This is a genomic window from Rhodopseudomonas pseudopalustris, assembly GCF_900110435.1.
Classification (GTDB): Bacteria; Pseudomonadota; Alphaproteobacteria; order Rhizobiales; family Xanthobacteraceae; genus Rhodopseudomonas; species Rhodopseudomonas pseudopalustris.
The window spans coordinates 1-57,034 of sequence record NZ_FODT01000004.1 but is presented as its reverse complement, the minus strand read 5'-3'; the positions used below and the strand labels follow the sequence as shown (position 1 = coordinate 57,034).

The 57,034-nt window shown below is 64.8% G+C and carries 52 protein-coding genes and 1 riboswitch (1 of these 53 cut by a window edge); of the genes, 27 read left to right on the top strand and 25 right to left on the bottom strand.

The annotated features are described in order from the left end of the window. The 4 genes from livM to BMY71_RS09140 form a co-directional block, all read left to right on the top strand. A protein-coding gene (livM, locus tag BMY71_RS09155; protein ID WP_092683684.1) for a high-affinity branched-chain amino acid ABC transporter permease LivM crosses the window boundary here: on the top strand, window positions 1–259 show its 3' portion. Its footprint begins 1,067 nt before the window's first position; only the last 259 of its 1,326 coding nucleotides appear in the window; its start codon lies off the left edge, out of view; its stop codon occupies window positions 257–259. After that, window positions 256–1,095, top strand: coding sequence for an ABC transporter ATP-binding protein (locus BMY71_RS09150; protein WP_092683253.1), 840 nt, complete (start codon window positions 256–258; stop codon window positions 1,093–1,095). Before livM ends, BMY71_RS09150 begins: the two co-directional genes overlap by 4 nt. Then, window positions 1,092–1,826: an ABC transporter ATP-binding protein gene (locus BMY71_RS09145; RefSeq protein ID WP_092683251.1), complete on the top strand. Its 735-nt coding sequence runs from the start codon at window positions 1,092–1,094 to the stop codon at window positions 1,824–1,826. The genes BMY71_RS09150 and BMY71_RS09145 overlap by 4 nt, the downstream gene beginning before the upstream one ends. Before the next feature lie 163 nt (window positions 1,827–1,989). Beyond that, the gene (locus BMY71_RS09140) at window positions 1,990–3,102 is read left to right on the top strand and encodes a branched-chain amino acid ABC transporter substrate-binding protein (RefSeq protein WP_092683249.1); all 1,113 of its coding nucleotides are present in this window, start codon (window positions 1,990–1,992) and stop codon (window positions 3,100–3,102) included. A 223-nt stretch (window positions 3,103–3,325) separates the two neighbouring features. On the opposite strand, the gene BMY71_RS09135 is transcribed toward BMY71_RS09140, so the two are convergent. Beyond that, on the bottom strand, window positions 3,326–4,060 hold the full coding sequence (locus BMY71_RS09135; RefSeq protein WP_011502194.1) for a cytochrome c biogenesis CcdA family protein: 735 nt from the start codon (window positions 4,058–4,060) through the stop codon (window positions 3,326–3,328). Window positions 4,061–4,234: 174 nt separating this feature from the next. Between BMY71_RS09135 and BMY71_RS09130 the strand changes: the two genes are divergently transcribed. Further along, window positions 4,235–5,230: a P1 family peptidase gene (locus BMY71_RS09130; RefSeq protein WP_092683247.1), complete on the top strand. Its 996-nt coding sequence runs from the start codon at window positions 4,235–4,237 to the stop codon at window positions 5,228–5,230. Window positions 5,231–5,288: 58 nt separating this feature from the next. Here the strand turns inward: BMY71_RS09130 and BMY71_RS09125 are convergent, their stop codons facing one another. Next, the gene (locus BMY71_RS09125) at window positions 5,289–6,053 is read right to left on the bottom strand and encodes an EF-hand domain-containing protein (protein ID WP_092683245.1); all 765 of its coding nucleotides are present in this window, start codon (window positions 6,051–6,053) and stop codon (window positions 5,289–5,291) included. A 270-nt stretch (window positions 6,054–6,323) separates the two neighbouring features. On the opposite strand from BMY71_RS09125, the gene rpe reads away from it, so the two are divergent. The 5 genes from rpe to BMY71_RS09100 all read left to right on the top strand — a co-directional run bounded on the left by rpe (window position 6,324) and on the right by BMY71_RS09100 (window position 11,447). Beyond that, a complete protein-coding gene (rpe, locus tag BMY71_RS09120) occupies window positions 6,324–7,022 on the top strand; it encodes a ribulose-phosphate 3-epimerase (protein WP_092683243.1) in 699 nt (232 codons plus the stop codon). Window positions 7,023–7,840: 818 nt separating this feature from the next. Continuing rightward, a complete protein-coding gene (gene purB, locus BMY71_RS09115) occupies window positions 7,841–9,148 on the top strand; it encodes an adenylosuccinate lyase (RefSeq protein WP_092683241.1) in 1,308 nt (435 codons plus the stop codon). Window positions 9,149–9,419: 271 nt separating this feature from the next. After that, window positions 9,420–10,220: a glutamate racemase gene (gene murI, locus BMY71_RS09110; RefSeq protein WP_092683239.1), complete on the top strand. Its 801-nt coding sequence runs from the start codon at window positions 9,420–9,422 to the stop codon at window positions 10,218–10,220. A gap of 54 nt (window positions 10,221–10,274) precedes the next feature. Beyond that, entirely contained in the window at window positions 10,275–10,658 is a 384-nt protein-coding gene (locus BMY71_RS09105; RefSeq protein WP_092683237.1) for a cupin domain-containing protein, read from the top strand. Window positions 10,659–10,664: 6 nt separating this feature from the next. Further along, window positions 10,665–11,447, top strand: a complete 783-nt coding sequence (locus BMY71_RS09100; protein ID WP_092683235.1) for an acyltransferase — start codon at window positions 10,665–10,667, stop codon at window positions 11,445–11,447. A 626-nt stretch (window positions 11,448–12,073) separates the two neighbouring features. Here the strand turns inward: BMY71_RS09100 and BMY71_RS09090 are convergent. Together BMY71_RS09090 and BMY71_RS09085 are read right to left on the bottom strand one after the other, a co-directional pair. Beyond that, window positions 12,074–12,691: an acyl-homoserine-lactone synthase gene (locus tag BMY71_RS09090; protein ID WP_092683231.1), complete on the bottom strand. Its 618-nt coding sequence runs from the start codon at window positions 12,689–12,691 to the stop codon at window positions 12,074–12,076. A gap of 77 nt (window positions 12,692–12,768) precedes the next feature. Further along, window positions 12,769–13,458 carry a helix-turn-helix transcriptional regulator gene (locus BMY71_RS09085; protein WP_244526026.1) on the bottom strand — a complete coding sequence of 230 codons (690 nt, stop codon included), beginning with the start codon at window positions 13,456–13,458 and terminating at the stop codon, window positions 12,769–12,771. Window positions 13,459–13,584: 126 nt separating this feature from the next. On the opposite strand from BMY71_RS09085, the gene BMY71_RS09080 reads away from it, so the two are divergent. From BMY71_RS09080 to BMY71_RS09070, 3 genes are all read left to right on the top strand, one after another. Then, entirely contained in the window at window positions 13,585–13,944 is a 360-nt protein-coding gene (locus BMY71_RS09080; protein WP_347336025.1) for a helix-turn-helix domain-containing protein, read from the top strand. Between the two features lie 580 nt (window positions 13,945–14,524). Then, window positions 14,525–15,142 carry a 30S ribosomal protein S4 gene (gene rpsD, locus BMY71_RS09075; RefSeq protein WP_011502185.1) on the top strand — a complete coding sequence of 206 codons (618 nt, stop codon included), beginning with the start codon at window positions 14,525–14,527 and terminating at the stop codon, window positions 15,140–15,142. Between the two features lie 259 nt (window positions 15,143–15,401). Beyond that, the gene (locus BMY71_RS09070) at window positions 15,402–16,469 is read left to right on the top strand and encodes a threonine aldolase family protein (RefSeq protein WP_092683227.1); all 1,068 of its coding nucleotides are present in this window, start codon (window positions 15,402–15,404) and stop codon (window positions 16,467–16,469) included. A gap of 90 nt (window positions 16,470–16,559) precedes the next feature. On the opposite strand, the gene BMY71_RS09065 is transcribed toward BMY71_RS09070, so the two are convergent. The 4 genes from BMY71_RS09065 to grxD form a co-directional block, all read right to left on the bottom strand. Next, window positions 16,560–16,871 (bottom strand): hypothetical protein, encoded by a 312-nt coding sequence (locus BMY71_RS09065; protein WP_092683225.1) that lies wholly within the window; start codon window positions 16,869–16,871, stop codon window positions 16,560–16,562. A 275-nt stretch (window positions 16,872–17,146) separates the two neighbouring features. After that, window positions 17,147–18,439: a serine hydrolase domain-containing protein gene (locus BMY71_RS09060; RefSeq protein ID WP_092683682.1), complete on the bottom strand. Its 1,293-nt coding sequence runs from the start codon at window positions 18,437–18,439 to the stop codon at window positions 17,147–17,149. Window positions 18,440–18,496: 57 nt separating this feature from the next. After that, window positions 18,497–19,036, bottom strand: a complete 540-nt coding sequence (locus BMY71_RS09055) for an O-acetyl-ADP-ribose deacetylase (RefSeq protein WP_092683680.1) — start codon at window positions 19,034–19,036, stop codon at window positions 18,497–18,499. Beyond that, on the bottom strand, window positions 19,033–19,359 hold the full coding sequence (gene grxD / locus BMY71_RS09050) for a Grx4 family monothiol glutaredoxin (RefSeq protein WP_041805225.1): 327 nt from the start codon (window positions 19,357–19,359) through the stop codon (window positions 19,033–19,035). The genes BMY71_RS09055 and grxD overlap by 4 nt, the downstream gene beginning before the upstream one ends. Before the next feature lie 289 nt (window positions 19,360–19,648). Here grxD and egtB point away from each other — a divergent pair, with 289 nt between their 5' ends. Together egtB and egtD are read left to right on the top strand one after the other, a co-directional pair. Further along, window positions 19,649–20,896 (top strand): ergothioneine biosynthesis protein EgtB, encoded by a 1,248-nt coding sequence (gene egtB, locus BMY71_RS09045; RefSeq protein WP_092683223.1) that lies wholly within the window; start codon window positions 19,649–19,651, stop codon window positions 20,894–20,896. Between the two features lie 45 nt (window positions 20,897–20,941). Further along, window positions 20,942–21,913 carry an L-histidine N(alpha)-methyltransferase gene (gene egtD, locus BMY71_RS09040; protein ID WP_092683221.1) on the top strand — a complete coding sequence of 324 codons (972 nt, stop codon included), beginning with the start codon at window positions 20,942–20,944 and terminating at the stop codon, window positions 21,911–21,913. Between the two features lie 38 nt (window positions 21,914–21,951). On the opposite strand, the gene BMY71_RS09035 is transcribed toward egtD, so the two are convergent. From BMY71_RS09035 to BMY71_RS09025, 3 genes are all read right to left on the bottom strand, one after another. After that, entirely contained in the window at window positions 21,952–22,677 is a 726-nt protein-coding gene (locus tag BMY71_RS09035) for a hypothetical protein (RefSeq protein WP_092683678.1), read from the bottom strand. Between the two features lie 69 nt (window positions 22,678–22,746). Then, complete coding sequence (locus BMY71_RS09030; protein WP_092683219.1) at window positions 22,747–23,937, bottom strand: low temperature requirement protein A; 1,191 nt, start codon at window positions 23,935–23,937, stop codon at window positions 22,747–22,749. A 20-nt stretch (window positions 23,938–23,957) separates the two neighbouring features. After that, window positions 23,958–24,194, bottom strand: coding sequence for a BolA family protein (locus BMY71_RS09025; protein WP_011502175.1), 237 nt, complete (start codon window positions 24,192–24,194; stop codon window positions 23,958–23,960). A 191-nt stretch (window positions 24,195–24,385) separates the two neighbouring features. On the opposite strand from BMY71_RS09025, the gene BMY71_RS09020 reads away from it, so the two are divergent. Both BMY71_RS09020 and BMY71_RS09015 read left to right on the top strand, forming a co-directional pair. Continuing rightward, entirely contained in the window at window positions 24,386–24,748 is a 363-nt protein-coding gene (locus BMY71_RS09020) for a DUF427 domain-containing protein (RefSeq protein ID WP_011502174.1), read from the top strand. An 88-nt stretch (window positions 24,749–24,836) separates the two neighbouring features. Then, a complete protein-coding gene (locus BMY71_RS09015; RefSeq protein ID WP_092683217.1) occupies window positions 24,837–26,021 on the top strand; it encodes an acyltransferase family protein in 1,185 nt (394 codons plus the stop codon). A 279-nt stretch (window positions 26,022–26,300) separates the two neighbouring features. Here the strand turns inward: BMY71_RS09015 and purL are convergent, their stop codons facing one another. Both purL and BMY71_RS09005 read right to left on the bottom strand, forming a co-directional pair. Then, the gene (gene purL / locus BMY71_RS09010; RefSeq protein ID WP_092683215.1) at window positions 26,301–28,511 is read right to left on the bottom strand and encodes a phosphoribosylformylglycinamidine synthase subunit PurL; all 2,211 of its coding nucleotides are present in this window, start codon (window positions 28,509–28,511) and stop codon (window positions 26,301–26,303) included. 237 nt (window positions 28,512–28,748) lie between these two features. Next, on the bottom strand, window positions 28,749–30,113 hold the full coding sequence (locus BMY71_RS09005; protein WP_011502171.1) for a TrpB-like pyridoxal phosphate-dependent enzyme: 1,365 nt from the start codon (window positions 30,111–30,113) through the stop codon (window positions 28,749–28,751). Between the two features lie 161 nt (window positions 30,114–30,274). On the opposite strand from BMY71_RS09005, the gene BMY71_RS09000 reads away from it, so the two are divergent. After that, window positions 30,275–30,772 (top strand): PaaI family thioesterase, encoded by a 498-nt coding sequence (locus BMY71_RS09000; RefSeq protein ID WP_041805224.1) that lies wholly within the window; start codon window positions 30,275–30,277, stop codon window positions 30,770–30,772. 115 nt (window positions 30,773–30,887) lie between these two features. Here the strand turns inward: BMY71_RS09000 and purQ are convergent, their stop codons facing one another. From purQ to purC, 3 genes are all read right to left on the bottom strand, one after another. Then, window positions 30,888–31,589 carry a phosphoribosylformylglycinamidine synthase subunit PurQ gene (gene purQ, locus BMY71_RS08995; RefSeq protein ID WP_092683213.1) on the bottom strand — a complete coding sequence of 234 codons (702 nt, stop codon included), beginning with the start codon at window positions 31,587–31,589 and terminating at the stop codon, window positions 30,888–30,890. A 2-nt stretch (window positions 31,590–31,591) separates the two neighbouring features. Then, entirely contained in the window at window positions 31,592–31,834 is a 243-nt protein-coding gene (purS, locus tag BMY71_RS08990; RefSeq protein WP_092683676.1) for a phosphoribosylformylglycinamidine synthase subunit PurS, read from the bottom strand. Window positions 31,835–31,998: 164 nt separating this feature from the next. Continuing rightward, window positions 31,999–32,766, bottom strand: a complete 768-nt coding sequence (gene purC, locus BMY71_RS08985) for a phosphoribosylaminoimidazolesuccinocarboxamide synthase (protein WP_011502167.1) — start codon at window positions 32,764–32,766, stop codon at window positions 31,999–32,001. Between the two features lie 304 nt (window positions 32,767–33,070). Between purC and BMY71_RS08980 the strand changes: the two genes are divergently transcribed. Next, window positions 33,071–33,394, top strand: a complete 324-nt coding sequence (locus BMY71_RS08980) for a DUF1476 domain-containing protein (RefSeq protein ID WP_092683211.1) — start codon at window positions 33,071–33,073, stop codon at window positions 33,392–33,394. A gap of 61 nt (window positions 33,395–33,455) precedes the next feature. Here BMY71_RS08980 and BMY71_RS08975 read toward each other — a convergent pair whose 3' ends face one another. Then, complete coding sequence (locus tag BMY71_RS08975) at window positions 33,456–34,286, bottom strand: isocitrate lyase/PEP mutase family protein (RefSeq protein ID WP_092683209.1); 831 nt, start codon at window positions 34,284–34,286, stop codon at window positions 33,456–33,458. A 933-nt stretch (window positions 34,287–35,219) separates the two neighbouring features. Here BMY71_RS08975 and BMY71_RS08970 point away from each other — a divergent pair. Next, window positions 35,220–35,894: a Crp/Fnr family transcriptional regulator gene (locus BMY71_RS08970; protein WP_175557652.1), complete on the top strand. Its 675-nt coding sequence runs from the start codon at window positions 35,220–35,222 to the stop codon at window positions 35,892–35,894. A 220-nt stretch (window positions 35,895–36,114) separates the two neighbouring features. Here the strand turns inward: BMY71_RS08970 and greA are convergent, their stop codons facing one another. Together greA and BMY71_RS08960 are read right to left on the bottom strand one after the other, a co-directional pair. Beyond that, a complete protein-coding gene (greA, locus tag BMY71_RS08965) occupies window positions 36,115–36,597 on the bottom strand; it encodes a transcription elongation factor GreA (RefSeq protein WP_092683205.1) in 483 nt (160 codons plus the stop codon). Between the two features lie 263 nt (window positions 36,598–36,860). Continuing rightward, complete coding sequence (locus tag BMY71_RS08960) at window positions 36,861–37,277, bottom strand: DUF2147 domain-containing protein (RefSeq protein WP_092683203.1); 417 nt, start codon at window positions 37,275–37,277, stop codon at window positions 36,861–36,863. Between the two features lie 317 nt (window positions 37,278–37,594). Between BMY71_RS08960 and BMY71_RS08955 the strand changes: the two genes are divergently transcribed. Continuing rightward, window positions 37,595–39,274, top strand: a complete 1,680-nt coding sequence (locus BMY71_RS08955; protein WP_092683201.1) for a methyl-accepting chemotaxis protein — start codon at window positions 37,595–37,597, stop codon at window positions 39,272–39,274. A gap of 83 nt (window positions 39,275–39,357) precedes the next feature. Here BMY71_RS08955 and BMY71_RS08950 read toward each other — a convergent pair whose 3' ends face one another. After that, a complete protein-coding gene (locus BMY71_RS08950) occupies window positions 39,358–40,551 on the bottom strand; it encodes a TrmJ/YjtD family RNA methyltransferase (protein ID WP_011502158.1) in 1,194 nt (397 codons plus the stop codon). A gap of 421 nt (window positions 40,552–40,972) precedes the next feature. Here BMY71_RS08950 and BMY71_RS08945 point away from each other — a divergent pair, with 421 nt between their 5' ends. Next, the gene (locus BMY71_RS08945) at window positions 40,973–42,196 is read left to right on the top strand and encodes an NADP-dependent isocitrate dehydrogenase (RefSeq protein WP_092683200.1); all 1,224 of its coding nucleotides are present in this window, start codon (window positions 40,973–40,975) and stop codon (window positions 42,194–42,196) included. Window positions 42,197–42,340: 144 nt separating this feature from the next. Here BMY71_RS08945 and ybaL read toward each other — a convergent pair whose 3' ends face one another. Beyond that, window positions 42,341–44,011 carry a YbaL family putative K(+) efflux transporter gene (ybaL, locus tag BMY71_RS08940; RefSeq protein ID WP_092683198.1) on the bottom strand — a complete coding sequence of 557 codons (1,671 nt, stop codon included), beginning with the start codon at window positions 44,009–44,011 and terminating at the stop codon, window positions 42,341–42,343. A 193-nt stretch (window positions 44,012–44,204) separates the two neighbouring features. On the opposite strand from ybaL, the gene BMY71_RS08935 reads away from it, so the two are divergent. Then, the gene (locus tag BMY71_RS08935) at window positions 44,205–45,986 is read left to right on the top strand and encodes a cation:proton antiporter domain-containing protein (RefSeq protein ID WP_011502155.1); all 1,782 of its coding nucleotides are present in this window, start codon (window positions 44,205–44,207) and stop codon (window positions 45,984–45,986) included. Window positions 45,987–46,167: 181 nt separating this feature from the next. Here BMY71_RS08935 and BMY71_RS24875 read toward each other — a convergent pair whose 3' ends face one another. Both BMY71_RS24875 and alaS read right to left on the bottom strand, forming a co-directional pair. Continuing rightward, window positions 46,168–46,305, bottom strand: coding sequence for a hypothetical protein (locus tag BMY71_RS24875; RefSeq protein ID WP_175557639.1), 138 nt, complete (start codon window positions 46,303–46,305; stop codon window positions 46,168–46,170). A gap of 103 nt (window positions 46,306–46,408) precedes the next feature. Then, window positions 46,409–49,084 carry an alanine--tRNA ligase gene (gene alaS, locus BMY71_RS08930; protein WP_092683196.1) on the bottom strand — a complete coding sequence of 892 codons (2,676 nt, stop codon included), beginning with the start codon at window positions 49,082–49,084 and terminating at the stop codon, window positions 46,409–46,411. 229 nt (window positions 49,085–49,313) lie between these two features. Then, window positions 49,314–49,404, top strand: a riboswitch (glycine riboswitch). Window positions 49,405–49,539: 135 nt separating this feature from the next. Here alaS and gcvT point away from each other — a divergent pair. The 3 genes from gcvT to gcvP all read left to right on the top strand — a co-directional run bounded on the left by gcvT (window position 49,540) and on the right by gcvP (window position 54,126). Further along, window positions 49,540–50,688 carry a glycine cleavage system aminomethyltransferase GcvT gene (gcvT, locus tag BMY71_RS08925; protein WP_092683195.1) on the top strand — a complete coding sequence of 383 codons (1,149 nt, stop codon included), beginning with the start codon at window positions 49,540–49,542 and terminating at the stop codon, window positions 50,686–50,688. An 8-nt stretch (window positions 50,689–50,696) separates the two neighbouring features. Beyond that, complete coding sequence (gene gcvH, locus BMY71_RS08920; protein WP_011502152.1) at window positions 50,697–51,062, top strand: glycine cleavage system protein GcvH; 366 nt, start codon at window positions 50,697–50,699, stop codon at window positions 51,060–51,062. 169 nt (window positions 51,063–51,231) lie between these two features. Continuing rightward, a complete protein-coding gene (gene gcvP / locus BMY71_RS08915) occupies window positions 51,232–54,126 on the top strand; it encodes an aminomethyl-transferring glycine dehydrogenase (protein WP_092683674.1) in 2,895 nt (964 codons plus the stop codon). A gap of 453 nt (window positions 54,127–54,579) precedes the next feature. Here gcvP and recA read toward each other — a convergent pair whose 3' ends face one another. Beyond that, on the bottom strand, window positions 54,580–55,671 hold the full coding sequence (recA, locus tag BMY71_RS08910; protein WP_011502150.1) for a recombinase RecA: 1,092 nt from the start codon (window positions 55,669–55,671) through the stop codon (window positions 54,580–54,582). Between the two features lie 702 nt (window positions 55,672–56,373). Between recA and BMY71_RS08905 the strand changes: the two genes are divergently transcribed. Further along, the gene (locus BMY71_RS08905; RefSeq protein ID WP_011502149.1) at window positions 56,374–56,634 is read left to right on the top strand and encodes a hypothetical protein; all 261 of its coding nucleotides are present in this window, start codon (window positions 56,374–56,376) and stop codon (window positions 56,632–56,634) included. 87 nt (window positions 56,635–56,721) lie between these two features. Here BMY71_RS08905 and BMY71_RS08900 read toward each other — a convergent pair whose 3' ends face one another. Next, complete coding sequence (locus tag BMY71_RS08900; protein ID WP_092683193.1) at window positions 56,722–56,904, bottom strand: hypothetical protein; 183 nt, start codon at window positions 56,902–56,904, stop codon at window positions 56,722–56,724. Between the last annotated feature and the right edge of the window lie 130 nt (window positions 56,905–57,034).

The following is a 57,034-nucleotide window of genomic DNA, read 5'->3' as shown; positions in this document are numbered from 1 at the left end:
ATCGGCGCTGGTGCTGGCGATCGTCGTGCTCGGCGGCATGGGCTCGCAGCTCGGCGTCGCCCTCGCCGCGCTGACGCTGATCGGCGGCTTCGAACTGTTCCGCGGCCTCGATCAGTTCCGAATGCTGGTGTTCGGCCTGTCGATGGTGTTCCTGATGGTCTGGCGGCCGCGCGGCCTGATCGGCCATCGCGCGCCGACCGTGTATCTCGAGCGCAATCAGACGATCTCGTCCGACCTCGTCAAGGAAGGCCACGGATGAGCGACGACAACGACATTCTCTGCGTCGACAGACTGACCATGCGCTTCGGCGGCATCATTGCCGTCAACGAACTGTCGTTCGCGGCACAGCGCGGCAAGATCACCGCGCTGATCGGCCCGAACGGCGCCGGAAAAACCACGGTGTTCAACTGCATCACCGGCTTCTACAAACCGAGCGCCGGCGCTATCAACCTCACGCATCCGGGCGGCGACAGCTACCGGCTCGACAAACTCAACGACTTCCGCATCACCAAGATCGCCAAAGTTGCGCGCACTTTCCAGAACATCCGGCTGTTCGCCGGCATGACGGCGCTGGAGAACCTGATGGTGGCGCAGCATAACGCGCTGATGCGCGCCTCCGGTCTCACCTTCCTCGGTCTGATCGGCGCGCCGTCCTGGCGCGCTGCGGAAAAACAGGCGATCGAGCGCGCCACCTTCTGGCTGAAGCAGATCGGCCTGTTGGAGCGTGCCGATGATGCCGCCGGCAATCTGCCCTATGGCGACCAGCGGCGGCTCGAGATCGCGCGGGCGATGTGCACGGACCCCGTGCTGCTGTGCCTCGACGAACCCGCCGCCGGCCTCAACGCGCGCGAGAGCGCCGCGCTCAGCGAACTGCTGCTGTCGATCCGCGACGACCAGGGCACCTCGATCCTGCTGATCGAGCACGACATGAGCGTGGTGATGGAAATCTCCGACGCCGTCGTCGTGCTCGACTACGGCGTCAAGATCGCCGACGGCACGCCGCAACAGATCCGCGACGACCAGCGCGTCATCGCCGCCTATCTCGGCGTCGAAGACGAAGAGGTCGAGGCCGTCGAGCAGGAGCTCGGACTGTGACCGCGCCGCTGCTCTCGATCGAAAACCTGCGCGCGGCCTACGGCAAGATCGAGGCGCTGAAGGGCGTCGATCTCGACATCAAGCCCGGCGAAATCGTCGCGCTGATCGGCGCCAACGGCGCCGGCAAGTCGACGCTGATGATGACGATCTTCGGCAAGCCGCGCGCCAAAACCGGTCGGATCGTGTTCGACGGCGTCGACATCACCGACACCCCGACGCACCAGATCGCGCGGATGAGCATCGCGCAATCGCCGGAAGGCCGGCGCATCTTCCAGCGCATGAGCGTCGCCGAGAATTTGCAGATGGGCGCCGACGCCGGCAACAGCACCGACGCCGAACGCGCCGCAGTGCTGGAGCGCGTGCTGACGCTGTTCCCGCGCCTGCGCGAACGCTACAGCCAGCGCGGCGGCACCCTGAGCGGCGGCGAACAGCAGATGCTGGCGATCGGCCGCGCGCTGATGAGCCGGCCGCGGCTGCTCCTGCTCGACGAGCCCTCGCTCGGCCTCGCGCCGTTGATCACACGTCAGATCTTCGAGGCGATCCGCGCCCTGAACAAACAGGACGGCCTGACCGTACTGATCGTCGAGCAGAACGCCAACCATGCGCTGCGGCTGGCGCATCGCGGCTACGTGCTGGTCAACGGGCTGATCACCATGAGCGGCAGCGGCGCGGAATTGCTGGCGCGCCCGGAAGTCCGCGCCGCCTATCTCGAAGGCGGCCGCAAGGTGTGACAGCACACCTGAAGGGCTGCGGCAGAATGTGCCACAGCCCTGCGGCAAACCGCGCATTTTGTCGATGACTTGGCGGGAAAATCAGCCAACAATGACCGCCAGTTCCGTGCTTCGACGGCTTCGAACGCGGCTCATCTTGAAAGCTCATCGCAGGGATCATTCCATGAAACTCAAGCTTCTCGGTTTGGCAGTCGGTGCGTCGCTGGCGCTCTCGACGACGGCGCTCGCGGACGATCTCAAGATCGCGGTCGCCGGTCCGATGACCGGCCCCGAGTCGGCGTTCGGACGGCAATTGCACAACGGCGCCCTTCAGGCGGTCGCCGATCTCAACGCCGCCGGCGGCGTGCTCGGCAAGAAGCTGGCGCTGCAGGTCGGCGACGACGCCTGCGATCCGAAGCAGGCGCGCTCGATCGCCGAGAAATTCGCGGGCGAAGGCATTCCATTCGTCGCCGGACACTTCTGCTCGTCGTCGTCGATCCCGGCGTCGGAAGCCTATGCCGACGGCAATGTGCTGCAGATCACCCCGGCCTCGACCAACCCGACTTTCACCGAGCGCAAGCTGTGGAACGTGCTGCGGATCTGCGGCCGCGACGATCAGCAGGGCCTGGTCGGCGCTGACTACATCCTCAAGCACTACAAGGACAAGAACGTCGCGATCCTCAACGACAGGACCACTTACGGCAAGGGCCTCGCCGACGAGGCCAAGAAGGCGCTCAACAAGGCCGGCTTCAAGGAGAAGCTGTTCGAATCCTACAACAAGGGCGACAAGGACTTTAATTCGATCGTGTCGCGGCTGAAGCGCGACAACATCGATCTCGTCTATATCGGCGGCTATCACCAGGAGGCCGGGCTGATCCTGCGCCAGATGCGCGACCAGGGCATGAAGACCGTGCTGATGGCCGGCGACGCGCTCAACGACAAGGAGTTCGCCTCGATCACCGGACCGCTCGCCGAGGGCACGCTGTTCACTTTCGGCCCCGACCCGCGCAACAAGCCGACCGCGAAGGCGATCGTCGAGAAGTTCAAGGCCAAGAACGTCGATCCCGAAGGCTACACGCTCTACACCTACGCCGCCTTCCAGGTCTGGTCGCAAGCCGCCGCCAAGGCTAACTCCACCGACCCGAAGAAGGTGATGGACGCCATCAAGGCCGGCGAGTGGGACACCGTGCTCGGCAAGCTGGCATTCGACGCCAAGGGCGACATCAAGGCGATCGACTACGTCGTCTACAAATGGGACGCCAAGGGCAGCTATACCGAGATCAATCCCGGCAAGTGAATGTGAGGCGGGTCGCGTTGCGAATATTGATGCAAGCAACGCGGACTGTCACCACCCACAACCTGTCACCGCCCGGCTCGACCGGGCGGCCCGGCACTCCGGAGCGCTCCAGATTTCAACCCACGCAACAACAACGGACACTCTGGAATACTGGATCCGCCGCATTCGCGGAGGATGACGGCCCTGGGCGCAAGCGACGAAGTCGCAGACAGCGCTCGCAGGACTACCCGATATTTCCCAACGCCGGGAACGTGTTCAGCAGCCAGACGCTGACGTCGGTGATGGCGCCGGTGAGGAAGCCGATGCCGGTCAGCACCATCAGCGCGCCCATCACCCGCTCGACCGTCGCGAGATGTTTCTTCATCCGCGCGAACAGGCCGGAGAACTGCTCGATCATCAACGCCGCGAGCAGGAACGGCACGCCGAGGCCGAGCGAGTAGATCGCGAGCAGTCCCGCGCCCTTCGCCACCGTGGCTTCGGCGGCGGCGACCGACAGGATCGCGGCGAGGATCGGGCCGATGCACGGCGTCCAGCCGAAGGCGAAGGCCAGCCCCATCACATAGGCGCCCCACAGCCCGACCGGCTTCGGGATCGGCAGCCGTCCCTCGCGCATCAGGATGCCGATCTTCGTCAGCCCCAGGAAGTGCAGCCCCATCAGGATGATGACGATGCCGGCGACGATCGCAAGCTCCGCCGACCAGGCGCGGATCAGGCCACCGACCAGGCTGGCGCTGGCTCCGAGCGCCACGAATACCGTCGAAAAGCCGAGCACGAACATCACCGCGGAGATCATCACCGCGCGTTTCGAGCTGCGCTCGGACTCGTCAGCGGCGACATGCTCGATGGTCGCGCCGGTCAGATAGATCAGGTACGGCGGCACCAGCGGCAGCACGCAGGGCGACAGGAAGCTGACCAGACCGGCGATCAGCGCCGCGAGGATCGAGACGTCGTGAATCATGCGGCTACATGCACCTGACGCCAGCGCCGGCGCAAGGCCCGGCGCGACCGCCTTCCGCAGCTTGTGATCGCGGCGTGAGGGATTGCCTCGCCGAAGCGTTTTGGCCGATGATGGCCCAAGTCGCGCACCGCCCTCGCCGACCTCTCCACCATTCAACCCGCCTTTGGAACCGCCTTGAAGAATCTCATCACTGACATCGCCGGCGTTCGCGTCGGCCACGCCCACGACGCCGGGCTCGCCTCGGGAGTCACTGCGATCTTGTTCGACAAGCCGGCGGTCGCGTCGATCGACGTGCGCGGAGGCGGGCCTGGCATTCGCGACGGCGTGCTGCTGGAGCCGGTGAACACCGTCGAACAGGTGGACGGCTTCACGCTATCCGGCGGCTCGGCCTTCGGACTCGATTCCGGCGGCGGCGCGCAGGCGTGGCTCGCCGAACAGGGCCGCGGCTTTGCGATCGGCAACGCCACGATTCCGATCGTGCCGGGCGGCGTCGTGTTCGACATGCTCAATGGCGGCGACAAAGCGTGGGGCCGGTTCTCGCCCTATCGCGAGCTCGGCTATGCGGCGGCGGCCGCCGCCAGCGACGACTTCGCGCTCGGCAGCGTCGGCGCGGGACTCGGCGCGACGACGGCAAACTACAAAGGCGGGCTCGGCTCCGCCTCGGCGCAAACGCCGGGCGGCATCATGGTCGGCGCGATCGCGGCGGTGAATGCGATCGGCAGTGTCACGATCGGCGACGGGCCATGGTTCTGGTCGGCGCCCTACGAAGTCGGCGACGAATTCGGTGGCCACGGGATGCCGCAGCACTTCACGCCGGAGATGCTGGCGGTGAAGCTGAAGGGCGCCGCTGCGGCGACCGCGGAGAACACCACGCTGGTGACCATCGTCACCGACGCCGCGCTGACCAAGACGCAAGTGAAGCGGCTGGCGATGATGGCGCAGACCGGCTTTGCGCGGGCGATCTATCCGGTCCATGCGCCGCTCGACGGCGACGTCGTGTTCGCGGCTGCAACCGGCGTCAAGCCGGTCGATCCTTTGGCCGGGCTGACCGAACTCGGCGCGATCGCCGCCAACACCGTGGCGCGGGCGATCGCACGCGGGGTCTTCGAGGCGACCGCCCTGCCATTCGCGGATGCGCAGCCGGCGTGGCGGGATCGCTTCAGGCGTTAGAGTTCTTCCGGTTCATGATCTATCCCGAAAACCGGTGTCCACTTTTCGGGATCATGCTCTAGGCGCTGACCGACAGCGAGGACGCCGTAGCGCTCTGCAGATGCGTTGCCTGACGCTGGATCAGTTGCTCGACGAAATTGTAGGACGACGTCGCGCTGGAACTGCTCGCGCCCGCAGCCGACGTCATCGATACTTTGGAGCCGTCCGCATAGGTGATCGAGGTCGTCACCGTGCCGTCTGCGTTTTTCACGCTGGTCGACGACGAGCCTGACAGCGCCTGCATCAGCGGATCGCTGGAGCCACCGCCGGGATTGCCGCCGTCCTTCCCGTGATGATGGCCCTTGCCCGGTTTCAACGCCGACGACAGTTCGTTGAGACGGACCGAGCCGTCGCCATTGCTATCGAGTTTGGCGAACACCTTGTCGGCATTGCTGATATTGGTGCCGCCGGCGCCGAGCTTGTCCTCGAATTCGGCCTTGCTGATCGCGCCGTCGCCGTCGCCATCGAGCTGCGAGAACAAATCCTTCAGCGCGGCGTCGCGGCTCTTCGTGGCGGTGGTCGACGGATCGCTCGTCGAGGCCTGGTTCTGCTGCGCGGCAAGCAGCGCCTTCAGGACCTCCGGCGACAGGCCGCTCGATGGAAACGCGCTGTTGCTGCCGGACGAGCCCTGCAGCGCATTGCTGCTGGAGCTGGGGTTCGAGCTGGAGGATTCGAACGGGTTGGTCAGGCTGGTGGTCTTCGCAGATGCCTTCGACGACGACGACGAACTCAGCGAACTGAGCAATCCGGACAGCGCACCCAGCGCGCCAAGGGCTGGCATCATGGCAAGACTCCGCTTTACGCCGCAGTCTGCGGCCGCAACTAATCACCCGCATTCCCTGGTCCACCTTGAGCAATCGCCGTGCCAACGCCCGAGCGATTGGAAATGCTGGGATTTTTGCCGCGGAAGGCCACCGCCTGGGCGGAAATTTCTGCCGCTCCGGCAGAACGTGCCGGCCGCATTGCGCGCCGCGCCCCTTGCCGGCCCGCATTGCGAGGTCCGGGTCCGCGTGATAGCGAGGCTGATCCCTCTCACGCCCGACCGGAAACGCCCATGACCCAGCTCGCGCCCCGCCCCCTCGTGATTGCGCCGTCGATCCTCGCCTCCGATTTCTCGAAATTGGGCGAAGAGGTCCGCGCGGTCGATCAGGCCGGCTGCGACTGGATCCATCTCGACGTGATGGACGGGCATTTCGTGCCGAACATTTCCTACGGACCCGACGTCATCAAGGCGATGCGGCCGCACACCAAAAAGGTGTTCGACGCGCATCTGATGATCGCGCCGTGCGATCCCTTCCTCGAGGCCTTCGCCAAGGCCGGCTGCGACATCATCACCGTGCACGCCGAGGCCGGCCCGCATCTGCATCGCTCGCTGCAGGCGATCCGCGCGCTCGGCAAGAAGGCCGGCGTCTCGCTCAATCCGGGAACGCATCCGAGCGCGATCGAATATGTGCTCGACGACATCGATCTGGTGCTGGTGATGTCGGTCAATCCCGGCTTCGGCGGCCAGGCCTTCATTCCGTCGGCAGTCGAGAAGATCCGCCAGGTCCGCGCAATGGTCGCCGGCCGGCCGATCGACATCGAGGTCGATGGCGGCGTCTCCGACAAGGTCGCCGGCCAACTCGCCGCCGCCGGCGCCAACGCCTTCGTCGCCGGCTCCGCCGTGTTCAAGGGCGGCACGGTGGAGAGCTACAAGGCGAACATCAGCGGGATTCGCAATGCGGCAGCGCTGGCGAGAGGCGAAGCCGTGTAAGATGAGTTGACGGCAGCGCGAGTGTAGCGCCATGCGCATGCTGGTCGATAACGAGCAAGTAGCCCGCATGAGCGAAGCGATATGCGGGGCTGACGCCGATTCCCGGATGTCGCGGCGCTCATCCGGGCTACGTCCGCATCGAGTAATTCACCGTCATTGCCGGGCTTGACCCGGCAATCCATCCTCTTCGCAAGATGCACTTCGATCGGCGCGCTTCGCGCGATGGATGCGCGGGTCGAGCCCGCGCATGACGGGCGTGAGAGGTGATGCGCGGCGCCACACAATTTGCCGTCATCCTCCGCGAAAGCGGAGGATCCAGTATTCCAGTGCGCTTGTAGCGATACACGGCGAAGTAACCGACGCTCTGGGATACTGGGTCGCCCGGTCGAGCCGGGCGATGACGATCAGAGTGTAGCGCGAGCGCTTTGCGTCAACGCGACCTTCAATTCGATTTTCAAACAGCCACGCCTCATCGTTCTCGCGGCTCACCCGGCCTTCGCGATCTGTCCCGCAATCCGACGCCTCATGATGCGCCCCTCACGGACAGGATGGCCCGGAATATAATCATAATAGGAATTTTGTCAACACCCGTAGCCCGGATGGAGCGCAGCGTAATCCGGGGCCGCGTCCGCGCCCCAAAGCGCGCGATGGGGTCGTCGAACTGCTGGCCTTCGATCGCGCTCGCTTCATCGAGGCTACGGAGCTGCGCTCGCGCCCCGGAATGACGAACGAAAGGCCGGAGAGCTGCCCGTTCGACTCGCCTCCCCGCCCCCGGTCTGCTAAAGCGCGGCGTAATCCCCCAACACGAAGAGCTTGCGATGATCCCGCGCTACACCCGTCCGGAAATGGCTGCCATTTGGGAGCCGCTCACCCGCTTCAAGATCTGGTTCGAGATCGAGGCGCACGCCTCGGACGCCCAGGCCGCGCTCGGCGTGATCCCGAAGGAGGCGGCGGAGACGATCTGGGCCAAGGGCAAGGACGCGCAATTCGACGTGGCGCGGATCGACGAGATCGAGCGTGAGGTCAAGCACGACGTCATCGCGTTTCTGACGCATCTGGCCGAATTCGTCGGCCCGCTGTCGCGCTTCGTGCATCAGGGCATGACCTCGTCGGACGTGCTCGACACCTGCTTCAACGTCCAGCTCGTCCGCGCCTCCGACATCCTGCTCGCCGATCTCGACCGCGTGCTCGCCGCGCTGAAGACGCGCGCCTACGAACACAGGCTGACGCCATCGATCGGCCGCTCGCACGGCATCCATGCCGAGCCGGTGACGTTCGGGCTGAAGATGGCCTACGCCTATGCCGAGTTTTCGCGCGCCCGCGAGCGACTGATCGCCGCCCGCAAGGAAGTCGCGACCTGCGCGATCTCCGGCTCGGTCGGCACCTTCGCGCATATCGATCCGCGCGTCGAAGAACACGTTGCGAAAGCGATGGGGCTCGCGGTCGAGCCGGTCTCGACCCAGGTGATCCCGCGCGACCGCCACGCGATGTACTTCGCCACGCTCGGCGTGATCGCCTCGTCGGTGGAGCGGCTCGCCACCGAGATCCGCCACATGCAGCGCACCGAAGTGCTCGAGGCCGAGGAGTTCTTCTCCGAAGGGCAGAAGGGCTCGTCCTCGATGCCGCACAAGCGCAACCCGGTGCTGACCGAAAATCTCACCGGCCTCGCCCGCATGGTGCGCGCCTATGTGACGCCGGCGATGGAGAACGTCGTGCTGTGGCACGAGCGCGATATCTCGCACTCCTCCGCCGAGCGGATGATCGCGCCGGACTCCACGGTGACGCTCGACTTCGCGCTGAACCGCTTAGCCTCCGTGATCGAGAAGCTGGTGGTGTATCCGGAGAATATGACCAAGAATCTCGACCGGCTCGGCGGCCTGATCCACTCGCAACGGCTGCTGACGGCGCTGACGCAGAAGGGCTGCTCGCGCGAGGAGAGCTACAGACTGGTGCAGCGCAACGCGATGCCGGTGTGGCGCGGCGAAGGCGACTTCCTGACGCTGCTGAAGGCCGATCCGGACATGAAGACATACATGACCGACGCCGAGATCGAGGAGCAATTCGACCTCGGCTATCACCTGAAGCACGTCGACACGATCTTCCGGCGGGTGTTCGGCGAAAGCTGAGCGAGGCCCGACCTCGTTCGTCATTCCGGGGCGCCGCGCAGCGGCGAACCCGGAATCCATAGCCCCTGGACTCGCGGCCAGCGCAGAGCGTGGCCGGCGCCGAGCATCAGTCGAGAACACAGGGAGTATGGATTCCGGGTTCGCGAGCTCCGCTCGCGCCCCGGAATGACCATGAACGCGCCGTAAGCGTCACCCTGCACCCGCCTCCGCTGCAAGGCAGCGTCCCGGGAAAAACAACCGAAAACTAACCAAGCTGCGATAAGGTCGCGACGTGGGCTCGCATCCGAACATCCTTGTCTTCGATTCCGGCCTCGGCGGGCTGACGGTGCTGCGCGAGATCGTCAAGGCGCGGCCGGATGCGCACGTCACCTATGCGGCCGACGATGCGTTCTTTCCCTATGGCCAGCACAGCGAAGAGGCGCTGGTCGGCCGGGTGGTGCCGCTGATCGGCGAGCTGATCGACGCCCACACCCCCGCCCTCGTGGTGATCGCCTGCAACACCGCCTCGACGCTGGTGCTGTCGCATCTGCGCGCCGCCTACAGCGTGCCGTTCGTCGGCACGGTGCCGGCGATCAAGCCGGCCTGTGCGGCGTCGACCACCAAGCGCGTCTCGGTGCTCGGCACCAGCGGCACGGTGAAGCGCGAATACACCCGCGCGCTGATCCGCGATTTCGCCGGCGGCTGCGACGTCACGCTGGTCGGCTCCGTGCATCTGGCCGCGCTCGCCGAAGCCGCGCTCGGCGGCGCGGATGTCGCCGACGAGGCGATCCACGCCGAGATCGCGCCCTGTTTCGTCGACGCCGACGGCAGCCGCCCCGACACCATCGTGCTCGCCTGCACACACTACCCGCTCTTGCTCGACCGGCTGATGCGGCTGGCGCCCTGGCCGGTCGACTGGATCGATCCGGCGCCGGCGATCGCCCGCCGGGTTGTCACCCTGCTCGGTCCTGGCTCCGGCCCAAGCGATCATCAAGGCGATCATCCCGGCGCCGAGATGGTATTCACATCCGGACGGCTGCCACGCTTCACGGCAGCGCTCGCGCCCTATTTCGGCGGCCGGGTTCCGGCCTGAGTGCTTTTCGGCGTCCTCCCGCGCTGCTAGATTCACAGTCAGGGAGGAACCACGATGACCAGAAAAATCCTGATCGCACTGACGATCGCCGCACTCGCCGGCACCGCCTTCGCTCAACAAAGTGGTATCAAGCGGACACCGCTGCAGAAGGTCGAGTTCCCCGAGGGCTATGTCACCGTCAGCGGTCTCGCGGAACTTCCGTCCGGCGGCAGCATTGGCCGACACACCCACCCCGGGATCGAAACCGGGTACCTGTTGGAAGGTGAAGCAGTGATGAGCATCGACGGCCAGGCCGACAAGCACCTCAAGGCCGGCGATTCCTACTCCATTCCGGCGGGCGTGGTGCACGACGCCAAGGCCCATGGCGACAAGGGCGCCAAGGTGATGGCGGTCTGGGTGGTCGACAAGACCAAGCCGCTCGCGACGCCGGCGCCCTAGCCACTCGTGCGCGGCGCCATTCGACCCATCTCGCTGCGGCGGCGGCTGATCGCCGATCTGATGCGCGCCTCCGAGGGCGTGCCGCTGATCACCTATCAGCGCACGCTCGATCTGACGCCGCTGGCGCAGGCGCGCGCCCGGCTGCCATCGCCGCCCGGCTTCGCCGCGATCATCGCCAAAGCCTTTGCGTTGGTGGCGCGCGAGCAGCCGGTGCTGCGTACGCTGGTCGTCGATTTCCCTTGGCCGCATTTCTACGAACTGCCGCGCAGCGTCGGCGCGATCGCGATCGCCCGCGAAATCGACGGCGAGGACTGCGTGCTGATCCAGAAGCTGGTGGCGCCCGACGAACTGGCGCTGACGGGCGTCGATGCGTTGATCCGCGAGGCGCAGACCTTGCCGATCAACGAGGTGCCGATGTTCCGCAAGCTGCTGCGGATCAGCGCGCTGCCCTGGCCGCTGCGGCGGATCGCCTGGTGGAGCGGGCTGTCGCTCGCCCGCCAGCGCGCCAATTATTTCGGCAGTTTCGGCCTGTCCTCGGTGTCGGCGATCGGCCCCGGCAACCTGTACCCGACCAGCCCCGGCCCCTACATGCTGAGCTACGGCCGGCTCGGCGACGACAGCCGGCTCGACATGGTGATCCGATTCGACCACCGCCTGATCGACGCCGCCCCGATCGCCCGAATCATGACCCGGCTCGAACAGGTCCTGAACACCGCCATTGCCGGCGAATTACAGGCGATGCACAGCCCCTCCACCGGCCACCCGCCGGTGCGTGCGGTGGGGATTTGAGGCCCTAACGGGTGTAGCGTAAATAGTTAACAAATTTCGATTTTTATCGGACAACTCGCATGTGTAAATCCTTGTGTAAGGAAACTACGGCCATTGGCAATGGAATCCGAAGTGCGATGCGCTTAACGGAAAGTCGCCGAACCATCCGGCTAGTTGATGTCTTCCCAGGCCTTGCACGTGGGTATTGGGGCCAGTCAATCCGCTGAGACAGCGCCCAATCCCGCCGCTGAGACACCTTGGCCGGGTCCGTCCCGGCGAGCGGAAGACGTTGGTCACGGTTGAGACAAATGCCCTAATCGCTCCGGCACGCCGGAAACTCTCGACACGGTCTGTGTGACACTTCAACCGATCGGCCTCCAATTTAAGCAGTCTCTCCGTCTCAGCCTTCTCCGCCTCAATCCGTTTCCTGATCTCCGTATATCGGCCCGTGCAAGCATGCATCAGGTAAGGCCCCGATGGCTAATCGAACTCGGCAACTGAGCCTCGTTGAGGAGAGCCATCTTCAGTAGTCTGATTGTCAAGGGATGACCGCACGATTCCGCGAATCTCAATAGGTCGACGAGCCTGTCCACCAGGTCAGTGGCGGCTGTTTCTCCTTTACTCGCCTCTTCAAGCTCTGAGGGCACCTACGCGATCTTTCTGGTAGACATTGATTCCGGTTCAAGGACCGAGCCGGCGATACCGCTGTGGCGGCGCACCCTCGCAAGCGCTTCCGTGGTCATATCAAATCGTACGGCCACAACCGGGTCGTCATCGACGAGCCGGACGGGTCCGATTATCTCAGGGTAGAAACCGATCGCCTGGGCGATGGGTATCCGCGCGTGCCGCACCAGGCCGGTCGCCTCCTGAATCCGGTTCTCAAGGCAATACTCCAGGACGCCGAGAAGCAGCTCGTGGTAGGTCCGGCCACCACGCCGCGAAGGCCTTATGCCAAGCCGGGTCATTTCGATGGTGGTGTCAGAGCTCGGGATTTCGCCGTCGACGAAATCCCTGAAGTGCTCGCTGAGCATATGCGGCAACGTAGTGGGATAAAGCCTCATGCAGCCTACAACGGCTTCCGCGTCGTCGAGACAGGTGAGATAGACCGCGTGCTCGTTGTCGTAGCGATCCTGCTCATAGAGGCCGTCTTTATCGAAGTCTTTCCAGCCCCTTTCTTTGACGAAAAGCTCATGCCGGAGCCTAAACATCTGGTCGAGCGTTAGTGCAAAGCGCTCGCTATTTTCGTGACTGATAACCCGGATCATCTGCCGCTCCCGCGCAAGTTGGCGCGGAAGCTTCAGGGCTCTGGCTGAACAGGCTAATCCCGAGGGAGAGGGATTGACTAAGGCTCAATCTCGCCCCGTCGCATCGATTCGACGATCGCCTGGGCTTTCGAGCAGACCTTGAGCTTGGCGAGGACAGACGAGATATGGCACTTGACCGTCTGTTCCGAGATTTGCAGGATTTCGCCGGTATCCCATGCAGACTTCCCGGCTGCGGCCCAGGTCATGACCTCCCGCTCGCGACGCGTGAGGACAAATTCCCTGCTCTCCGACCTGATCCTGATTGTGCGGCGGTAAGCGTAGAGGGCCAGCAATTCGGCGGCTTTAAGAGCATCCCGGGAAGCGTCGATGTCGCGACCGGTCGCGGAAAACGTAGCCTGGTAGCCGGTTGTCCCATAGATTGGGACGGTGAAGCCCGACACAAACCCGTAATCGGCCGCCGCCAAATCCATCACCCGCAATTCGTCCGCGGTCTGGACGGGAACATCCTTCCAGAGAAAGGGATCCAAGCTTCGGCGAGCGTGTCGGGCGATGGGGTCCTTCTGGAGCAGGTTGTCCCCCCGATATTGCTTGCGCCAGCGGCTGGGCCAGCCGTCCAGAAGCAGCATCCTATCGAAGTCATGAGGGTCGATGCGGCGGGACCCGGCTATGAAATACTCAAAACCGAACGCGCCGAGCGCGTCCGCGAGAACCTCGCGCGTTTCCTTATCCGTCCGTGCCTGGTCAAGGCGCTCGAAGGCCAGGAACACGGCCAACCTGTGATGCCTCGATCCCATTCACACCAAAATTCTCTAGACGCGCCCTGCATCCTAGCGACTCACGGCCAGACACCGTTGAATGCAGAAACACTTTCCACTGTTTTCTGGTTGATTTGAATGGCTGGCAAACCTCCCCAACGTGTTGACGTCTTGGTAGGACGGCGGGTGCGGATGCGCCGCCTGGTTCTGAACATGAGCCAGGAAACCCTCGCTGAGAAGCTGGGCCTCACCTTTCAGCAAATACAAAAGTATGAGAACGCCGCCAACCGGATCAGCGCAAGCCGCCTCCAGCAGATTGCGGACGCCTTAAACGTTCCCGTCGGGTTCCTGTTCGAGCACGAGGGGCTTACTCCTGTAGGCTGGACGGCAGAGGACGACCGGTTGAGTGACTTCTTCTCAACGAAGGACGCCCTTGCGATGTCAATGCATTTACAAGGATATCCGACCGGGAGACCAAGCGCCGCATTGTCGCGCTGACTGAACTTATCGCCCACCGCGAGGCTAGCCCCCACACTAAAAATCCTTGACGTATACAGGCATTCGACTCATCGAGAACTTATCGCTCCGGCGGTGTGTATTTTGAAGGGGCCATGCTTAGCGGTCCCTCTCGCTATTTGAGGCGGATACCTACTGCAAGATGGACTTGCAGCCGGCGCCACCGAACAGCGAGCTTGCCGCATGGGTGCATGGCATCGCTCCTTTTTCTGGTTATGTATTTGCGAGCGCTATCCTTGCAGCAACGATACGGCAACTCGGCCGGGTTCCATCGCCCTGCGCAAAGTTTAGGCTGCGCACCTCGCCGCGTTCATGGGCGCCCATGGCTCGCAAGGGACTTGTAGCCGCTCGCGGCCCGGTCGGCTGCCCCGGTCGAATTGACATCCCCCCGGTTTCTCCCTAGAAAGCGGCCAACAACGCGGGCCTGTTTCGGCCCGCGTTGTGTTTCGCGACCCGTGGTTCGTCCCCTGAATAGCTTTGGGGCAAGAACCTGTCGGCGGCGGGAATTTTCCTGCCGCACAGGAGGGCGCGTCTCCTCATCCATGATCAAACCGAGGACGCGATGACAAAGCGCAGTGAAGCCAAGTATAAAATCGACCGCCGGATGGGCCAGAACATCTGGGGCCGCCCGAAGAGCCCGGTCAACCGCCGCGAATACGGCCCCGGCCAGCACGGCCAGCGCCGCAAGGGCAAGCTGTCCGATTTCGGCGTGCAGCTGCGCGCCAAGCAGAAGCTCAAGGGCTATTACGCCAATATTTCCGAGCGTCAGTTCCACGCCATCTACGTCGAGGCCACCCGCCTGAAGGGCGATTCGGGCGAGAACCTGATCGGCCTCCTGGAGCGCCGGCTCGACACGGTCGTGTACCGCTCGAAGTTCGTGTCGACGATGTTCGCGGCGCGGCAGTTCATCAATCACGGCCACATCAAGGTCAACGGCAAGCGCGTCAACATCTCGAGCTACAAGGTTCGGGTCGGCGACGTGATCGAGGTCAAGGAAGCCTCGAAGCAGCTCGCGATCGTGCTCGAAGCGAACCAGCTCGCCGAGCGCGACGTGCCGGACTACATCGACGTCGATCATAACAAGATGACCGCCAAGTTCGGCCGCATCCCCGCGCTCTCCGACGTGCCGTTCGCGGTGCAGATGGAGCCGCATCTGATCGTCGAATTCTATTCGCGCTGATTGCTGCTGCTCAGTTCGATGCATCGAGGCCCCGGTTCGCCGGGGCCTTTTTGTTTGGCGATGAGCTATCGGTTTGGCGACGCTGGTGGACCCGTCATCCCGAGGAGCGCGCGCACCTCGGGATGACGGGACGGATGAAGCTACGCGTCTTGCGGACGCGATGCGACGCGTGGTGGCCGGGACAAGTCGATCGATCGCAGAGCGCCCTGCAAATCGCACCCATTCCGCTTCGCGCCGGCGCTGTGCTAATCTGCCCTTCATGGCCTATATCCCTGCTCTGCCGGATTCCAACGCGCCGCCGGTGCGCATCAATCTCCTCTCCGACACCCAGACGCGACCGAGCGCAGCGATGCGGGAGGCGATGGCGCGCGCGGAGGTCGGCGACGAACAAATGGGCGACGACCCGACCGTCAATGCGCTGAACGAGCGCGTCGCGGCGCTGCTCGGCAAGCAAGCCGCGGTGTTCCTGCCGTCCGGCACGATGTGCAACGTCACCGCGACGCTCAGCACCTGTCGTCCCGGCGACGAGATCATCGCGCATCGCACCGCGCATATTCTGTCGCGCGAGGGCGGCGCCCATGCGGCGATCGGCGGCTTCCAGATCACGCCGCTCGACGGCGACGACGGCCAGTTCTCGCTCGACGCGTTTCGCGCCGCGCTGCATCCGCGCTCGCGCTACCAGCCGCCGCAGACGATGGTCAGCGTCGAGCAGACCGCCAATATCGGCGGCGGCACGATCTGGCCGCAGGCGACGCTCGATGCGATCGCCGCGGCGGGCAAGGCGGCCGGGCTCGTCACCCATATGGACGGCGCGCGGCTGATGAACGCGGTGGTCGCCACCGGCATCGCCGCCCGCGACATGGCCGCGGGCTGGGATTCGGTGTGGATCGATTTCAGCAAAGGGCTCGGCGCTCCGGTGGGCGCGTCGCTCGCCGGCTCACGCGACTTCATCGACGAGGTGTGGCGCTGGAAGCAGCGGCTCGGCGGCTCGATGCGGCAGGCCGGCGTGATCGCCGCCGCCTGCAACTACGCGCTCGACCATCACGTCGAACGGCTCGCGGAGGACCACGCCCATGCGCGGGCGCTGGCCGCGGGCCTGGCGCAGATCGCAGGCGTCGAGGTGCAGGAGCCGCAGACCAATCTGGTGTTCTTCAGCCCCGAAGGCGCCGGCCTCGGCGGCGAGGCCATGGTCGCGGCGCTGCGCCAGCGCGGCGTGCTGCTCGCGACGATGGACGGCCGGATCCGGGCCTGCACCCATCTCGACGTCAGCCGCGACATGATCGACGAGACGATCGGTCTGGTGCGCGAGATACTGCGTCGTCAATAAGCGAACGCGCGCCACTCGATGAGGGCGCGCGTTGGATCTTGGCGATCGAACGCCCCGACGATGTCGACGGCGTTCAATCCGGATGCGGCGTTACAGGCACATCCGAACGCCGGCGGCGTTGACGACGCAGGCGCCCGGACGGCCACCACGGCCACGGCCACGATCGCCATAAGCATTGCCACGGCCGCGATCACCACGATACTCACCGCGGCCACGATAGCCCCGGCCACGCCCGCGGCCACGATCACCGCGATCGCCGCGCTGCGCGAACGCCGCGGTGGTCGACGCGCCGGTGACCAGCGCGGTCATGCCGACGAGGCTGAAGCAATAGATGCTGGTCAGGATCACGGCCGCGAGCAGGCGCGACACCAAGCTCTGACGACCAGTTTGTTTGTAAGTCATGCGATTCCTTTCGGTTGGGTCGCGGACGGTGGCCGCAAATTGTCGCAGGGTCAAATCAAAATGGGACACCCGGTCGCAGCGGAGCGATCGGGAACCGTGACAATGGCGTCGCCGCCGTCGGAGCGTGCAGTGCGATCACAGCGTTGGATCGCGCGAACTTCAGTCGCCGCGCGCACAGCCCGTCGCACTTGCGTCAAACTGACGCGGCAGCGAGGTTGCGCCGCTCTCCGGCACCCCTGAGCCGCGATCACGAGACCTTACGCCATGCGGCGCACTCAGTTCTCCATCGCCTCGTAGACCAGCTTCTTGAGTTCGCGCTGGATCGGCTGGCGCTGTGACGGGGTCTGCTCCATCAGCACGAAGAACATCTCCTGCTTCGGATCGACCACGAAGTAACAACCGCTGGCGCCGTCCCATTTCAATTCGCCGATTGAGCCGGGCGGCGGCGGCTTGGCATTGCCGGGATCGGTGCGGACGCCGAGGCCGTAGCCGTAGCCGAAACCATCGCCGGGGAAATAGAAGTGATCACGCGCGATGCCGGAGCCGGGACCGATCTGATCGGTGGTCATCTCCTTGAAACTCGCTTCGCTCAAATAGCGCTTGCCGTCGAGTTCGCCCTTGTGCAGCAGCATCCGCACGAAGCGGATGACGTCGGATGGCGTCGAGGTCAGGCCGCCGCCGCCGGATTCCCATTTCTTGACGATGTCCGGCCGGCTCGGGCGTCCGACGCGGAAGTCGGCGTCGTTCGGCATCGGCTGCGCCATCCGCGCCTTCTGTTCGTCCGTGGACAGATAGTAGCGCGTGTCCTTCATGCCGAGCGGGTCGAACAATCTTTCCTTCTGATACGTGTAAAACGACTTGCCGGACGCCACCTCGACGACGCGGCTGAGCACCTCGTAGGAATTGCCGTAGTCCCACAGCGTGCCGGGCTGCTCCTGCAGCGGCAGCCTGGCGATCCGCTCGGCGAATTCGGCATTGCTCGGATCGCCGTCGTAGATCTTGGCGGCCGCGATCGCTTTGCGCACCAGAGTGTCGCCGTAGAAGCCGTAAGTGATGCCCGACGTGTGCAGCAGCAGGTCGCTGACCTTGATCGGCCGCTTCACCGGCTCGAAGTCGAGATATTTCTCGCCGTCGTCACGCTTCTTCTCGACGCCGACTTTGACGTCGGCGAACGCCGGAATGTATTTCGACACCGGATCGTCGAGCTTCAGCTTGCCGTCGTCGACCAGCATCATCACCGCGAATGAGGTGAACGGCTTCGTGAGCGACGCCAGCCGGAAGATGGTGTCGTCGGTCACCGGCGCTTGCGTGGCGACGTCGCGCACGCCGAAATGCTTGTGATAGATCGGCTTGCCGCGCTGCTCGATGTACACCAGCGCGCCGGGGATCTTGCCTTCGGCGATGATGGTCTTGAAGAACGCGTCGATGCGTTCGAGCTTGCTTTGCGAGAACTGCGCGCCGGGCGGCAGGTCGAATGTGCCTTCGGCGAGAGCGGTATTTGGCGCTTGACTGACGGCCAGCGCGACCAGCGCTCCTGCAAACAGCGTTCGCGCGGCGCGACGCAACATCATCACTTCCTCCCCTTTTTGTTGTCAGGGCGGATGGTAACGGTCGTGCGCAGCTAATCAAGAGGCCGCGGACAGCGCCGCGCGGTGCAACGCCGCGCCCGGCTCGGAGAAGCAACAGAACACCAGGCGGGTCACCGACGGCGCGATGCGCAGCGCATCGATGCAGGCGGCGACCGCGATCGGAGCGGCGCGTTCGGGAGGAAAGCCGTAGACGCCAGTGGAAATCGCCGGAAACGCAACGGACGCGAGGCCATGCTGCCCGCACAGCGCCAGCGCGCGGCGATAGCAGGACGCGAGCGCGGCGTCCTCACCGGAGCCGCCGCCGTGCCAGACCGGACCGACGGCATGGATCACATGCCGCGCCGGCAGCGCATATCCATCGGTGATCTTGGCGTCGCCGGTGGCGCAGCCATCAAGGCGGCGGCACGCGGCGAGCAGGTCCGGACCTGCGGCGCGATGAATCGCGCCGTCGACTCCGCCGCCGCCGAGCAGCGAGCCATTGGCGGCATTGACGATCGCGTCGAGCGCGAGCGTCGTGATGTCGGCGACGACGACCTCAAACGTCGTCGCGCCGATTTGGCGTGCGAAGGCGCTCAGGCCGCGGCCTTGATGCCCTTGTCGGTGAACAGCTTCTGCAATTCGCCGGCCTGGAACATCTCGCGGATGATGTCGCAACCGCCGACGAACTCACCCTTCACATAGAGCTGCGGAATCGTCGGCCAGTTCGAATACGCCTTGATGCCATCGCGCAGATCAGCCGATTCCAGCACGTTGTGGCCCTTATAGGCGACGCCGACGTGATCGAGGATCTGCACCACCTGACCCGAGAAGCCGCACTGCGGAAACTGCGGCGTGCCCTTCATGAACAGCACGACGTCGTTGGACTTCACTTCGTTGTCGATGAATTGCTCGATGCTCATGATGGATCCTTTTGCGGCGCGGCCGGCTGACCACCAGCGGCCGGGTCGAACGGTCATATATGTATCCCGAAAACCGTTCGCAGCCCAAGTAAAATGCCCGACAGACCGGCTGAGGTTCTGATTTGGCTCAACATTCGGCGTTTGGCCGTTGCCTTTTTGGGGCAGCAAACTGACGGAGAAGGTACGGCCGCGACCTTACATCGCCGGAACGAGCGCCTATCTCGGGGGACATTGGAACTGCTTCGCGGAAGCAGCGTTTTCCCCGAAACCGGAGTCGCTCGTGTCGAACATGTCTTCCGCCGCAGCCTCTGTGGTCAAATCTGCTCTGTCCGGCCACGCGCCCCGCGCTCTTTCCTCCCGCTTGTCGGAGGCCTATCGCGTCGTCCGCGACGAGACCGAGCGCCGCGCGGCGCCGCTCAGCGCCGAGGATCAGGTGGTGCAGTCGATGCCGGACGCCAGTCCGGCGAAATGGCACCGCGCGCATACGACCTGGTTCTTCGAGCAGTTCCTGCTCGGTCCGCACCGGCCGGGCTATCAGGTGTTCCACCCGGATTACGCCTATCTGTTCAATTCCTATTACGTCTCCGCCGGCCCGCGGCACACCAGGGCCGCGCGCGGCCTGCTGACCCGGCCGGGCGCCGACGACGTCACCGCCTATCGCCGCGCGGTCGACGAGGCGATGCTGGCGCTGTTCGCCGAGGCGGACGAGGCGACGCTGCACAAGCTCGCCCCGCTGGTCGAGGTCGGCCTCAATCACGAACAGCAGCATCAGGAATTGTTGCTGACCGACATCCTGCACGCTTTCGCGCAGAACCCGATTCCGCCGGCCTACGACCGTGTGTGGCGGCTGCCCGCCGCAGACCGGAGCGGCGACGACTGGGTCGATCTGCCGGAGGGCATCCATGCGATCGGCCATGCCGGCGAAAGTTTCCATTTCGACAACGAGAAGCCGGCGCATCGCGCGCTGGTAGGGCCGGTAAAGCTGGCGCGCCATCTCGTCACCAACGCCGAGTGGCTCGAATTCATGGCGGACGGCGGCTATCGCACGGCGACGCTGTGGCTGATGGACGGATTCGCCGCGGCCGAGCGGGACGGCTGGGAAGCGCCCGGCCATTGGCGGCAGGGCGAGGACGGCGCGTGGCGCATCATGACGCTCGGCGGCCTGCAGGCGATCGACCCCGACGCGCCGGTCTGCCACATCAGCTATTACGAGGCCGATGCGTATGCCCGCTGGCGCGGGAAACATCTGCCGACCGAGATGGAATGGGAAGTCGCCGCGCGCGCAGGGCATCTCAACGACGCCTTCGGCCTGGTCTGGCAGTGGACGCGTAGTTCCTATTCGCCCTACCCCGGCTACCGCGCCATCGAGGGCGCGCTCGGCGAATACAACGGCAAGTTCATGGTTAATCAGCTGGTGCTGCGCGGCTCCTCCTGCGTCACCCCGGCGGATCACAGCCGCCTGACCTATCGCAACTTCTTCTATCCGCACCACCGCTGGCAGTTCACCGGACTGCGGCTCGCCGACTACGACGTCTGAGTAACTGTAACAACACGCGCCGCCAGCGCATCCGGGAGACCGCCTATGAATATGCACGTTGCCGTGCACGCGCGAGCGCATCAGCTCGATCCGCAGACGCAGATTTTCGCGGCGGATGTGCTCGACGGCCTGTCGCAGCCGCAGAAATCGCTGTCGCCGAAGTATTTCTACGACGACGCCGGCTCCGAGCTGTTCGTCGAGATCACCAAGCTGCCGGAATACTACCCGACCCGCACCGAACTCGGCATCCTGCGCGATCGCGCCGGCGAGATCGCGGCCCTGATCCCGCCGAACGCCGCGATCGTCGAATTCGGCGCCGGTGCGACCACCAAGATCCGGATCCTGCTCGCCGCCCACAAGGTCGCCGCCTATGTGCCGGTGGACATCTCCGGCGATTTCATCACCGCACAGGCCGAGGGACTGCGCCGCGATTTCCCGGACCTCGCGGTGTATCCGGTTGCGGCCGACTTCACCGAACCGTTCGAGCTGCCGGGCGCGCTCCGCGAACTGCCGAAGGTCGGCTTCTTCCCCGGCTCGACGCTCGGCAATTTCGAGCCGCAGGAGGCCGCACACTTCCTGGCCAGCGCGCGCGGCATTCTCGGACAAGGCGCGCAGCTGATCATCGGCGTCGATCTTGAAAAGGACGAGCGGCTGCTGGTGCCGGCCTATGACGATTCCGCCGGCGTCACCGCGAAGTTCAATCTCAACGTGCTGGAGCGGATCAACCGCGAGCTCGGCGGCGATCTGGAAGTTCCGTCGTTCCGGCATCGCGCGATCTACAATCGCGATCAGCATCGCATCGAGATGCATTTGGTCAGCCTGCGCGAGCAGAACGTGCGCATTCTCGGCGAAGACATCGCGTTCCGCGCCGGCGAAACCATCCACACCGAGAACAGCTACAAATACAGCCTGCCCCGTTTCCGCGCGCTGGCGCAGGAATCGGGCTGGACGCTGAAGCGGAGCTGGACCGACGCGGATGGGCTGTTCTCGGTGCACGCACTCGAAGCGCAGGAATAGCCGACAGAGCCCGCAATCGCGCGCCTTGCCGTCGACGATCAGGCAAGTTCGACAGTGGCGGAACGCGCCGCGCGTCTGTTGCGCGCCTCGGTGGCACATTTGGCGACGTGAATCTCGCGATTGATGACCTGGAGGTTTGGCAGGCCCCAGTAACCGAGCAGCTCCGGCCACGGCAGGTCGCGGTGCTGCCTCCACACCTGAAACAGCGGGACGCGATGATCCACCTCGGCGGCCCGCAACAGACGCCTGTTGGAATCGCGGCATCTCAGGCCCTGCAATCGCCGCAGCAGTCGGGTCTGCCCGCTTGGGGCGTTCCAGAATTGCCATGCGATCACGCAGGCGCTGTGCCAGCTGGCGTTCTTGTTGACGCCCGCATTCCACAGATCGACATGCCAGCCGAAGCGATACACCGGTTGGCCGCAGACGCAGCAGAAGCCGGCTCCCTTCGCATGGGCCTGCTCGCGATAGGGCGCGGGTGGACTACGATAGGTGGTCGGCAGTCCGGTTGACCGATCGTCAGTGAGTTGCCAGCGCCAGTCGCTCGGCGCCCCGCTGCGGGCGGCCAGCGCGCGGGCCAGCCGATCGGCCCGAAGCGGATGCGCGCGCCAATATCCGTCGATCGCCAGACGCGGTGTCAGCGGCACGAACCGGCAGTTCAGCGCCCGCGCCAGAACCGCAGATGGAAACACCGGCGGCAGCGATTTCGTCAGCCGCGCAATCGCCAGCCGATTGGCCTTGGCCTTGTCTTCCTGCCATTTTGACAAACCGGCGCCCTCCGAAGCCGAGCCAAGCTGCATCGCGGCCGTAAAGCCTTCGTTAAGGCTGCGAGCCAGCTACTCCACCGGCGATCGGCTGGCGGCGCCGAGCGAGACGGCTTCCCAGTAGCCGACCGCGAGCAGCGTCGCGGTCGTGGCCGCGGACAGCGCCAACGGCGAGACGAACGGGCCCAGCGGCGCCAGCGCGAGCAAGGCCGCGATGCCGACCATGTGCGACGGCTGCAAATGGCCGCGCACCGCCCGCTTGAACAGCAGCACGCCGATCAGGAACAGCACCGGCCCGCCGACCGTGGCGAGGATCATTTTCGCGTCGGCGTGGCCGGAGGGGTGCGCCAGCAGCATTTCGTCGCCGACCGCAGTGACGACGATGCCGGCAACGATCGGCAAATGCAGATAGGTGTAAGCGAGCCGCGCCAACCGCCCCGGGTCGCTGGACTGCGAGATACGCTCCGAGCCGAGATGCACGCCGATGTGGAAGTAGATCCACCACATCGCGATTGCGCCGAGCAACGCCGACGCGACGGCGGCGAAGCCGACGATCGTCCATTCGATGCCCGCAAAGGTCGTCCCCGTCACCACGATCGATTCGCCGAGCGCGATGATGATGAACAGCGCACAGCGCTCCGCCATGTGGCCGCCTTCGACGCTCCAGTCCTGCGTCGTGGAGGCGCCGATCCGCGGCACGTAGAAGCCGGCGAACGGTCCGGCATATTCGATTGCCAGCGCGATCAGCCACAGCGCGATCCGGATGTTTCCGTCGAGCAGCCCGCCGGCGATCCAGAACACCGCGCTGACGCTGAGCCAGGCCAGGATGCGGGCCAGATTGAGCCGCAGCGGGTCCGATTTCGGCGTGGTGAAGGTCGCGAACGCGCTGCGGCCGACCTGCATCGCCACGAAGGCCAGTGCGAACGCAAGGCCGCGGCTCTCGAACGCGTGCGGGATCGAGGTCGACAGCAACAGGCCCGCGCTCATCAGCGTGAACAGCATCACCCGAACGCTGGTGCGTTCGGGGTCGAGCCAGTTGGTGATCCAGGAGGTGTAGACCCACACCCACCAGATCGCGAGCATCAGGATCAGCGTCTGCAGCGCGCCGATCGGCGTGAAATGCGCCAGCAGGAAATGCGAGACCTGGGTAACGGCGAAGACGAACACCAGATCGAAGAACAATTCGACGTAAGTGACGCGGCTGTGCTCGTGCGGCTTTCGCACGCGAAGCAGGTTTCCGGCGCTGGTCGAATCCTTCGCCACGGCGCCTCGCCGCGTTGACGTCAGCCCTCGGGCACCCCGGTCTGCAATGCGAGCGCGTGCAAGACGCCGCCCATCTGCCCGCGCAACGACTGGTAGACGATCTGATGCTGCTGCACCCGCGACTTGCCCCGGAACGATTCGGAGATCACCGTCGCCGCATAATGGTCGCCGTCGCCGGCGAGATCGCGAATCGTCACTTCCGCGTCGGGAATCGCGGCCTTGATCATGGCCTCGATGTCGCGGGCATCCATCGGCATTCCGAGTCCTCCAAAAATTGAACGGTCAGGGCTGTTCCGGCCGATCGCCGCACCCGACCTGTGCAATACTATAGTGTAGCGCGCCCCTTTCAAAGCCCGCAGAGGGCGCACATGTTGCTCAAACCTGAATGCCTTGAGCTTAGTGCTCGAAGCCGCCGGATTGCGGCCTGGCCCATCGTGAGGAACGCCCCATGAAGATCCCCGGCCCCGACCATCCGATCACGATCACACGGAATCCGAAGCGGGTGCGCGTCACCTTGGGCGAATTGGTGATCGCCGACACCACCCATGCGATGACCCTGAAAGAAGCGAGCTACCCGCCGGTTCATTACATCCCCCGCGCCGACGCCAACATGGCGCTGTTTGCCGCAACCGATCGCAGCACCCACTGCCCGTACAAGGGCGACGCCAGCTATTTCAGCATCGATGCGAACGGCCGGACGCTGGTCAATGCAATCTGGAGCTACGAGGCGCCGTTTCCGGCGATGGCCGAGATCGCCGGCTTTCTCGCGTTCTATCCCGACAAAGTGAAGATCGAGGAATTACCGGCGTAGCAGGCGGCGCGCCTCGCCCCGCATTTTCGATCTTGCCGGACCGGGATTTCGCGGACATTGTCGCGCCGCGGATGGACGGAGACAGAGCGTGACGACAACCTATCCGACGCCCGGCGGCCTTGCTGCGACGGCAACCACGGTCCATGCGCGCGACCTGTCGCTCGATCGCACCAGAACCTTCCTAACCATCCTGGTGCTGATTCACCATTCGGTGATTCCGTATACCCATTTCGGTCACACCGACGAAAAGTCGTGGATCGGATTCGACTGCGTGGTGCTCGCCACCGACAGCTTCTTCATGGCGATGTTCTTCATGCTGTCGGGACTGTTCCTGTGGCCGAGCCTCGACCACCGACCGAAGTTCGGCACGCTGGCGCGCGACCGGGTGCTGCGGCTCGGCGTGCCGTTCATCATCGCCGCGGTCACCGTGATCCCGATCGCCTACTACGCGCTGGCGCTGCAGCAGACGCCGGATCTGCGCTTCACCGAATTCTGGTGGAACATGGTGACGGTCGGGCCATGGCCGAGCGGGCCGCTGTGGTTTCTCTGGGTGCTGCTGATCTTCACCCTGATCGGCGGCCTCACCTACCGGATCTCGCGCAAGACGCTCGACCCGCTCAATCAGCTCGCGACGCTCGGCTTCGACCGGCCGGCCGTGTTCATCATCGCGATGTTCCTGATCACTGCGGTGCTGTACGTGCCGCTGCGCGTCACGCTCGGGCCGAATACATGGTTCGAGAAGGGGCCGTTTTCGGTGCAGGAGAGCCGCATTCTGCTGTATGCGGCGTATTTCTTCATCGGTGCCGGAATCGGCGCCAACGATCCCAAGCGCGGCATTCTCGGCGCCAGCGGGCGGCTGGCAAGTCAATGGCACATCTGGGCGATGCTGGCGGTGCTGCCCTATGCGGCGATGTGGGGCTTCATCGGCATCAAGCGCGGCATCCTCGATAATCCGGATCAACTGCCGGCGTGGTACGAGGCCGGCTACGGACTCGCCTTCGCCGCCTTCAGCATTACCGTGATCTTCGCGATTCTCGCGTTCTTCCTGCGCTTCAAGCGCGCCGGCTGGAGCATTCTCGACCCGCTGCAGAACGACGCCTACGGCATCTTCCTGGTGCACTACGCGTATATGCTGTGGCTGCAATACGCATTGTTCAACGTCGACATCCCGGCGATTGCCAAGGCCGTGATCGTGTTCACGCTCGGCCTGCTGCTGAGCTGGGCGACGACGGCGGTGTTACGAAAGATTCCGGGCTCGCATCGGGTGTTGTGAGGCGAAGATCACGCCCACAACACACACCGCGTCATCCTGATGCGCGCGCCTGTTGCGCGCGCCTCGAAGGATGGGCCGCGATTGCCGGCCGCTACGACGAGTCTCCGCATCCTTCGAGGCGCGCAAGAGCGCGCACCTCAGGATGACGGCGCTGTGCGTGGCGCTTTCGACGGCGCTTAGAGCGTTTTCGAGCGAAGTGGAAACCGGTTCGCGTGAAGAAAACGCGTCAGAACAAAAAGCTAGAGCTCCGGTTCTGATTCTATCAGAACCGGAAAAGCTCTAGTTCTTCCCGCCCATGTAGTCCGGCAGCCAGTGCTCGTGGGCGTGGCGCAGCGCCTTGAGGTCGAGCGCGCGCTCGCCTTCGATCTTCAGCGTGTGGCCGGCGGTCCGGCCGATCTGCACGCAGGACACGCCGACCGATTTCATCTTCGACAGCACCGTGAGCAGATCGTCTTCCTTGACGGTGACGAGATAGCGGCCCTGATCCTCGCCGAACCACCAGGCATGCGGCACGATGCCGTCCGGCGGCGCCTCGAGGGAGGCGCCGATCGAGCCTGCGAGCGCCATTTCGGCGAGTGCGACCAGCAGGCCGCCATCGGACAGGTCATGCACCGCGGTGGCGGTGCCGGCGTGGATCATGCCGCGCACCACGTCGCCATGGCGCTTCTCGCAGGCGAGATCGACCGGCGGCGGCGCGCCCTCTTCGCGGCCGCAGATGTCGCGCAGATACACCGACTGGCCGAGCCAGCCGTGGGTCTCGCCGATCAGCAGGATCGCCTCGCCCTCGGCCTTGAAGGCGAGCGTCGCCGATTTGGTGAAGTCGTCGAGCAGGCCGACGCCGCCGATCGAGGGGGTCGGCAGGATGCCGCGGCCCGAGGTTTCGTTGTAGAGCGAGACATTGCCGGACACGACCGGGAAGTCGAACGCGATGCAGGCTTCGGCGATGCCCTTCAGGCAGCCGACGAACTGGCCCATGATCTCGGGCCGCTCCGGATTGCCGAAATTGAGGTTGTCGGTGATCGCGAGCGGCTTGCCGCCGACCGCGGTGATGTTGCGCCAGGCTTCGGCGACCGCCTGCTTGCCACCCTCGAACGGATCGGCCTCGCAATAACGCGGCGTGACGTCGACGGTCAGCGCAAGGCCCTTGGGGCCGTCCTGCACCCGCACCACCGCGGCGTCGCCACCGGGGCGCTGCAACGTGTTGCCGCCGATGACGTGGTCGTACTGCTCCCAGACCCAGCGCTTGCTGCACAGGTCCGGCGTCGCCAGCAGCTTCTCCAGCGCGTCGGCGATGCTGTTCGGCGCGTTGACCTCGCGGGCGTGGATCACCGGCAGCTTGGGGCTCTCGACCCAGGGCCGATCATACAGCGGGGCTTCGTCGCCGAGTTCCTTGATCGGCAGATCGGCCATTGCCTTGCCGCCGTGCTTGACGACGAAACGCTTGGTCGGCGTGGTGTAGCCGACCACGGCGAAGTCGAGGCCCCACTTCCTGAAGATCGCCTCGGCTTCCTTTTCCTTCTCCGGCTTCAGGACCATGAGCATCCGCTCCTGGCTTTCGGAGAGCATCATCTCGTAGGCGGTCATGCCGGTCTCGCGGGTCGGCACCGCGTCGAGATCGAGGTCGACGCCGAGGTCGCCCTTGGCGCCCATCTCCACCGCCGAACAGGTCAATCCTGCCGCGCCCATGTCCTGAATCGCAATCACGCAATCCTTGGCCATGATTTCGAGACAGGCTTCGAGCAGCAGCTTCTCGGCGAACGGATCGCCGACCTGCACGGTCGGGCGCTTCTCCTCGGAGCCCTCGCCGAACTCGGCCGAGGCCATGGTGGCGCCGCCCATGCCGTCACGGCCGGTCTTGGAGCCGAGATAGACGATCGGCATCCCGACGCCCGACGCCGCAGCGAGGAAAATCTTGTCGGCATCAGCGAGGCCGACCGCCATCGCGTTGACCAGGATGTTGCCGTCATAGCGGGTGTGGAAGCGGGTCTGGCCGCCGACGGTGGGCACGCCGAACGAATTGCCATAGCCGCCGACGCCGGCGACGACGCCCGAGACCAGGTGCCGCGTCTTCGGGTGCTCCGGCGCACCGAACGACAACGCATTGAGGCAGGCGATCGGCCGCGCGCCCATGGTGAAGACGTCGCGCAGGATGCCGCCGACGCCGGTGGTCGCGCCCTGATACGGCTCGATATAGCTCGGGTGGTTGTGGCTCTCCATCTTGAAGACCACCGCCTGATTGTCGCCGATGTCGATCACGCCGGCGTTCTCGCCCGGCCCCTGCAGCACCCACGGCGCCTTGGTCGGCAGCCCGCGCAGATGGATCCGCGACGATTTATACGAGCAATGCTCGTTCCACATCGCCGAGAAGATGCCGAGTTCGGTGAAGCTCGGCTCGCGCCCGATCAGGTCGAGAATGCGCTGATATTCGTCCGGCTTGAGGCCATGGCTGGCGACCAGTTCGGGGGTGATTTTCGGCTCGGGAGCGGACATTTCGGCGCAATCCTGCAGGCGCGCCGGAGGGGCCGGCGCGGTGGCTGTTGTTTAGAAAGATCGGGTGGAGGGGGAAAGCCCTTTTTGCGGGATTCAGAGGGCCTTCGCCCCGTCCCGGCGGGCAGCAGACCAGCTCATGCGCTGCCGTCGTCCTGAGATGCGCGCCCGGCGTTGCCGGACGCGCCCTGAATGAAGCCGGAATTGCGGCGCCTCTGAACGACGGTCGACCTGACGCCCTCAGGCCGCGACGGCCGGAAGCCCGGCCAGCGCGGTTGCCAGAGCGGCTTCGTCGTAGTCGATGTCGACCAGCTTGCCCTCGAAGTAGTTGATGTAGGACTGCATGTCGAAATGGCCGTGGCCGGAGAGATTGAACAGGATCGTCTCCGACTTGCCCTCTTCCTTGCAGCGCAGCGCTTCGTCGATCGCGCAGCGCACCGCGTGGGTGGATTCGGGCGCGGGCACGATGCCTTCATTGCGCGCGAACTGCACGCCGGCCTCGAAGCACTTCACCTGATGATATGCGCGCGCCTCGATCAGGCCGAGCTCGTAGGCGTGCGACACCATCGCGCCCATGCCGTGATAGCGCAGGCCGCCTGCATGGAAGCCCGGCGGCATGAAGGTCGAGCCGAGCGTGTGCATCTTCATCAGCGGCGTGAGATGCGAGGTGTCGCCGAAGTCGTAGGCGTATTTGCCACGGGTCAGCGACGGGCAGGCCGCCGGCTCCACCGCGATGATGCGCCGCCTGCGTCCGCCGCGCAGTTGCAGGCCGATGAACGGGAACGCGAGGCCAGCGAAATTTGAGCCGCCGCCGGCGCAGCCGATGATGACGTCGGGATCGTCGCCCGCCATCTCGCACTGCTTGATCGCTTCTTCGCCGATGATGGTCTGGTGCAGCATGACGTGATTGAGCACCGAACCGAGCGCGTATTTAATGTCCGGATTCTTCGCCGCGACTTCGACCGCTTCGGAGATCGCGATGCCGAGCGAACCGGGGCTGTCGGGGGTCTGGGCGAGGATCGAGCGGCCGGACTCGGTCTCGTTCGACGGCGAGGCGATGCAGCGCGCGCCATAGGTTTCCATCAGCGCGCGGCGATACGGCTTCTGGTCGTAGGAAATGCGGACCTGGAACACCAGCACGTCGAGCCCGAACAGCGAGCCGGCGAAGGCCAGCGACGAGCCCCACTGCCCGGCGCCGGTTTCGGTCGACAGCTTCTTGATGCCGGCCTGTTTGTTGTACCAGGCCTGCGGCACCGCGGTGTTCGGCTTGTGCGAGCCCGCCGGCGAGACGCCTTCATATTTGTAGTAGATCTTGGCCGGTGTGCCGAGCGCCTGCTCCAGCCTGCGCGCGCGCACCAGCGGCGACGGCCGCCACATCCGGAACACGTCGCGGACCGGCGCCGGAATATCAATGTAGCGATCGGTCGCGACCTCCTGGAGGATCAGCTCCATCGGAAACAGCGGCTCCAGATCGCTCGGGCCGACCGGCTGGTGCGTGCCCGGATGCAGCACGGGGGGCATCGGCTTCGGAAAATCGGCGTTCAAATTGTACCAGGACTTCGGAATGTTCTCCTCGTCCAGGACGTATTTGATCTGGTCGCTCATCTGCATCTCCCTCACGCGGCCCCGTTGCGGCCGGCCAAGCTATACCGGGGCAAGAAGCCTGAAAATTGCGCCGGGTCAATTCAGCGCAGCCGCCCACCGCAATCGCGGCATTTGCATTGCGACGCGGCATCGGTTTTATGGAGAAAAGAATAGACCAAAGGATGAGGCCCTTGCAGCAGACCGCCGACACGGCACGCCCCCATCGTCCCGACCTTCAGATTGCAACCGAAGGCGAATTCGCCGGCTGGCGCACCTGGACTCGCGACACTTTCGAGTCCAATTCGGGCCCGTTCTGGCACCGCATCGAGGACGACGGCCAGGTGCGCTGCGCCTTCCGGGTCGAGAAGAAGCACCTCAACGGCATGAACGCCGTGCACGGCGGCTGCTTCATGACGTTCGCCGATTACTGCCTGTTCGCCATCGCCTCGCGCGAATTGCAGGGGCCGGGCGTGACGGTGGCGTTCGGCGCCGAATTCCTCGACGCGGCCTATGAGGGCGAACTGATCGAATCCACCGGCGAAGTGACTCGCGCCGGCGGCTCGCTGATCTTCGTCCGCGGCATCCTGAAATGCGCCGCGCGGCCGCTGTTCACGTTTTCAGGGACGATCAAGCGCGTGAAGCGGAAGGTGGCGCCGACGGAGATCGCGGACAGCCATTAGCGAGTCATTCCGGGGGCGCTCGCGTCAGCGAGCGAACCCGGAATCCAGAAATTGCTTACGCCCTGCGTGGATCAGATTCCGGGTTCGCGCACCGCGCGCCCCGGAATGACGGCGACTAAGCCGCTTTCGCGAGATGCTCGGCCAGCCCGGCGAACAGGCCGCGGCCGTCCACAGAGCCCATGATCTCTTCGACGTGGTTTTCCGGATGCGGCATCATGCCGAGGACGTTGCCGCGCTCAGAGACGATGCCGGCGATCGAGGCGGCAGCGCCGTTGATGTTGTGCGCCTCACTCACCTCGCCGTTCGCCGAGCAGTAGCGGTACAGCACGCGGCCGTCGCCCTCGAGCCGCTTCAGCGTCTCGTCGTCGGCCTCGTAATTGCCTTCGCCATGCGCGACCGGCACCTTGATCACCTGCCCGGCCTGATAGCCGCGGGTGAACGGGCTGTCGGCGCGCTCGACCCGCAGATGCACGTCGCGGCAGATGAACTTCAGCTTGGCGTTGCGCATCAGCACGCCGGGCAGCAGCCCGGACTCGCACAGGATCTGAAAACCGTTGCAGACGCCGAGCACCAGGCCGCCATCGGCTGCGAATTTGCGCACCGCGTCCATGACCGGCGCGCGCGCCGCGATCGCGCCGCAGCGCAGATAATCGCCATAGGAGAAGCCGCCCGGCACCACGACGAGGTCGGTGCCCTTCGGCAGCGCGGTGTCGGCGTGCCAGACCATCGCGGCGTCATTGCCGGAGACGAGCTTGAGCGCGCGCGCCATGTCGCGCTCGCGATTGATACCGGGAAAGACGAGAACGGCGGATTTCATGATCAGCCCAACACCTCGACGCGATAATTCTCGATCACGGTGTTGGCGAGCAGCTTGTCGGCGGCGTCCTTCAGGGCGGCTTCGGCCTTGGCCGCATCGGCGCCGGCGAGTTCGATGTCGAACACCTTGCCCTGCCGCACGCTGGCGATGCCGTCGACGCCGAGCGACTTCAGCGCGCCCTCGATCGCCTTGCCCTGGGGATCGAGGATCCCGTTCTTCAAGGTAACAGTGACTCGTGCCTTCATGATCGCCTCGATTGTCCCCTCGTCATGCCGGGGGGCCTCGCCCCAGGCAGTCATTCCGGGGCGCGCTGAGCGCGAACCCGGAATCTCGATCGTCATAACAACTTCTGGATTCCGGGTTCGCCGCTACGCGGCGCCCCGGAATGACGGTGCGTGTGGATGCGCCCTCAGCCCTTCACCAACACCGGGCCGGAGCCGACCGGGCGCTCGTTTTCCATCAGGATGCCGAGCCGCTTGGCGACTTCGGTATAGGCCTCCAGGAGGCCGCCGAGGTCGCGGCGGAAGCGGTCCTTGTCGAGCTTCTCGTTCGACTTGATGTCCCACAGCCGGCACGAGTCGGGCGAGATCTCGTCGGCGACGATGATCCGCATCATCTCGTTTTCGAACAGCCGGCCGCATTCCATCTTGAAGTCGACCAGACGGATGCCGATGCCGAGGAACAGTCCGGTGAGGAAATCATTGACGCGGATCGCCAGCGCCATGATGTCGTCGATCTCCTGCGGGGTCGCCCAGCCGAAAGCGGTGATGTGCTCTTCCGAGACCATCGGGTCGTTGAGCTGGTCGTTCTTGTAATAGAACTCGATGATCGAGCGCGGCAGCTGCGTGCCCTCCTCGATCCCCAGCCGCTGCGACAGCGAACCGGCCGCAACGTTCCGCACCACCACCTCGAGCGGCACGATCTCGACCTCGCGAATCAACTGCTCGCGCATGTTGAGCCGGCGGATGAAGTGGGTCGGCACCCCGATATCGTTGAGGTGCTGGAACAGGTACTCCGAGATCCGGTTGTTGAGGACGCCCTTGCCCTCGATCACCTGATGCTTCTTGGCGTTGAACGCGGTGGCGTCATCCTTGAAGTGCTGAATCAGCGTTCCGGGCTCGGGGCCTTCATACAGCACCTTGGCCTTGCCTTCATAAATGCGACGTCGCCGGCTCATGGGGATGTACCGTGTTTTGTTGAAATCCATGGATGGGGTGGCTCCGTCTGACGGTTTCGACCAACGGCGGAGCTGCCGTTAAGGCCCGGGACAGGAAACAGAACAAGAACCTAGCCTTGCTGCAACCTAGCTGATTGGGTCCCCCAGCACAATCGATCCGGCTGGTTCCGCCCTAAGTTTTACCCTTCGGATGCGCTGTTGTTGGCAGTTGTCTTAACGGTGCGCTCTGGATATCTAGGCATGCAACCCGCCCACCGCAAACCGGCGGCCCTTTCGCCCCGGCAGAGAGATCGGAACAATTGACATGACCACGTTCGACAAGCGCGAGGAAGGCTTCGAGAGGAAGTTCGCGCTCGACGAGGAGCAGAAGTTCAAGGCCGAAGCGCGCCGCGACAAGCTGCTCGGCCTCTGGGTCGCCGAGAAACTCGGCATTTCTGGCGACGCCGCCGCCGCTTACTCCAAAGAGGTCGTGATCGCCGACCTGGAGGAAGCCGGCGACGCCGACGTGGTCCGCAAGGTCTCCAAGGACCTCGCCGACAAGGGCATCGCGATGACCGAAGCGGAGATTCGCGCCAAGATGGGCGAGTTCTTCGCCCAGGCGGTGATCGAGGTGAAGGCCGGCAAGTAGGCCCCTTCTCTCGTCCATTCGTCTCAAATGCCCGGGGTCATGCGCCTCGGGCATTTTTCGTTCAGGCCCCAGGCCCCGCGCCGAACAGCTTGTTGAGTTCCCCGCCCTTCGCCGCCTTCGCAAACGCGGTGAAGGTGCCTCCCTGCGCGATTTCGCGCGCGGCCTCGAGGAACCCCGCCCAGGCCGAGCGCGCCAGCGCGCCGCCGACGCTGATCCTCCGCACGCCGAGATCGGCGAGAGCCGCGACCGTCATGCCCGGCTGCACGACCAGCACGTTGAGCGGCTTCGGCGTCACCGCCTTCACGAGGGTGGTGATTTCGGCCTCGGTGGCCACGCCCGGCGCATACAGGCAATCGGCGCCGGCCTCGGCAAAGGCTGCGAGCCGCGCCGCGGTCTTCACAAGATCGCGCTCGCCCCACAGAAAGCCTTCGCAGCGCGCGACCAGCATCACATCCTCGCCGGTCGCATCGATCGCGGCCCGCGCCGCTCTGATCCGCTCGACGCCGAGCGCGTCGTCGTACAGCGGCCGCTGCGCATCGCCGGTCGAATTCTCGATCGACAGCCCGGCAATCCCGGTCGCGACCGCACGGGTGACATTGGCGGCGACGCCCTGCGGATCGTCGGCGAAGCCGGCTTCGAAATCGGCATTGATCGGCAGATCGACCGCCGCGCTGAGCATCGTCAGATGCGCGAGCACGTCGTCGCAGGCGACCTGATTGTCGGCCCGCCCGGTCGACCACGCATAGCCGGAGCTGGTCGACGCCAGCGCCTGAAACCCGAGATGCTGCAATAGCCGCGCGCTACCGACATCCCAGGGGTTGGGCAGCACGAAACAGCCGCTCTCGTGCAATTTGCGAAACGCAGCGCGCTTGGCGGCGGTGGGGATGGGCATCGGCGTTCTCCCTGGATTTTCCCGGGAGACTAGCACGGGAATCGCGGCGAGGTGGATCACGTGCGAAGCACGCACTGCCGAAGTAACAGGTTGGCGGTTCGCTCCGATGAAGTGGCCGGGTGGAAAACCGTCGCTCAGCCTAACGTTGCATATTCCATTTCACGGTCGGATGTCGCGCTTGGGTCCGGCGGCGACGCACGGGTCGCTCGACGGGCAGGCCTCCGGGGACCGCTTCCCGCGCGCGCAGCTTTCACTGGGGGAAAAACGGCGGCGCGCCAGACTGTTTGGACTGTCCGCCCGTTGTGTTCTGTTCGTGCTGCATCGATTCAAGCTTGTCGGCGAGCGAAATCAATCTCCGAGCCGCAGCCGATGGCGTACTGGCGGCAAGCGAACGGCAACGCTCTGCGACCGCTTGAAGGTATGTCGAGCTCGCGATCATTGGTTGCCCCCCGAAATTACCGGAATATCCTGCCTCCGAAACGCCCGTAGCAACTCGGCCGAGGCCGATCGGAAAGGTCGTCATCGACGAAGCCCACCGGCCGAATTCGACAACGAAACAATGGCAAAACTGAGTGGCTCATTTGTATAATGTCCCTGAGGCCGAAATCGGGCTGCTGGAAAAAGCCGCCGACGATTCAAGTCGTGGAGACATTCAAAACGGACGTTCAAACGAGTGATCGCTGGCAGTTAGTCTCGGACATATGAATGTCCGAACTCTTGCCATTGCATCAGCTTTCCGGTCGGCAAGCAGTCTGCAGGACTGCAACCTACCGATCATCAAACTGTTGGACATGTCAGCCGACGCAGCGGGCCGGAATTCGCAGTGAGCGTGCCGCCAAAGATTGGGGCTCGTTGGTCAAATTTGACCTTTGCCAACTGATATTTTTCTGGATGGTCCCGGCAAAGACGACAGCAATATACGAGACGGGCAATATGACGAAACCATTCGATGCGATCGCGTTTCTCGAGAAGGTCGGCGAAGGACGATCGATCTCGAAATTCGAGAAGAATGACAACATTTTCGTGCAGGGAGACGAGGCAAGTTCAGTTTTCTATATTCAGTCGGGCGCGGTGAAGCTCAACGTCGTTTCGGAGCAAGGCAAAGAGGCGGTGATCGCCATCATCGAAGCCGGACATTTTCTCGGAGAGGCCTGTCTCAGCGGCCATTTCGTGCGCACCGCGACGGCGTCCGCCATGACGGACACTGTTCTGACATCGATCACGAAGACCGCGATGCTTGCCGCGCTCGAACGAGAGCCGAAGCTCGCCGAAATGTTCTTGAGGCATGTTCTTGCGCGCAGTCGGCGCATCGAGGAAGACCTGATCGATCAGCTTTTCAATTCGAGCGAGCGCCGTCTCGCGCGCACGCTGTTGCTGTTGGCGAACTTCGGCAAGCCCGGGCATCCGCAGCCGATCAGCGTCGAGATCAGCCAGGCAACCCTCGCGGAAATGATCGGCACGACGCGCTCGCGGGTCAGCTATTTCATGAACAAGTTCAGAAGGCTCGGTTTCATCAGCTACAATGGGAAAATCCACGTTCACAGCTCGCTGCTGAACGCGGTGTTGCACGAGAAACCGGGAGACAAGAACGAGGACGATGTGGTGTGATGGTCGTCCGGCGCATCCGCGGGGGTCTCATCGTGGAGGGGCGCGTCGTCGAGACGGCGGCGTGATCCCGCCCCAGACCTGCCGAATGAGCAAGTCGCGGATCGATCAAACGACAAGCGGTGAACGCCGCAACAACAAGGTCGCGTTGCTGATCCGGGCTACGCGCCATGCGTTACTATCCCACGCCCAGGCAAGAGTCCTCACTGGGCGCATCGTCGCGTCACGCGATCGCGATGATCTCGAGTTCCTGCTCCCCTGCCCCCGCGACATCACCGACGGCCTTGCCCATCAGCAGCCGCGCGACCGGGGATACGAACGAAATCGACCCAACCTTCGGGTCCGCTTCGTCTTCGCCGACGATCCGATAGGTCTGCACCCGGCCATCGGCACGCTTGAAGGTCACGGTCGAGCCGAACGCGACGACATCGGCCGTTGTCGGATCGGCGATCAGTTGCGCGGTCCGCACGCGCGTCGCGAAGTAGCGCGCATCGCGTGAGGGAATCGCTTCCTGCCGGCGGCGTTCGTTGACATCCTCGATCGCCTTCGCCGCCTCGCAGGCGCCGCGCGCGGCCTGCAACTGCGCTTCCAGCGCCTTCATTCCGGCTGCGGTGACGAGGTTCGGATGCGGCGAGATCGGCCGATCCGGCAGCATCGTCTCCGACGCGGTTTCGGCGCTCTCTTCCTTGGTGAAGGCAACACTCAATCTGGAACTCCATTCGACGGGAAGCGTCGTCAGCTATAATGGTTTCGCTGGTTCGGGCAATGCTCGGCCAGCCGCAGCCCGCAGGGCGGATCAGCGAAGCGTCATCCATGCCTCTGCGGCGCGGTCAGCGGCGGCGTATTGCGCATCGCTCTCGCGTGCGACCACGCCGCCCCACGAACTGATGGAATCAGAATCGAGTCGCCAGCGTCATAAGACGACGCGCTTGCTGATCGCCAACCGCTGTCCACTCCGCTCGACGACACTCAGTTGGCGCGTGTCCAGTTCGAGGATTTGCAGATCATGCCGCCCATCGCGCAGCCCTGGGTGGTGAGGGTGCCGCCGGCCAGACTCATCTTGCCGGTATAGGTCTTGCCGTCTTCGGGATTGAAGGCGCTGCCGTTCCAGGTGTTCGGGCCGGCGGGCTTCATGTCGGAAAACACTCGCTGTCCGACCTTGGCGGGCGTGTCGGTGCCGGGCTTCAGCCAGACGATGGTGCCGCACAGCGCGCCGCCGCAGGGCGAGAACTTCACCTTGGAGGCGCCGGAATCCCGCAACCACACCCCGGTGACCTCCTCGGCATGGGCCGGGGTGGTCGTCACCGCCGTCACGATGGCCGCAAACAGACCAAAAACAGCCACCAAACCAACGCTCGCGCAACGAAACGCCCACTTGCTTCGCATGTCCCCTCCCGATTGTTTTTCGCGCGGCGGTTGCCGCTTGCAATCAATCAATCGCGTGACGTGTCGTGAGTCAACCGGAAGCAGCACGCGTTCGCTACCCGGTTACGTAGCAGCGGCGAAATCCCGCAGCCCACAGCCCGCTGCCCGCGCCCTTAAGGCCGATGAGCAAAACGAAATCTCCACAGCGCATCCTGGTCTGCGGCGCAAACGGCTCGCGATCACGCGCCCACGCGCTTCTCGGCAAACTGCGCAATCCCGGTTCACGGAATATTAGCGCGAGCTGATTAGCTGATGACTATCAAGCTCGTGAGGTAACTATGCGTCCGAAATTGTCTCGGGTCATTCTGATTTTCGGCCTGGTAGTTTTCGCAGGTCTGGTTGCGGTGATTGCGTCGAGCGTCTATGGCCTTTCGCAATTGAAGATCGGCGGCCCGCTCTACGCCCAGCTCAAGCTGCAGAACGACCTGGTCGCGGATATTCTTCCTCCCCCGGAATATGTCATCGAAGCCCATCTCGAGGCGCTGATGGCGTTGCGGGAGCCGTCCGAGTTGTTCACGCATCGCGACCGCATCGTCAAGCTGAAGGCGGACTACAACGAACGCCACGAGTTCTGGCAGAAGTCGGCGCTGGAAGAGCCACTCAAGAAAGAGCTGGTGGTGGATTCCGACCGCGAAGTGAGCAAGTTCTGGAATGTGCTGGAACGCCAGCTCCTGCCCGCCATCGAACAAGGCGACGAGGCGGCGAAATCAGCGGCCTACAAGCAGTTGTTTCAAGCCTATGCGGCGCATCGCGAGATCATCGATGATATCGTCAAGCGCGCCACCGATCTGAACACCTCGGTCGAAGCCTCGACCGCTGAGCGCGCGACGATCCTGACCTGGCTGGTGTGGGGCATTTCCGGCGTTGTCCTGCTGGTGTTCTTCGCGGGTCTTGCCGGCGTCATCCGTGGCGTGATCCGCCCGATCGTCGGGATGACCGACGTGATGTCGCGGCTCGCGCACGGCGACCGCAATATCGAGGTTCCTGGCGTCGATCGACGCGACGAGGTCGGTGCGATGGCGCGGGCGCTGCAGGTGTTCCGCGACAACGCTCTCAATGTCGATTCCCTCGAGACCGAGCGGGATCAGAAGGTGCTGGCCGAAACCGAGCGCAAGGCGGCGATGCAGCAGATTGCCAACGAGTTCGATACCGCGATCGGCCGGATCGTCGACGCCGTGACCACGGCGTCGTCCGAGCTGGAGCATGCGGCTGGCCGCCTCAACGGCGCGGCCGAGACCACCGACCATTTGGCGCAGTCGGCGACGACGGTGTCACAGGAATCGTCCTCAAACGCCCAGAGCGCCGCGTCGGCCTGCAAACAGATCGCGACATCCGTGCTCGAGATCGCCCAGCAAGCTCAGCAATCCCAGGAGATCTCCCAGGCGGCTGTCCGGCAGGCGGAGGAGACCAATGGGCGGATTGCGGAACTGTCGCATGCGGCGGATCGGATCGGTGAGGTGATCAAACTGATCAATGCCGTGGCGGCGCAGACCAATCTGTTGGCGCTCAACGCGACCATCGAGGCGGCACGCGCCGGCGAGGCCGGCCGCGGCTTTGCGGTGGTGGCTTCCGAAGTGAAGGCGCTGGCGGCGCAGACCGCAAAGGCGACCGAAGAGATCAGCGAGCAGATCGCCCAGATGCAGACTGCGACCGCGCAGTCGGTGGTGGCGATCCAGACCATCGGCGGCACGATTACCGAGATCTGTGGCATCTCGGAGTCGATCGCAGCCGCTGTCGAACAGCAGGGAGAAGCCACCGCGGGGATCGCCCGCAGCGTCCAGCATGCGGCCGACGGTGCGATGCAGGTCTCGACCAGCATGGAGAAGATCGGTCATGGCGCCGCAGAGACCGACCAAGCGTCCGTTCATGTTCACAAGCTGTCGAGTTCGCTGCTGTCGGAAAGCAAGCACCTCAAGATTGAAGTGGAGAAGTTCTCGGAGATGGTCCGCGCCGCCTGATGTGGATACTGGTTCGCGTCAATAAGCGCGTCAGAGCATCAAGTGAGAGCTTCGGTTCTGATTCAATCGGAACCGGAAAAGCTCTACTGCATAGCCGTCTCCAGCCGCCCCAGCACCGCGTCGAGTTGCTGCTCGATCGCCACCGCCTCGACCCACACCACCTGATAGTCCCGCGCCTCCAGCCACGCTTTTCGCGCGGCGCGGTCCTGCGAGATCGCGTCGGTCTCGCCTTCGTTGACGAGTTCGATCGCGATCTTGCGGGCGAACGAAACGAAGTCCGGAATGTGGCGACCCACCGGGGTCTGGCGTTTGAAGTTGCCGGCGAAGCGGCGGTCGGTGCGGAGCTTTTCCCACAGCAGCCGCTCGGCGTCGGTGGGGTTACGCCGCAACAGCCGCGCCAGGCCGCGCATCGAGCCGCCGTCGTGATCGGCGCCGCTCGCGGTCCGCTCGGCAAGCAGCGCCCGCAGCCGCGTCGCCTGCTCGCCGTCGAGCACGCCGCCCTTGGCCGGGCCCTTGCGGCCTTCGGCGATCGCCATCACCGCGCCGTGCAGCGTGTGCATGTCCTGCTTGGTCGGCTCCATCCGGGTAAAGATGTTGCGCAGGTTCACCAGCATGGTGTCGCGCTTCTCCGGCGGGCGGAGGAACTCGACGCGGTCGAGCTCGGCGACGAGGTTGTCGAAGAACGCGGTCATCTGGTGCTGCGACGCCGGCTCGGAGCGCTCCGGCATCGCGAACGGCAGCGCGCCTTGGGTCGCGTGCTTGAACCACTCGTAGCCCATCAGCAGCACGGCTTGCGCCAGGTTGAGCGAGGCGAAGGCGGGATTGACCGGAAAGGTGACGATGCGGTTGGCGAGCGCAACTTCCTCGTTCTGAAGGCCGTAGCGCTCGCGGCCGAACAGGATGCCGGCGGTCGCGCCGCCCGCGGTCGCGGTCACGATCTCCTGCGCCGCCGCCTCCGGCCCGCGCACCGGCTTGGCCTGATCGTGGGCGCGCGCGGTGGTGGCGAACAGCAGCGTGCAGTCGGCCACCGCCTCTCGTACGGTGTCGAACAGTTCGGCTTGTTCGAGAATATCGTCGGCGCCAGCGGCGGCGCGCTGCGCCGCGATGTTCGGCCAGCCGTCGCGCGGCTTCACCAGCCGCAGACGTTTCAGGCCGAAATTACCCATCGCACGGGCGCACATCCCGATGTTCTCACCGAGCTGCGGCTCAACCAGAATAACAACAGGCCCGGCGAGGTCCGCGGCGGGCTTGGATTTGTCGGTGCCGGAACCGGCCATCAGATCAGCTTTCCGAGACTCCCCTCGGGTTCGACCGAGGGGCGCAGCGCGGGCGTGTTGAGATTTTAGCGGAGCTTCAACGGGGCGGCCGCAACGGCCCGTTCCGCCGCCTTCGGGCTGCCAAGCAGGTGCCAAGTCTGGCGCGATTTCTCAAGCGAAATAATATGTTTACTGTCAGCTTTGACGATTCGTTAAGAACCTGAACGCGGTGCTCGCCCGACGCCGGAGGACGCGCATCACCGTCGGAGGCGTCGCAATACCCGGTGCGGGGCTCTCCGCACCGCCTGGAACGCCTGCCAGATCGCACGCTTTGCTTGCCTATTCGCCTTTCCAGCGCGCGGCGGGCAATGCTATAGCGGGCGCGGCTCACGCCCAATCCCGCCCAGAACGAAGCGCTGTCTCAAAGAAGGCCCGATCCCGCATGGCGAAAATCAAGGTGACCAACCCCGTCGTGGAACTCGACGGCGACGAGATGACCCGGATCATCTGGCAGATGATCAAGGACAAGCTGATCACGCCGTTCCTTGATGTCGAGCTGATGTATTTCGATCTGGGCATGGAGCACCGCGACAAGACCGACGATCAGGTCACCATCGACGCGGCAAATGCGATCAAGCAGGTCGGCGTCGGCGTCAAATGCGCCACCATCACCCCGGACGAAGCGCGGGTGAAGGAATTCGGCCTGAAGAGCATGTGGAAGTCGCCGAACGGCACGATCCGCAACATCCTCGGCGGCGTGATCTTCCGTGAGCCGATCATCTGCAAGAACGTGCCGCGGCTGGTGCCGGGCTGGACCAAGCCGATCGTGATCGGCCGCCACGCCTATGGCGACCAGTATCGCGCGACCGACATCAAGTTCCCCGGCCCCGGCACGCTGACGATGAAGTTCGTCGGCGAGGACGGCTCCGTGATCGAGCGCGAAGTGTTCAAGGCGCCCGGCGCCGGCGTCGCGATGTCGATGTACAACCTCGACGAATCGATCAAGGATTTCGCCCGCGCCTCGCTGAACTACGGCCTGATCCGCAACTACCCGGTCTATCTGTCGACCAAGAACACCATCATGAAAGTCTATGATGGGCGCTTCAAGGACATCTTCCAGGAGATCTTCGACGCCGAGTTCAAGGCCGAATACGATTCCAAGGGCCTGACCTACGAGCACCGCCTGATCGACGACATGGTCGCCTCGGCGCTGAAATGGTCGGGCGGCTACGTCTGGGCCTGCAAGAACTACGACGGCGACGTGCAGTCCGACACCGTGGCGCAGGGCTACGGCTCGCTCGGCCTGATGACCTCGGTGCTGATGACGCCCGACGGCAAGACCGTCGAGGCCGAAGCCGCCCACGGCACCGTCACCCGGCACTATCGCGAACACCAGAAGGGCAAGGCGACCTCGACCAATTCGATCGCCTCGATCTTCGCCTGGACCCGCGGCCTCGCGCATCGCGCCAAGCTCGACAGCAACGAGGAGCTTGCCCGCTTCGCCGACACGCTGGAGAGGGTTTGCGTCGAGACCGTCGAAGCCGGCGCAATGACCAAGGACCTCGCGCTGCTGGTCGGCGCCGACCAGCGCTGGCTGTCGACCGAGGGCTTCCTCGACAAGGTCGCGCAGAACCTCCACAAGGCGATCAACGAATCCGCCGCCTGACCGGCGCGCGCCCGAGCCTACAAGCCAAAAATTCGAAAGGCGCGGATGTCCTCCGCGCCTTTTTGTTTGCGTTATCGCGGACCGGTGCGCCGTCTTCAGCGAGCCTCGAAGGAGGACGCTTCGCGGCGCGCAAGTGTGCGCGCGTCAGGAAGAGGCTGGCTCGGCGCCGATCCGCGCGATCATCGCCCTGGCGATCTCGTCCTCGCCCATGATCACGACGTCGGCGCCGTTCGACTTCAGATGCGCGACCTCTTCGGTCGAATGGGCGCGGGCGATGATCGGCAGCTTGGCGTTCAGCGCGCGCGCCTTGGCGACGATCTGACCGCCCTCGAACGCATCCGGAATCGCGACCAGAAGGCCGCGTGCGCTGGCGATTTCGGCGGCTTCCAGCATGTCCGGCGCGGCGGCGTTGCCGCCGACCGCGGTAATGCCTTCACGCTGGAGCTGCGCTACCCGCTCGGTATCGTCCTCGATCACCACGACGTCGGCGCCGTCGCGGCGCAGCGCGGCGCCGACGATCGAGCCGACGCGGCCGTAGCCGACCAGCACGACGTGGCCGCCATGATGCACCGGCTTTGCGTGTGCGCCGGCGGTCTCCTTCGCCAGGGCCTCCGGCTCGGGCGCCGCCCCGCTCCGCGCACTGAAACGATCCAGCAGCGCGAACATCAGCGGATTGAGCAGGATCGAGATGATCGCACCCGCCAGCACCAGATCGCGACCGCGCTCCGGCAGCAAAGCGAGGCTGACGCCGAGGTTTGCGAGGATGAAGGAGAATTCGCCGATCTGCGCGAGACTGGCCGAGATCGTCAGCGCGGTCATGTTCGGATGACCGAACAGCCGCACGATCAGAAACGCCGCGAGCGACTTGCCGAACACGATGATCAGCACGGTGGCGAGCACCGGCAGAGGCTCCCGGATCAGAATGATCGGATCGACCAGCATGCCGACCGACACGAAGAACAGCACCGCGAAGGCGTCGCGCAACGGCAGCGTCTCGCTGGCGGCGCGCTGGCTGAGTTCGGATTCCGACAGGATCATGCCGGCGAAGAATGCGCCGAGCGCGAACGACACGTCGAACAGGATCGCGGCCCCGAATGCCACCCCGAGCGAGATCGAGAGCACCGCCAGCCGGAACAGTTCGCGCGAGCCGGTGTGCGCCACGTAGTGCAGCATCCACGGGATCACGCGGCGCCCGACCAGCAGCATGAACGCGATGAAGGCGGCGACCTTGCCGAGCGTCAAAGCGATCGGCAGCGCGACCGTGTCCCAGCTCGCGCCGGTGGAGTCGCCCTTGAGCAGGCCGGCCACCGCCGGCAGCAACACCAGCGTCAGAACCATCGCGAGGTCCTCGACGATCAGCCAGCCGACCGCGATCCGGCCGCGATCGCTGTCGACCAGCCGGCGTTCCTGCAAGGCGCGCAGCAGCACCACCGTGCTCGCCACCGACAGCGCCAGACCGAACACGAGGCCGCTGCCGAACGACCAGCCGAGCACGTGGCCGAGCCCGATGCCGAGCGCGCTCGCTGTGGCGATCTGCACCACCGCGCCGGGGATGGCGATCGCCCTCACCGACAGCAGGTCCTTCAGAGAAAAATGCAGGCCGACGCCGAACATCAGAAGAATGATGCCGATCTCGGCAAGTTCATTGGCGATATTCTGATTGGCGACATAGCCCGGCGTGAACGGCCCGATCACCACGCCAGCGAGCAGATAACCCACCAGCGGCGATATCCGCAGCCGCTGCGCCACGACACCGAAAATAAAGGCCAGCACGAGGCCGGCCACGATTGTCGAAATCAAAGGTGTGTTGTGCATGTAAACCTTTGTGCGGCATTGAGACGCGACATTCTACAATTCAGACGGCTACCCATCGCCGCAGTAGATTCGGTGGGCTCGAATGGAACGATTCTACCGCGGCCAATAGCCAAATTTGCGATCTTTTGCCGCAGCGTCGCCTAAATTGATCGAACCCCGCGCCGATTTGGCAGCACCGTGATCTGGAACCTTGATGGCAGCAGCAACCGATATCGGCGTTTACCGGGAAGCCCTGGTGTTTCTCGGCACCGCCGGCGTGGTCATCCCATTGATGGCGCGCCTGCGCATCAGCCCGGTGCTCGGTTTCCTGGTCGCCGGGCTGGTGCTCGGCCCCTACAGCCTCGGCCGCATCGGCGACGGCTTGCCATGGCTGCAGGCGATTACCATCACCTCGCAGGACGCCGTCGACCGGCTCGCGGAGCTCGGCGTCGCCTTCCTGCTGTTCACCATCGGGCTCGAACTGTCGTTCGACCGGCTCTGGACGATGCGCCGGCTGGTGTTCGGGCTCGGCATGTCGCAGGTCGTGCTGACCACGACGGCGATCAGCGGCATCGCGCTGGCTTTCGGCAATACCGTCGAAGCCAGCCTGGTGATCGGCGCCTGTCTGGCGCTGTCCTCGACCGCGATCGTACTGCAGCTGCTGGCCGAGCAGAAGCGGCTGGCGACGATCGCCGGGCGCAGCATCTTCGCGGTGCTGCTGGCGCAGGATCTCGCGGTGGTGCCGATCCTGTTCCTGATCGTGGTGCTGGGCAACGCGGGCGGCGATGGCGCCGCGAGCGCCGGCGCGAGCGCGACCGGATCGGTGTGGCTCGGCCTCGGCATGGCGATGCTCCAGGCGGTTGCCGCAATCCTGCTGATCGTCGGCTTCGGGCGGCTGGTGCTGCGGCGGATGTTCCGGCTGGTCGCGCGCACCCACAACCGCGAACTATTCATGGCGACGATCCTGTTCGTCGTCGTCGGCACCTCGCTGCTCACCCATGTCGCCGGGCTGTCGATGGCGCTTGGCGCGTTCCTCGCCGGCCTGGTGCTGGCGGAAACCGAGTTTCGCCGACAGGTCGAAGTCGATATCGAGCCGTTCAAGGGGATGCTGCTCGGGCTGTTCTTCATCTCGGTCGGAATGCGGATCGATGTCGCCGAGGTGGCGCGCTATCCGGCGATGCTTGCGGCCTCGGTATTCGGCATGGTGACGCTGAAGGCGGCGCTGATCGTGGCGTTGACGCGAGGCTTCGGGCTGTCGTGGCCGGTGGTGGCGGAAGCGAGCCTGCTGCTCGCCGGCGGCGGTGAGTTCGCCTTCCTCGTCCTCGGGCTCGCCAGCTCCAGCGGTCTGGTCACCCGCGAGGTCGAGCAGTTCATGCTGCTGGTGTCGTCCGGCACCATGATGATGACGCCCTATCTGGCGCGGCTGAGCCGAAAGGCGAGCAAGCGCGTGGGGAAAGCCGCGGCGCTGGCCGACGGCCGCGCTGATCCAGGTCCGGCGGAGCCCGGCCGCATTATCGTCGTCGGCTACGGCCGCGTCGGCCGCATCCTCGGCGACATTCTGAGGAAGCAGGACAAGCCGTTCATCGGCATCGAGATCGATCCCGAGGCGGTGGCGAAGGCGCGCCGCGCCGGGCACAATCTGGTCTATGGCGACGCCACGCAGCGAGCCTTCCTGCGTAAATGCGGGCTCGCCGATGCGCCGGTGCTGGTGGTGACGATGCACGACGCCGCCGCCGCCGAGCACGTCGTCGCCGCGGCGCGCGCCGAACGCGCAGACATCCCGGTGATCGTTCGCGCCCGCGACGCCGAACACGCGGTGCGTCTGTTCAAGCTCGGCGCCAGCGACGTGGTGCGCGAAGTGCTGGAAGCGAGCTTCGAAATCGCCTCGACCGTACTGCAGACGGTCGGGATGCCGGCCGGCAAAGTCATCGCCATCGTCCACGACGAACGCGACGCGCGCAAAAAGCAGGTCCGCAAGGGACTGACGGCGGAATAGTCCATCTTTCTCTTAGGGCGCCTATCGTTCGTCATTCCGGGGCGCGCTTGCGCGAGCCCGGAATCCATAACCACCGGCGTCAGCGGTGAGGAGTGGGCGTCGCAAAGCTGTCCTTCGACGCGAATCCAGGGGGTATGGATTCCGGGTTCGCTCACCACGTGAGCGCCCCGGAATGACGAACTCAAAGTTCTGAAGACGAACGCGACGCCCGTCGATAGTGATAGCGGTACAGCTCGGTGGTCAGCCCGAGGCTCGCATAGAGCGCGCGGCCCGCGGTGTTGTCCGAGACGACTTGCAGACACGCCAACGCCCGCGCCATGCGAGAGCTCTCCCGGTTCCGATAGGATCAGAACCGGGCTCTCGATTCGAGTTTGACGCGTCTTCTTTCACGCGACCCGGGATCCACTTCGCTCGCAAACGCTCTATCCGCCGATCGCCGCGGCGATGGCGTCGAGTGCGGCCTGCGCCTTGGAGCCGTCGGGGCCGCCGGCCTGCGCCATGTCGGGCTTGCCGCCGCCGCCCTTGCCGCCGAGCACTTCGGACGCCTTGCGGACCAGATCGACCGCCGAGAATCGCGCCACCAGATCGGGCGTGACGCCGACGACGATCGAGCCCTTGCCGTCCTCGCTCTTCGCCACCAGCGCGATCACGCCGGAGCCGAGCTGCTTCTTGCCCTGATCGACCAGGCTCTTGAGGTCCTTGATCTCGATGCCCTCGACCGCGCGCGCCAACAGCTTGACGCCGCCGACGTCGCGCACATCCGCGCCGCCATCGGCCGCGCCGACAGCGCCACTGCCGCCCATCGCCAGCTTCTTGCGGGCGTCGGAGAGTTCGCGCTCGAGCTTCTTGCGCTCGTCCATCAGCGAGGCGATCCGCGCCGGCATGTCGTCGAGCGTGGTGCGCAGCTCGGCGGCGGCGGCTTTCGCGGTCGCCATTGCGGCGTTGGCGCTTTGCCGCGCGTGTCGCCCGGTCAGCGCTTCGATCCGGCGCACGCCGGAGGCGACCGCGCTTTCGCCGGTCACCGAGATCAGGCCGATGTCGCCGGTGCGCCGCACATGGGTGCCGCCGCACAATTCGACCGACCAGCCGAACGCGTTGGAGCCGTGCTCGCGCGACGCCTTGCCCATCGACACGACGCGAACCTCGTCGCCGTATTTCTCGCCGAAAAGCGCGCGGGCGCCGGCCTCGCGGGCGTCGTCGACCGCCATCAGCCGCGTCGTCACCTCGTCGTTTTCGAGCACGATGTCGTTGGCGATGTCCTCGACGCGGCGGAGTTCGTCCTGCGTGATGGGCTTCTGATGCACGAAGTCGAACCGCAGCCGGTCAGGCGCGACCATCGAGCCCTTCTGCGCGATATGATCGCCCAGCACCTGGCGCAGCGCCTCGTGCAACAGATGCGTCGCCGAGTGATTGGCGCGGATCGATGAACGACGGGAGTGATCGACCTCGAGCGCCAGCGCGGCCTCGGGCTTGACCGTACCCTCTTCCACCGTGCCGAAATGCACGAACAAATCGCCGGCCTTCTTCAACGTGTCGGTGACTCGGAAGCGGACGCCCTCGCCGGTCAACACCCCGGTGTCGCCGACCTGGCCGCCGGACTCGGCGTAAAACGGCGTCTGGTTCAGCACGATCGCGCCGGCATCGCCGGCCTTCAGCGCCTCGACCTCCTTGCCGTCCTTGACCAAGGCGGTGACCACGCCCTCGGCGGTCTCGGTGTCGTAGCCCAGGAATTCGGTGGCGCCGAGCTTGTCGCGCAATCCGAACCAGACGGTTTCGGTCGCAGCCTCGCCGCTGCCCGCCCACGACGCCCGCGCCTTGGCGCGCTGCCGGTCCATCGCGTCGGTGAACGAGGCGATGTCGACGCTGATGCCGCGGTTGCGCAGCGCGTCCTGCGTCAGGTCCAGCGGGAAGCCATAGGTGTCGTACAGCGTGAACGCGGTGTCGCCGTCGAACATGTCGCCCTTCTTCAGCGAGCCGCTCTTTTCGTCGAGGATGGTCAGACCGCGCTCCAGCGTCTTGCGGAAGCGGGTCTCTTCCAGCCGCAGCGTCTCCTCGATCATCGCCTCGGCGCGGACCAGCTCGGGATAGGCCTGGCCCATCTCGCGCACCAGCGCCCACACCAGCCGCCACATCAGCGGCTCGCGCGCGCCGAGCAACTGCCCGTGGCGCATCGCGCGGCGCATGATCCGGCGCAGCACATAGCCGCGGCCCTCGTTCGACGGCAGCACGCCGTCGGCGATCAGGAACGACGCGGCGCGCAAATGATCGGCGATCACCCGCAGCGAGCCCTTCTGCTCGCCCTGCGGATCGGCTCCGGTGAGTTCGGCGATGGCGCGGATCAACGCCTGGAACAGATCGATTTCGTAATTGTCGTGCTTGCCCTGCAGCACCGCGGCGATGCGCTCCAGCCCCATGCCGGTGTCGATCGACGGCTTCGGCAGCGGCGTCCGGTTGCCCGGCGCGACCTGCTCGAACTGCATGAACACCAGGTTCCAGATCTCGATGAAGCGATCGCCGTCCTCCTCCAGCGAGCCGGGCGGGCCGCCAAAGATATGGTCGCCGTGGTCGAAGAAGATTTCCGAGCACGGGCCGCACGGACCGGTGTCGCCCATCTGCCAGAAATTATCCGAGGTCGGGATCCGGATGATCTTCGACTCCGGCAGCCCTGCGATCTTTTTCCACAGGCCGAACGCCTCGTCGTCCTCGGAATACACGGTTACCAGCAGCCGATCCTTCGGCAGGCCGTATTCCTTGGTGATCAGATTCCAGGCCAGCTCGATCGCGCGATCCTTGAAGTAGTCGCCGAACGAGAAGTTGCCGAGCATCTCGAAGAAGGTGTGATGCCGCGCGGTGTAGCCGACATTGTCGAGGTCGTTGTGCTTGCCGCCGGCGCGCACGCATTTCTGCGAGGTGGTGGCGCGATGATACGGTCGCTTCTCGAGCCCGGTGAAGACGTTCTTGAACTGCACCATGCCCGCATTGGTGAACATCAATGTCGGATCGTTGCGCGGCACCAGCGGCGACGACGGTACGATGTCGTGGCCGTTTTTCGCAAAGTAGTTCAGAAACGCAGACCTGATTTCGTTAACGCCGCTCATGTTCGTCCAATCGTCCGGGATGCCCGCGAAACACCCGCTGGGTCCACCTAAGTCCGGGTGCCCAGCCTTTTAGACGCGAGGGTGCGCGCTGTCCAGAAAGTGGGCATGAATTCAGTTGTTTGCCATTCGGCCCGGTCCTTTCCCGGGGGCGTCGCTAAGACCCGTTGATAGCGCCCCGGGCCGCGTTGACAGCCTTGTTGAAGCCGTGTTTCTGTCCTACCTGTTGAAAGTAAGTCGCGTCGGGAGAGATCGGCCGCAAGGCCGGCGCCGAAGGAGCAACCGCCCCGGAAACTCTCAGGCAAACGGACCGCGCGACGGAATGACATCTGGAAAGAGACCGGTCGGGCAAGCGCCCGGTGCGGGTCCGCCGACGGGATAATGCTCTCAGGCGCAGCGACAGATGGGGCTCGAAATGGTGACGAGAAATAGGTCTCGGGAACCGTGGGAGCCTGGAAATGCTGGCCGGTGACGATGCTGCTGCCCTGAAACGAACCCCACTTCACGCGTTGCATCTGGCGCGCGGTGGAAAGATGGTGCCGTTCGCGGGCTATGACATGCCGGTGCAATTCGCGCCGGGCGTGCTGAAGGAGCATCTCCACAACCGCGCCCATGCCGGCCTGTTCGACGTGTCGCATATGGGGCAGATCGAGCTGCGGGCGAAGTCCGGCAAGCTCGATGACGCCGCGCGGGCGCTGGAGCGACTGGTTCCGCAGGACATCGCCGCGCTGCCGCCCGGCCGCCAGCGCTACGCGCAGTTCACCAACGATTCCGGCGGCATCCTCGACGATCTGATGGTCACCAATCTGGGCGACCGGCTGTTCCTGGTGGTCAACGCCGCCTGCAAGGCCGAGGACGAGGCGCATCTGCGCGCGCACCTCTCCGAGACGTGCGAGATCACCGCCCTGCCCGAACGCGCGCTGCTGGCGCTGCAGGGGCCGAAGGCGGAAGCGGCGCTCGGTCATTTCTGTGCCGACATCGGCAAGCTGCGCTTCATGGACGTCGCCGAGCTGACCCTGATGGGACTCCGCTGCTACGTGTCGCGCTCCGGCTACACCGGCGAGGACGGCTTCGAGATCTCGGTGCCGGCCGATGGCGCGGAGGCCTTCGCGCAGGCGCTGCTCGACCATCCGGACGTGCTGCCGATCGGCTTGGGCGCCCGCGACAGCCTGCGCCTGGAAGCCGGACTCTGTCTTTACGGCCACGACATCGATACCACGACCTCGCCGGTCGAAAGCGGGCTGTCCTGGTCGATCCAGAAGAGCCGGCGATCCGGCGGCGCGCGGCCCGGCGGCTTCCTCGGCGCCAGCGCAATTCTGGCCCAGCTCGACCAGGGCACCGCCCGCATCCGCGTCGGCTTCCGGCCGGAAGGCCGCGCCCCGGTGCGCGAGGGCGCGACGCTCTATGCCGGCGCGGATGCCGCAGAGCCGATCGGCGCCGTCACCTCCGGCGGCTTCGGCCCGAGCCTGAACGCGCCGGTGGCGATGGGCTATCTGCCGACCGCGCAGGCCGCCATCGGCACCGTTGTTTTCGCCGAAGTGCGCGGCCAGCGGCTGCCGCTGCGCGTCGCCGCGATGCCTTTTGTCCCGAACACCTACAAGCGTTGAGGATCAGCATGACCACGCTCTACACCTCCGATCACGAATGGCTGAAGATCGAGGGCGACGTCGCCACCATCGGCATCACCAACTACGCGCAGGAACAACTCGGCGACGTGGTGTTTGTCGAGCTGCCGAAGGTCGGCCGCAGCATCAAGAAGGCGGAGGCCGCCGCCGTGGTCGAATCGGTGAAGGCGGCGTCCGACGTCTATGCGCCGATCACCGGCGAAGTGCTCGAGGTCAACGAGACGCTGGGGGCCGAACCGGCGCTGGTGAATTCCGACGCCGGCGGCGCGGCGTGGTTCTTCAAACTGAAGATCGCCGACAAGAGCGAACTCGAAGGCCTGATGGATGAGGCCGCCTACAAGGCGCACACGGCCTGACAAGTCGTGTTGATCCGTCATTGCGAGCGATGCGAAGCAATCCAGAGGTCAGTGCGCTGAGCAGCTGGACGCTTCCGCTACGCTCTTCGCTATGACGAAGTTGAGCATTCTGAGCGACTGCCTTTCGAGCTGGCCTTCGAGGCCGACCGCCTGAGACGAGGAGACCATGATGCCCAATCGCCGACCGATCGACGCCGCCAATAACTTCGTGCGACGCCATATCGGCCCGTCGCCGCAGGACATCGCGCAGATGCTGAGGACCGTGGGAGCGGGCAGCATCGACCAGTTGATGGCCGAGACGCTGCCTTATGCGATCCGCATCAAAGAGCCTCTCTCGCTCGGCGCGCCGCTGTCGGAGACCGAGGCGCTGGCGCACATGACCGAACTTGCAGCGAAGAACGCGGTGTTCACCTCGCTGATCGGCCAAGGCTACTCCGGCACGATCCTGCCGACCGTGATCCAGCGCAATATTCTGGAAAATCCCGCCTGGTACACGGCCTATACGCCGTATCAGCCCGAGATCAGCCAAGGCCGGCTGGAAGCGCTGTTCAACTTCCAGACCATGATCTGCGACCTGACCGGGCTCGACCTCGCCAACGCCTCGCTGCTCGACGAGGCGACCGCGGCGGCGGAAGCGATGGCGCTGGCGGAACGCGCCGCGCAGAAGAAGACCAAGGCGTTCTTCGTCGATCGCGACACCCATCCGCAGACGCTGGCGGTGCTGCGCACCCGCGCCGAACCGCTCGGCTGGTCGATCATCGTCGGCGATCCGGACACCGAACTCGAAGCCGCGGACGTGTTCGGAGCGCTGCTGCAATATCCCGGCTCGTCGGGCGCGCTGCGCGACCCGCGCCCGGCGATCGCGACGCTGCACAACAAGGGCGCGCTCGCTGTGATCGCCGCAGATTTGCTGGCGCTCACGCTGATCACATCGCCCGGCGAACTCGGCGCCGATATCGCGATCGGCTCGGCGCAACGCTTCGGCGTGCCGATGGGCTATGGCGGCCCGCATGCCGGCTACATGGCCGCGCGCGACAGCCTCAAGCGTTCGCTCCCCGGCCGCATCGTCGGCCTGTCGATCGATTCGCACGGCCAGCCGGCCTATCGGCTGGCGATGCAGACCCGCGAGCAGCACATCCGCCGCGAGAAGGCAACCTCGAACATCTGCACCGCGCAGGTGCTGCTGGCGGTGATTGCCGCGATGTATGCGGTGTATCACGGCCCGGACGGCCTCGCCGCGATTGCGCGCCGGGTGCATCGCCGCACCGCGACGCTGGCGAGCGGGCTGAAGCAGCTCGGCTTTGCGCCCATCAACGACGCCTATTTCGATACGCTGACGGTCGAGGTCGGCGACAAGCGCGACGCCATCGTCGCGCGCGCCGAGGCCGAACAGATCAATCTGCGGATCGGCGCGACCTCGCTCGGCATCTCGCTCGATGAAACCACCACCCCCGCGATCGTCGAGGCGCTGTGGCGCGCGTTCGGCGGATCACTCGACTACGCAAGCGTCGAGCGCGACGCGACCGACACGCTGCCGGCGGCGCTGACGCGGACCAGCGACTACCTGACCCAACCGGCGTTCCAGGACTATCGCTCGGAGACCGAGTTGCTGCGCTACATGCGCAAGCTGTCAGACCGCGACCTCGCGCTCGACCGCGCGATGATTCCGCTCGGCTCCTGCACCATGAAACTCAACGCCACCACCGAGATGATGCCGCTGACCTGGCCTCAATTCGGCAGTCTGCATCCGTTCGTGCCGCGGGCGCAGGCGGAGGGCTATCATGCGATGTTCGCGACGCTGGAAGCCTGGCTCGCCGAGATCACCGGCTACGACGCCGTGTCGCTGCAGCCGAATTCCGGCGCGCAGGGCGAATATGCCGGCCTGCTGGCAATCCGCGGCTATCACCTGTCGCGCGGTGAGCCGCACCGCAAGATCTGCCTGATCCCCTCCTCCGCGCACGGCACCAATCCGGCCTCGGCCGCGATGGTCGGGATGGACGTCGTCGTGGTCGCCTGCAACAATCATGGCGACGTCGACGTCGACGATCTGCGCGCCAAGGCGGAGAAGCATTCGGCCGAACTCGCCGCGGTGATGATCACCTATCCATCGACCCACGGCGTGTTCGAGGAGCACATTCGCGAGATCTGCGACATCGTCCATTCCCATGGCGGCCAGATCTATCTCGACGGCGCCAACCTCAACGCGCAGGTCGGCCTGGCGCGGCCCGGCGACTACGGCGCCGATGTCAGCCACCTCAATCTGCACAAGACCTTCTGCATTCCGCATGGCGGCGGCGGACCCGGCATGGGCCCGATCGGCGTCAAGGCGCATCTCGCGCCATTCCTGCCCGGCCATCCGGCCGAGGGCGAGCCGTCGAGCGGCGTGCTGCACGGCGGCGGCACGGTGTCGGCCGCGCCCTATGGCTCGGCGTCGATTCTCACGATCTCCTACATCTACATCCTGATGATGGGCGGCGCCGGCCTGAAGTGGGCCACCGAGATCGCGATCCTCAACGCCAACTACATCGCGGCGCGACTGCAGCCGCATTTCCCGGTGCTGTATCGCAACCTGCGCGGCCGCGTCGCGCATGAATGCATCGTCGATCCGCGACCGCTGAAGACGACGACCGGTGTGACGGTCGACGACATCGCCAAGCGGCTGATCGACTACGGCTTCCACGCCCCGACCATGAGCTTCCCGGTGCCGGGCACGCTGATGATCGAGCCGACCGAATCCGAGTCCAAGGCGGAGATCGACCGGTTCTGCGAGGCGATGATCGCGATCCGGCGGGAGATCGCCCAGATCGAGCAAGGCCGGTTCAAGGTCGAGGCGTCGCCGTTGCGCTTTGCGCCGCATACGGTGCACGACGTCACCAGCGCGGAATGGACGCGGCCCTATCCGCGCACCGAAGGCTGCTTCCCGGCTCCGAACTCGCGCACCGACAAATATTGGTGCCCGGTCGGCCGCGTCGACAACGTCTATGGCGACCGCAACCTGGTGTGCGCGTGCCCGCCGATCGAAGACTACGCACTGGCGGCGGACTACGCCCGGGCGGCGGAGTAGCCCCGACGAGGAAGTCGGCACGGGCGGAAGAGTCCGCACGGTCAAACGCCATGTGCACAGCTGTCATCACCTGAACAGCTGTCATCACCCGCGAAAGCGGGTGATCCAGTATTGCACTGCGTCGGGCCAATGCCCGACAGCTCAACGCGCGCTCTGGGATACTGGGTCATCCGCTTTCGCGGGCGATGACGGCTGAGAACCGTGCGAGCGAACGGTGCAATGACGGTCGGGCGTGGAGCACCCGCGCAACAAACAACTAATAATCTTCGAGCTTTTCCGGTTCTGATAGAATCAGAACCGGAGCTCTAACTTTTTGTTCTGACGCGTTTTCTTCACGCGAACCGGTTTCCACTTCGCTCGAAAACGCTCTAGAAAAGGTGCGGCGAGCGCTACGGGTTCCCCGGCAACAGGGGTTCGCGGCGCCCGCCGACTTAAACTATCCGCGTTAGCGGCTCACTCGTCGACCGGCTCCTCGCCATCGGCATCGCTCTCGGGCGAGCCCGCGAGAATCTGTTCGGCAATCAGGCCGGAGTTCTGCCGGATCGACGCCTCGATCTTGGCGGTGAGATCCGGATTGGCCTTGAGGAACGCCTTGGCGTTCTCGCGGCCCTGACCGAGCCGCTGGCTGTCGTGCGAGAACCAAGCGCCGGATTTATCGACGATCCCGGCCTTGACGCCGAGGTCGAGGATCTCGCCCATCTTGGAGACGCCCTCGCCATACATGATGTCGAACTCGACCTGCTTGAATGGCGGCGCCAGCTTGTTCTTCACCACCTTGACGCGGGTCTGGTTGCCGACGACTTCGTCGCGTTCCTTGATCTGGCCGATGCGGCGGATGTCGAGCCGGACCGACGCGTAGAACTTCAGCGCGTTGCCGCCGGTGGTGGTTTCCGGCGAGCCGTACATCACCCCGATCTTCATCCGGATCTGGTTGATGAAGATCACCATGGTGTTGGATTTGTTGATCGAGGCGGTCAGCTTGCGCAGCGCCTGGCTCATCAGCCGCGCCTGCAGGCCGGGCAGCGCATCGCCCATTTCGCCCTCGAGTTCGGCGCGCGGCACCAGCGCCGCGACCGAGTCGACGATCAGCACGTCGATCGCGCCGGAGCGCACCAGCGTATCGGCGATCTCCAGCGCCTGCTCACCATGGTCAGGCTGCGAGATCAGAAGCTCGTCGACATTGACGCCAAGCTTGCGGGCATAGACCGGGTCGAGCGCGTGCTCGGCGTCGATGAAGGCGCAAATGCCGCCCTTCTTCTGCGCCTCGGCCACGCAATGCAGCGCCAGCGTCGTTTTTCCGGACGATTCCGGCCCGTAGATCTCGACCACCCGCCCCTTCGGCAGCCCGCCGACGCCCAGCGCAATATCCAGCCCGAGCGACCCGGAGGAGATCGTTTCGATGTCCATCGACCGGTCGTTCTTGCCGAGCCGCATCACCGAGCCCTTGCCGAACTGGCGCTCGATCTGAGACAGCGCAGCAGTCAGGGCCTTGGTCTTGTCCATGGAGGATCCTTCGACGATACGCAGAGCAGTAGGGGCAGCCATATGAAGCTCCTTATGAACGGGATTCGCCAATGGGACAAACCGCGCCGGCCCAAGGCCGACAGAAAGTTACGTACACTATTTGTTCTCCGTTCGCAATATGTTCTTTGAGCGCTACCTGCTCGATTCACCCACTCGATGGATGAATGGCGGCCACTCAATCGCTGATGGAGGTGGAGCGGCTTAGTTTGGCGCGACCGTCCGATGGCCAAACGTGCTGGCGAGCAGCCGAGTCGACCCGTCCTGCTGGTCGGCGCCGCTCTGGTGATCCGAATCCGGTCGCGTCCCGATTCGTTTAATTTTCGCTAACGGTCTCAATTGACCAACGCAGGCTGAGCGTAAGTCCAATGCTGCGCTCATCACCCGACCGCCCTCGGCATTCATCGGTGACTGAGAGTGTAATTGCTCCCGCCTGATCCAAGGGGAAGCACCATGCCTCGATCTCTGAGAACACCTCCGATTTGGCCGCAGCAACGCAACTGCAGCGATTGCGAGCACATCTTCTCGAGCGAGTGCGTCGCCTGCGAACATGCCCATAAGATCTTGAACGCCTCGGAAGATCCGATGCAATCGAGAGAATTGCAGCGCTGGATCGAGAGCCCGCTGCGCTCCGCGAGTTGATACTGCCGGCATTCCGGCCTTAGACCCACTTGGTGCGCTAGCGTATTCACCATTTGTCAATGCTCGCCGCGCAGAACTACGGGCATGACGATGCAGCTTGCCCCCTCGAAGCCGCCGGACAAGATCAGGGTGCTTTGCACCAAATGCCGCGTGCCGTTCCGCGAGAAGATCAAGAACATTCGGGAAGGCGCTCAGGTGCAATGCCCGACCTGCAACAAGCTGATCACGTTCTCGAGCGACTCCGCCGATCTCGGCGTCCAGCGCGCCTTCACTGAAGTCCGCCGGATCAAGAACGGCATGCTGCTGTCGATCCATCGCGGCAGCGGCGACGGCGTGATGGACTGAGCGCTGATGCTGCCCCCCGACGCAGCCCGCTGATCGCCACATCCGCACATCCGGCATCGCCGTCAGTCGCCGGCGCCGTGGTCCCCATCAGCGCAGGCTCTGGATACCCCACATCACCAGCAGCATCGCCGGAACGCAGATCGCGGCCCACACCCCCCATTGGATGACGCCAGTCGCCACGCCCCGGCGGAACGCCGCGATCAGCCGGTAGGTCACGATGATCCAGGGTAGAATGATCCCGACCAGAATGGCGTCCACATACCAGTTCATTGCGACAGATCCCCGCGCGTTGCTCGATATTGCTTTAGGTGGTGTGGACTCTAAGGATTCCCTTTTAGGAGCAAATCAGATTCAAGGCTGCTTTTGAGGAGGCAGCCTTGGGTGTGAAGGAGCGTTTGGT

Coding starts and splice junctions, on each gene's coding strand:
- BMY71_RS08950 (WP_011502158.1), bottom strand. CDS start 40,551: ATGGCCGGTTCCGGCACCGACAAATCCAAGCCCGCCGCGGACCTCGCC.
- BMY71_RS09020 (WP_011502174.1), top strand. CDS start 24,386: ATGAAGATCCCCGGCCCCGACCATCCGATCACGATCACACGGAATCCG.
- BMY71_RS08975 (WP_092683209.1), bottom strand. CDS start 34,286: ATGCCCATCCCCACCGCCGCCAAGCGCGCTGCGTTTCGCAAATTGCAC.
- BMY71_RS09000 (WP_041805224.1), top strand. CDS start 30,275: ATGAGGCCCTTGCAGCAGACCGCCGACACGGCACGCCCCCATCGTCCC.
- BMY71_RS08980 (WP_092683211.1), top strand. CDS start 33,071: ATGACCACGTTCGACAAGCGCGAGGAAGGCTTCGAGAGGAAGTTCGCG.
- BMY71_RS24875 (WP_175557639.1), bottom strand. CDS start 46,305: ATGGCGCGGGCGTTGGCGTGTCTGCAAGTCGTCTCGGACAACACCGCG.
- BMY71_RS09125 (WP_092683245.1), bottom strand. CDS start 6,053: ATGATGCCAGCCCTTGGCGCGCTGGGTGCGCTGTCCGGATTGCTCAGT.
- BMY71_RS09060 (WP_092683682.1), bottom strand. CDS start 18,439: ATGTTGCGTCGCGCCGCGCGAACGCTGTTTGCAGGAGCGCTGGTCGCG.
- BMY71_RS08905 (WP_011502149.1), top strand. CDS start 56,374: ATGACGATGCAGCTTGCCCCCTCGAAGCCGCCGGACAAGATCAGGGTG.
- BMY71_RS09140 (WP_092683249.1), top strand. CDS start 1,990: ATGAAACTCAAGCTTCTCGGTTTGGCAGTCGGTGCGTCGCTGGCGCTC.
- BMY71_RS09070 (WP_092683227.1), top strand. CDS start 15,402: ATGGCCTATATCCCTGCTCTGCCGGATTCCAACGCGCCGCCGGTGCGC.
- BMY71_RS08935 (WP_011502155.1), top strand. CDS start 44,205: ATGGCAGCAGCAACCGATATCGGCGTTTACCGGGAAGCCCTGGTGTTT.
- BMY71_RS09090 (WP_092683231.1), bottom strand. CDS start 12,691: ATGATCCGGGTTATCAGTCACGAAAATAGCGAGCGCTTTGCACTAACG.
- BMY71_RS09005 (WP_011502171.1), bottom strand. CDS start 30,113: ATGAGCGACCAGATCAAATACGTCCTGGACGAGGAGAACATTCCGAAG.
- BMY71_RS08955 (WP_092683201.1), top strand. CDS start 37,595: ATGCGTCCGAAATTGTCTCGGGTCATTCTGATTTTCGGCCTGGTAGTT.
- BMY71_RS09150 (WP_092683253.1), top strand. CDS start 256: ATGAGCGACGACAACGACATTCTCTGCGTCGACAGACTGACCATGCGC.
- purS (WP_092683676.1), bottom strand. CDS start 31,834: ATGAAGGCACGAGTCACTGTTACCTTGAAGAACGGGATCCTCGATCCC.
- BMY71_RS09080 (WP_347336025.1), top strand. CDS start 13,585: ATGGCTGGCAAACCTCCCCAACGTGTTGACGTCTTGGTAGGACGGCGG.
- rpsD (WP_011502185.1), top strand. CDS start 14,525: ATGACAAAGCGCAGTGAAGCCAAGTATAAAATCGACCGCCGGATGGGC.
- BMY71_RS08970 (WP_175557652.1), top strand. CDS start 35,220: ATGACGAAACCATTCGATGCGATCGCGTTTCTCGAGAAGGTCGGCGAA.
- purB (WP_092683241.1), top strand. CDS start 7,841: ATGATCCCGCGCTACACCCGTCCGGAAATGGCTGCCATTTGGGAGCCG.
- BMY71_RS09105 (WP_092683237.1), top strand. CDS start 10,275: ATGACCAGAAAAATCCTGATCGCACTGACGATCGCCGCACTCGCCGGC.
- BMY71_RS09025 (WP_011502175.1), bottom strand. CDS start 24,194: ATGCCGATGGATGCCCGCGACATCGAGGCCATGATCAAGGCCGCGATT.
- egtD (WP_092683221.1), top strand. CDS start 20,942: ATGAATATGCACGTTGCCGTGCACGCGCGAGCGCATCAGCTCGATCCG.
- gcvT (WP_092683195.1), top strand. CDS start 49,540: ATGCTGGCCGGTGACGATGCTGCTGCCCTGAAACGAACCCCACTTCAC.
- alaS (WP_092683196.1), bottom strand. CDS start 49,084: ATGAGCGGCGTTAACGAAATCAGGTCTGCGTTTCTGAACTACTTTGCG.
- purQ (WP_092683213.1), bottom strand. CDS start 31,589: ATGAAATCCGCCGTTCTCGTCTTTCCCGGTATCAATCGCGAGCGCGAC.
- BMY71_RS09135 (WP_011502194.1), bottom strand. CDS start 4,060: ATGATTCACGACGTCTCGATCCTCGCGGCGCTGATCGCCGGTCTGGTC.
- gcvH (WP_011502152.1), top strand. CDS start 50,697: ATGACCACGCTCTACACCTCCGATCACGAATGGCTGAAGATCGAGGGC.
- BMY71_RS08945 (WP_092683200.1), top strand. CDS start 40,973: ATGGCGAAAATCAAGGTGACCAACCCCGTCGTGGAACTCGACGGCGAC.
- BMY71_RS09065 (WP_092683225.1), bottom strand. CDS start 16,871: ATGACTTACAAACAAACTGGTCGTCAGAGCTTGGTGTCGCGCCTGCTC.
- BMY71_RS08960 (WP_092683203.1), bottom strand. CDS start 37,277: ATGCGAAGCAAGTGGGCGTTTCGTTGCGCGAGCGTTGGTTTGGTGGCT.
- recA (WP_011502150.1), bottom strand. CDS start 55,671: ATGGCTGCCCCTACTGCTCTGCGTATCGTCGAAGGATCCTCCATGGAC.
- purC (WP_011502167.1), bottom strand. CDS start 32,766: ATGAGCCGGCGACGTCGCATTTATGAAGGCAAGGCCAAGGTGCTGTAT.
- egtB (WP_092683223.1), top strand. CDS start 19,649: ATGTCTTCCGCCGCAGCCTCTGTGGTCAAATCTGCTCTGTCCGGCCAC.
- rpe (WP_092683243.1), top strand. CDS start 6,324: ATGACCCAGCTCGCGCCCCGCCCCCTCGTGATTGCGCCGTCGATCCTC.
- ybaL (WP_092683198.1), bottom strand. CDS start 44,011: ATGCACAACACACCTTTGATTTCGACAATCGTGGCCGGCCTCGTGCTG.
- purL (WP_092683215.1), bottom strand. CDS start 28,511: ATGTCCGCTCCCGAGCCGAAAATCACCCCCGAACTGGTCGCCAGCCAT.
- BMY71_RS08900 (WP_092683193.1), bottom strand. CDS start 56,904: ATGAACTGGTATGTGGACGCCATTCTGGTCGGGATCATTCTACCCTGG.
- grxD (WP_041805225.1), bottom strand. CDS start 19,359: ATGAGCATCGAGCAATTCATCGACAACGAAGTGAAGTCCAACGACGTC.
- gcvP (WP_092683674.1), top strand. CDS start 51,232: ATGCCCAATCGCCGACCGATCGACGCCGCCAATAACTTCGTGCGACGC.